Genomic DNA, 57,671 nt, shown 5'->3' on the forward strand with positions numbered 1-57,671 from the left:
CCTTATTCATAAGGGTGGAGTTGTTTTTCTCGATGTCTATATGGAATCAGTGTCTAGATAGGTTACAGCAGGATTTGCCTATTCAACAATTTAGTATGTGGATAAGACCACTTCAGGCTGAACATGGTGATGCTCATATTACTCTTTTTGCACCGAACCGTTTTGTTTTGGATTGGGTTAGAGATAAATATTTCACGAATATTAACAATTTGTTGGCTGAATTCTGTGGGGATAAAGCTCCTCAGCTACGGTTCGAAGTTAAGGTTGTCAATGTCGACGCTAATAGAAACTTTGGTGCAAACAGTCAGCCTTTATCAGTATCTCAGCATAGGCAAACTAATAGTAATCAATCACCTACATCACCTCCCGTCTCGATAAATAATTCTTATGTGGCTGCACCCATTGCAGCAGGGCATAAAAGTAATATTAATTTAACCTATAAATTTGATAATTTTGTCGAAGGTAAGTCAAATCAGCTAGCAAGAGCTGCTTCTCAACAAGTTGCTGATAATCCTGGTGGCGCGTATAATCCATTGTTTATTTATGGTGGTACCGGGCTAGGTAAAACCCATCTATTACATGCTGTTGGTAACGGCATCATGGATAAAAAGAAAAATGCCACTGTTGTTTATATGCATTCAGAACGTTTCGTTCAAGATATGGTTAAAGCTTTACAAAATAATGCTATTGAAGAATTTAAACGTTATTACCGATCAGTCGATGCTTTACTTATAGACGATATTCAATTTTTCGCGAACAAAGAGCGCTCTCAAGAAGAGTTTTTCCATACCTTCAATGCATTATTAGAAGGTAATCAACAGATAATTCTCACTTCTGATCGTTATCCAAAAGAGATTGTGGGTGTTGAAGACCGACTTAAATCTCGCTTTGGTTGGGGTCTTACGATCGCCATCGAACCACCTGAGTTAGAGACCCGTGTAGCCATTTTGATGCGCAAGGCGGTTGAAAATAAAATATTTTTACCTGATGAAGTTGCTTTCTTTATTGCTAAACGTTTACGCTCAAATGTCCGTGAACTCGAAGGTGCGTTAAACCGGGTCATTGCTAATGCAAACTTTACGGGACGTCCTATTACGATAGATTTTGTTCGTGAAGCGCTTCGTGATTTACTGGCACTGCAAGAAAAATTAGTCACGATCGATAACATTCAAAAGACAGTCGCAGAATATTACAAGATTAAGATGGCTGACATTTTGTCAAAACGGCGCAGCCGAAGTGTCGCCAGACCTAGGCAAATGGCGATGGCTTTGTCTAAAGAATTAACTAACCATAGTTTGCCAGAGATTGGTGACGCTTTTGGTGGACGAGACCACACCACGGTATTGCACGCTTGTAGAAAAATAGTGCAGCTAAGGGAAGAAAGTCATGATATAAAAGAAGACTATCAAAATTTAATACGCACACTTTCTTCATAAAAATTCACGAGTAAAAAGATGAAATTTAGCATTAGTAGGGAAAATTTCTTACAGCCTCTTCAATTAGTTTCAGGTGCAGTTGAACGCCGTCACACATTGCCTATATTATCTAATGTTTTAATAAAGGTTAGTGATAACTCACTCTGGCTAACAGGGACGGATTTAGAAGTGGAATTAATCTCTAACGTCACTTTAAGTGGTGACTTCGTTGAAGGTGAAATTACCGTCCCAGCTAAAAAATTATTAGATATTTGTAGAGGACTTAATGAAGGCAGCAGTATAGATTTTAGTGTTGAATCCAATAAAGCATTGCTGAAGTCTGGACGTAGTAAATATAGTTTATCTACATTGTCTGCTGACGACTATCCTAACCTCGAAGATTGGCAAGGCGATTTAGAGTTCGAAATACCTCAATCAGATTTAAAGCGTCTAATCGACAGCACACATTTTTGTATGGCCCAGCAAGATGTTCGTTATTACTTAAATGGCATGTCCCTCGAGACAGAAGATAACCTCATTCGTACCGTTGCTACAGATGGACATAGGTTGGCTTTGTGTCGTTTAAATTATACAAATGCTACATTAACTAACCGTCAGGTGATTATTCCCCGTAAAGGCGTCTTAGAGATAATCCGCTTAATTGAGGATAATGATAAGTTAGTAAAAGTTCAAGTTGGCTCAAACCACATTAGAATTTTTTCAACTGATTTCATATTTACTAGCAAGCTAGTTGATGGTCGTTTCCCTGATTATAGGCGTGTGTTGCCAAAAGATGGCGATAAAAAAATTGAGTCTAGTAAGGATGTTCTTAAGCACGCTTTTTCCAGAGCTTCAATCCTGTCAAATGAAAAGTTTAGAGGTGTACGTTTAAATCTGTCTAATGGGGAGCTAAAAATTACAGCCAACAATCCAGAGCAGGAAGAAGCTGAAGAAATCGTAGATGTTGATTATCAGGGTGATAGTTTAGAAATTGGCTTTAATGTCGCATACTTAATTGATGTAATGAACGGCTTAAGCTGTGAAGACGTTCGAATTACTTTGGCTGACTCAAATAGCAGTGCATTAATAGAAGACTCTAGGGATGACTCTGCGTTATACGTTATAATGCCAATGAGATTGTAATCAGTCTTTATAAGAAGTTTGGTTCCCTATGAAGCTGGACAAAGTCCAGATAAGTCATTTTAGAAATATTAATGATTTGTCACTTACTGCACATGAAAGTTTAAACGTTTTCTTAGGTGCAAATGGTAGTGGCAAATCTTCAATTCTTGAGGCCTTACATTATTTAGGTTTTGCACGTTCTTTTCGTACTCATAAACACAAAAGTGTTATTAGTCATGATAAACCCGGTTTTACTGTTTTTTGTTCGGCACTGATCGAGGATGGTATTCAGCAAAAATTTGGTATAAGTAGACTATCCAACGACAGTTGTATCGTGAATATAAATGGAAATAAGTCTAGCCGTGCAACAGATTTAGCTAGTTATTTGCCTATCCAAATTTTCACGCCTCAAAGCTCGGATTTATTACTTGGTTCACCAAAGTTACGCAGGCGATATCTAGATTGGTTGTTGTTTCACGTGGAACAATCTTTTAATTTAGATTTTCAGGTTTATAGTAGGTCCTTAAAGCATCTAAATGCCTTGTATAAAAGCTATCAACCAAAGCAAGGTTTAGATTATTGGAATGACATTCTTTGTCAAAAGGGTGAGTCAATTAGTCTAAAAAGAGAAAATTTACTCAATGATCATTTAATACACCTTATTAATTCAAATTTAAAAGATTTTTTACCTGAGTTTTCCTTCGAAATTTCGTATTATAGGGGGTGGGAAAAGGGTTACAGTTTATCGGACGCTGTATTAAAGAATAGGCAACGAGACCAAAAGAATGGTTTTTTAAGCGTTGGACCTCATAAAGCAGACCTACGTATTAAGACCCAAGGTGTAAATGCACATGAGGTTTTATCTAGGGGTCAGTTAAGGATGTTGGTGGCAGGTATGCAACTTGCTCAAACACAGTATTTACATGCCCAGACAGATAAGACCTCAATCTTTCTATTGGATGATGTTGGTGCAGAATTAGATGAAGAAAAAAGAAAAGTGTTTATATCAAGATTGAACACTTCTGATACTCAATTGTTTGTTACAGCTATTGATATCAAACAACTAGAGTTCTTAGAGAACTATAACGATAAAAAAGTGTTTCACGTGGAACATGGCCAGGTGAGAGAGGAGATTTAATCAGATGGCAGAAGAAAATGTATATGATTCGTCGAGTATTAAAGTACTAAAAGGACTTGATGCCGTTAGAAAAAGACCGGGTATGTATATCGGTGATACAGATGATGGAACCGGGTTACACCACATGGTTTTTGAGGTAGTAGATAACTCTATCGATGAAGCACTTGCGGGGCATTGTACAAGTATTAATGTGAAAATACATATTGATGGTTCAGTCTCGGTTAAAGATGATGGTCGCGGTATTCCTACAGAAATTCATGAAGAGGAAGGGGTCTCGGCAGCCGAAGTCATTATGACTGTATTACATGCTGGTGGTAAATTTGATGATAACTCTTATAAAGTATCTGGCGGTTTACATGGTGTAGGTGTATCGGTTGTTAACGCTCTATCCAAGAAGTTAATGCTACAAGTTCGCCGCGGAGGTAAGCTTTATGAGCAAGAGTATCAGCATGGTGTGCCACAGCAGCCATTAGCAGTTATCGGCGAATCAGAAGCCACTGGAACGAGTTTACGTTTTTGGCCCAGTGAAGGTACATTTACAGGTGTTGTGTTTCACTACGACATTTTAGCTAAGAAATTACGTGAATTATCTTTTCTAAATTCAGGCGTGTGTATCATTCTTGAAGATGAGCGCGATGGAAAGACTGACAAATTTGAATATGAAGGTGGTATCACCGCTTTTATTGAATATTTAAACCAAAATAAAACGCCAGTACATCAAAAAATATTCTATTTTGATTCACATCGTGATGATGGTATTTCTGTTGAGGTAGCTATGCAGTGGAATGATAGTTATCAGGAAAACGTTTTTTGCTTCACAAATAATATTCCACAGAAAGATGGAGGTAGTCATTTAGCAGGATTCAGAGGTGCTTTGACTCGAACGCTCAACAACTATATGGACAAAGAAGGCCTTTCAAAGAAAGCAAAAACAAGTACCAGTGGAGATGATGCAAGAGAAGGTTTAACTGCCATTATTTCAGTTAAAGTGCCAGATCCAAAGTTTTCTTCACAAACTAAAGATAAGTTAGTATCTTCAGAAGTTAGACCTGCTGTAGAAACAGCAATGGGTGAGAAGCTTCAGGAGTTTTTATTAGAAAACCCTGCAGAAAGTAAAATCATTGTTGGTAAAATTATAGATGCTGCGAGAGCCAGAGACGCAGCCAGAAAAGCCCGTGAGATGACTCGTAGAAAAGGTGCTTTAGATTTAGCTGGTTTGCCTGGAAAACTAGCTGATTGCCAAGAAAAGGATCCTGCACTTTCAGAGCTATACATAGTGGAAGGAGACTCTGCTGGCGGATCCGCTAAGCAAGGTCGTAATCGTAAAAACCAAGCTATATTGCCACTAAAAGGTAAAATCTTAAACGTCGAAAAGGCTAGATTTGATAAGATGCTTTCCTCTCAAGAAGTAGCAACTCTTATCACTGCATTAGGTTGTGGCATTGGTCGCGACGAATATAACCCAGAGAAGTTACGTTATCATCGAATCATTATAATGACTGACGCTGATGTAGATGGTTCTCACATTCGTACATTACTATTGACCTTCTTCTATAGACAAATGCCAGAGATTATCGAGCGTGGTTATATTTATATCGCCCAACCGCCTCTATATAAAATTAAAAAAGGTAAGCAGGAACAATACCTAAAAGATGATGATTCTTTAACTAAGTATCTTACATCTATCGCCCTAGATAGCGCCTCATTACATGTAAACGAAGATGCCCCTGCTATTACAGGCGTGGCATTGGAAAGCCTAGTTAAACAATACCAAGAAACCGTGGCTATGATTGCTCGTATAAGTCGTTTAATGCCTGAAGTGATACTTAATAAATTAGTCTATAGTCTTACACTTGATATTGAAGATGTAAATAGTGAGCAAAAGTTAACAAACTTTGCAGATGAGTTTACGAAAGGGCTTACGCTGGATGAAACAGATGGAGCAACATATTCTTTTGAAATACGTCATAACTCAGAAAGAAATAACTTTTTTATTACCATTATTATTAGAAAGCACGGGATAGACACCGAGTATCGTATCGATCATGAGTTTATTGTATCTAACGAATATAAACGACTTAAGAACCTTAATTTAGCTATCAATGGCATAATTGAAACGGGTGGTTATGTGAAGCGTAATGACAAGACTAAACCTGTTTCTACCTTCGTAGACGCGTTGGACTGGTTAATGTCTGAATCTAAACGTGGCCAATATATCCAGCGTTATAAAGGACTAGGAGAGATGAATCCAGGTCAGCTATGGGAAACTACCATGGATCCAGCTTCACGACGAATGCTACAAGTAACTATTGAAGATGCAGTAGGTGCTGATCAGCTGTTCACTACTTTAATGGGTGATCAAGTTGAACCTAGAAGAGCATTCATCGAAGAGAACGCTCTTAAAGTAGCCAATTTAGACGTCTAGTTTAAGCTATATATAAAAAGGCCGCTATATAGCGGCCTTTTTATTATGTGTTTATAAATCAATCGGTTATAAGTCTAATTGATACCTTAGGAGCGCCATATCCACTAAAATCTATTGTGAACTGGAACATTCCAGTTTCAGATGGTGTGAACCGAAAGTTTTCATCAGTTGTTACACAATTGGCTCTTACGGATTTACCAACAACAATAACCTTGTCCGATCTATTGGCATAACCGCAGTTCATACCCGGTGTCCAATCGGAGTCTGCGAATTTAAAATCATAAGGTTGTCCATCAGCAATCAATTCAATAGAAGTTGAATAGATTTCATCAGAGGTGGCAACTAACTTATATTTCTCATCCGCTTCCCACCACGAAAAAACACCTCTTAGATATAGGCCATCGAAGTTTTGTTCTTTGGTGAAGCTATCAATAACATTTGTAGCGCAGCCGCTAAGCAAGCTAGCAATAAACACCGCAGATACAAAGCTTATTTTCTTCATATTGGTTTACGTCCTAAAAACATGTCTTTCAAATTGAGATATGGATAAAATTAATTAAGTACTGAAATGTCTGCACAACACAAAAATAAACCTCTGAGCCTTGATAATAAGGTTAGTCGATTTCGCTTAACTGACTCGTCATCTGCCATAACCATAACATTCTCAAAAAATTCATCAATTGGTTGTCTTAGCTCAGCTAAAACAATTAATGCATTAGTATAGTCTGACTTATCAAGCATGGGTTGAATGCGTGCTTCCACGGACTCTACACTAATCGCTAAGGCTATTTCGGCAGGCTCTTTCAACAACTCCTTATTAAAAGACAATTCCTCTTTAAAAACGTTTTTAGCCAATATATTTGCTACACGTTTATTTGCTGCCGCTAGTGATTCTGCAGATTCTAAGGTGTTGAACGATTTAACTGCTTCAACTCTTGCTGCAAAATCAGCTGGTCGAGTAGGGCGATTAACTGCAACCGCTTGTACAACTCCGGTGGAAATGCCTTGTTCTGCATACCAAGCTTTAAATCTTGCCAATACAAAATCTACAACTTTTGTTTGAAGGTTTTCAGATCTTATCTTGTCACCAAATGTAGCAATCGATGCATCAACTAAATCGTTCAGATCTAGCGGCAAAGATTTTTCAACAATTATACGTAATACACCAATTGAAGCTCGACGTAAGGCAAAGGGGTCTTTATCACCTTTTGGTGTTTGACCTATACCAAAAATTCCAACTAAGGTATCTATCTTATCGGCTAAGGCAACACATATACTGACATCAGATGTGGGTAAGTTGTCACCAGCAAATCGTGGCATATATTGTTCGTTTTGTGCCAACGCTACAAGCTCAGTTTCTCCATCTACTCTCGCATAATGCATACCCATGACGCCCTGTACGTCAGGAAATTCCATAACCATATTAGTCATTAAGTCTGTTTTACATAACAAACCTGCTCTGTGAGAGGCATCTTGATCTGCTCCTAACATAACAGCGATACTTTTTGCCATAGAAGCAATACGTTCAGATTTTTCGTAAACGGTACCTAATTGTTTCTGAAACAATATGGTTTTTAAGCTTTCAAGACGTGATGCTAATGTTTGTTTTTTATCAGTATTAAAGAAAAACTCAGCATCAGCTAATCTTGGTCTAATAACTTTTTCATTACCACTGATAATAGTTTGAGGATCTTTACTTTCTATATTTGTAATAAAAATGAATCTAGACCTTAATTGGCCATTTTCATCAAGTAAAGGAAAGTATTTTTGATCATCTTTCATAGTGTAAATGAGAGCTTCCTTAGGGACGGCTAAAAAAGACTCTTCAAAATTTGCGACTAAGGCTACAGGCCACTCCACCAGTGATGTGACTTCTTCTAATAATTCTTCATTCACGTCTGCAATGGCGTTTTCTTGCTTGGCTAAAGCCCTAACCTGCTCTAATATTATCGACTTACGATGTTCGTGGTCAGCTATGACAAAGTGTCGTTTAAGCTGACTGAGGTAATTATCTGCACAGTCAAGCTCAAAAGGGGCGTCACAGTGGAATCTGTGACCATTTATCAATCGTGCAGAATTAACATCCAAAACTTTGCCGTGTATAAGGTCGGATCCGTATAACATAGTCACTGTATGAATTGGTCTAATAAATTGAGTGGATTTTGAACCCCAGCGCATTGGCTTAGGAATAGGCAGGGCCTTTAATGCTTTCTCAACCAACTCTGGAAGGAGTTGCGTAATAGATTGTCCCTTGACTTGTGCTTTAAACAACAGCCATTCGCCTTTATCTGTCTTTAATCGTTCTGCTTGGTCGACGTCAATTCCATTCGAACGTGCCCATCCTTGCGCTGCTTTGGTAGGCTCACCATTTTGGTCGAATGCTGTTGCAATCGCAGGACCACGCTTTTCAACGTGTTTATCCGCTTGATATTCAGATAATCCCTCAACTAGAACTGCAATACGTCTTGGTGAGGCATACCAAATAACGTGACTAAATATTAGTTCGTTATCAGAAAATCCTGTCTTTATGTTGTCTCTAAAAGCTAATGCCAAATTGGCCAAAGACTTTGGAGGTAATTCTTCTGTGCCAATTTCAATTAATAGATTGTCAGTTCGCATGGCTACTTCTCCTTATTACACATTGGAAAGCCAAGAGCTTCCCGCGCTTCGTAATACACTTTTGCGCAGGCCTTTGAAAGAGTTCTTACTCTTAAAATATAACGCTGGCGTTCGGTTACAGAAATAGCGTGCCTAGCATCTAAAAGATTGAACGCGTGAGAGGCCTTCATAACCTGCTCATATGCGGGTAAAGGTAAATTAGCTACAATCAATTTTTCACAATCTTTTTCACATTGGTCAAAAGTGGTAAACAAGGCGTTTACATCAGCGTGTTCGAAGTTATAAGCTGATTGCTCAACTTCATTTTGATGAAATACATCGCCATATGTAACAGTTCCCATGGGGCCATTGGTCCACACTAGGTCATATATACTGTCTACACCTTGGATATACATGGCTAGACGTTCTAAACCGTAAGTGATCTCTCCCGTAACAGGCGAACACTCGATGCCACCTACTTGCTGAAAATAGGTGAACTGTGTGACTTCCATACCATTTAGCCATACCTCCCAGCCCAAACCCCAAGCGCCTAAAGTGGGGGATTCCCAGTTATCTTCAACAAACCGAATATCATGTACTAGAAGATCAAACCCCAGTTCTTTTAACGAACCCAAATACAACTCTTGAATATTCTCAGGTGAGGGCTTAAGCATGACCTGAAACTGATAGTATTGTTGCAGACGATTAGGATTCTCACCATATCGGCCATCGGTAGGACGTCGACAAGGCTGCACATAAGCACTGCTTATTGGCTCTGGGCCAATAGATCTGAGGAACGTCATAGGATGAAATGTACCAGCACCTACTTCCATATCGAGGGGCTGGATGATCACGCATCCTTGTCTTGCCCAATAATCTTGAAGCGCTAAAATTAGTCCTTGAAATGTCTTACAATCAAACTTTTGCATATGCTCTTGCATTTCCTCTGCCTCTAGGGCTTGCCGATTAATTAAACTTTAAAATACCTCTGAGTATACCTTTGTAGTCGATTCAATGTAGGCCTAAAGATGATTATAAGATTATTAAGACGTGGAAGTGCATATCAATTGGAAAAAATACGCTGTAGTTGAGTAAGTGTGGATAAGTATTAACAAAATCATATCAATGAATAGGGAAGACCTGTTCAAGTCAGCCTATAATTGTTTGGAAATTATGATAAAGAAGTAGGCAGGACTTTGGTGGAACATGATATTAAAGAAAGTTAATTATGAATTAACGCTATATAATTTAGACTCAGTAAAAATAGTAACCTTGACTTATCGGGGGGCGAGTGAATATTGAAAATATCTAAGTAGTCCAAAATCGTTTAAAAATCCAATCTATGATAAAAATACTAAAGAATATTTGCATATAGTTGAACTAAATCCTTCAAGAATCATGTATGGCAGTTTGAAGATAATAAAACCACCACTAATAAATAGTCAAAAAGTATGGGCTCTACTTCGACAGAACGCTCCGATAATACGGCAATGTATCTGAAAAAGCAGGGTCAATTGTAGACACAAGGTTTGGATGAGCCATAAGGCAAACTGCTGGAATGATAAACGATCATACAGCAGGTTGATTTTTTTCCGTGAAACCACGATTTGGAAGCTAGTAAAAAGCAATAGCTAATATTATATGTTTACTAAATAGCAAACTTTGTTAAAACCGCGACATCATTCAGTATTTGGGTTTCGAGTTGCGCTTCTAAGTCCTCTCTTTGGAGGTCTTGTTGTAGCGTTTCTTTTTTGGATTGTAACTTTCTAGCATCATGAGTAGGCAGGTCTTTAACTTGATAATACAAAGAATAAAGCCCTGTAAATTTCTGAGAAAAATCAGGCTTATCTTTTACAGGCAACGCTTCTAAGAGATGAAATAGTCTAATACAGCCCTCTGACAAATTACATTGTTGCTGTTGTAATGCTTTAGCAATGGTTTGAATACTTTCAGAGATGTTATCTATTCTTTTTTGTGTTTTTTCGTTACGCAACCTCCGCTGAGTTCTTAATTTAAATATTAAAGAACCAGCATAAAATGCGAGAATGCCTACAATAGATGATGCGATAACAATAAAAGCTATATTCATAATTTTTTAACTAATGGTTACTCTTTAAAGTCGTTTATATTGATAGCTTCAAACTGTGCATAAAGATCTGTTTGTCGTTCAGACTGTTCATCAGGTTCTTCAATATCATCTGTAAGTCCAAGCATTTCGCATAGTACTTTGTGTCTTGCTAATGTTAAATCTACAAAATGTTGGTCTTCTCTGGCAATTTTTTTGCCTATTTCAATATTGTCCAAAAGTGTTGCTAAACGAGGATCTTGCTCAATAGCTGCAAGCTCCTGAGTTGGAGAAAAGTATTTAACTTTTTTGGTAGCTGATTTTTGTTCTTTTGTTTCTGCAAATAAGCTAACAGGCTTTTTACTGCCATGTCTTGGATCTTTATTAACCTTCTTATGGTCTTGGTTAACTGTTAGAGCTTCGTTGTTACGAGTTCCTGCAGGTTTTCCAAGATGTTTTCTGACCCGTTTTTCGCTGGGTTTGCGCACATTTGAAGGTGTTTTAGAAATACCAATTTTGCCAACTTTACGAGATTTTTTTTGCCTAGCCATAGATCACCTGTGTAGGGCACATTAATGGCGTGATTCTACATTAGTTTTGCGAGTACAGGTGTGATTACAGTGAATTTTTGACAGAAAAAAAGCGATAGTAGACTATCGCTCCTTCGTAGATCAGAGTGTCAGCAGACACTTCTCCCAATATGTGTTCATCCTAAACAACTTATATCCATTTTATCTTCACTTATTATTAATATTTACGAAGATTATTTTATTGTTATCGATCTTCCTGATACTTTATTGTTCATCCTTATATTTCTGTCGAGGCTTTAAAATGCAAATCATACAAACTGATTTGCTACTTCCATGACAAGCAACGTGCTTGTAATTCCTTGTTGTTATTATTCGCCCAAAAGAATACAGGATAAACAAAAATTTACAACTTATTTACAATTGAGATGCAAATTAGCTGTAAATATTCTGAAATATTAAGACGCAACTAAGACTATTGGTTATTAATTGCGAAAAAATGGTTAATGTAAACCAGCTACGTAGTCTGATATCAACTTAATATCTTCGTCAGTCAATCTTTTAGCAATATCGGCCATCATTCCATTTAAAGAGTTGGCTCTATCACCGGACCGGAAGGCTTTTAGCTGAGAAGCTATATAGACAGAATGCTGGCCACTTATGTCAGGGAAACCAGATAAGCTTGTTCCATTTCCTCTTGGTCCATGACAAGCAATACATGCGGTAATACCTCGCTTCAAGTCTCCGCCAACATATAATTTGTTACCTTGTACGACGGCATCTGGGGAAGATTCACCAGGTGTAGCGTCTTGGCTTGAAAAATATGCTGCTAAGTCAAGAATGTCTTGTTCTGATAATGCAGCGGACATGCCATTCATTATCGCGTTATTTCTGCCTTCTTTGCCGCCTGTTTGACTGGCTAATTTGAATTCTGTTAATTGTTTAGCTAAATATTTTGCATGTTGTCCAGCAAGTTTGGGGTTCATAGGTATCGCACTATTTCCATCTACGCCATGACATGCGCCACACGTAATAGATTTCGCCTTACCGTTTTCAGCATTCCCTTGATCAGCCGCAGATACACTAAAGCCCATAAACAAACAGACTAGCAAACTTATATTTTTCATCTTTATCTCTTTAAGCATTTGATTAGCTGCCTACCTTTAAATCGTTGGTTGGGTATTTTACACATTTACACGTACAGTAAAATAAATTCATTTAATAAGTTATGATTATATCTGATTTTAAAGAACGCAATAATTCTTCTTTTCCCTGATATAATGTATACGATAATTTTAAATAATAGTTTTGTAGCGTTTTTCAGGAGTAAGTGTGAGTCATTATAGCCAAGCAAAGTTTAGTATCAGTGCCCCTGATATTACACACCTAGGACCCGATGAAGGAATTGAAGTTGCTTTTGCCGGTCGTTCAAATGCCGGGAAATCTAGCGCCTTAAACAAATTAACTCGACAAAAAGGGCTAGCACGGACCAGTAAAACGCCGGGGCGGACACAATTAATAAATGTGTTCGAGCTAGATGAAAATCGCAGGTTAATAGACTTGCCCGGTTATGGATATGCAAAAGTGCCAATAGCCATAAAAAAGAAATGGCAAAGATCATTGGGTGAATATTTACAAAAAAGAGAGAGTATCAAAGGGCTCGTCGTCTTGATGGATATTCGTCACCCTTTTAAAGATTTAGATCAAGACTTAATAAATTGGGCGGTTGCAGCAGAATTACCTGTACTTGCGCTACTGACTAAAGCCGATAAATTTAAATCGGGTAAACGCAAAAACCAGCTGATGATGGCCCGAGAGGCGGCATTAGCATTTTGTGGCGATGTTACTGTTGATGTATTTTCGTCCTTAAGCGGAATTGGATTAGAAAATTTGCAAGAAAAGTTAGATGGCTGGTATGGCTATGAGAGGAAGGCTACATAACCATAAAAAGCCCTAGACGAGTTGTACAGGGCTAAATAATAACAAACCACGTGAAAAATGTTAATACAGGATGCTCGATCGTGGGAATATTTCCATATATTTCAAGTGTTTCAAGTAAAAAAACCCCATTAAATAATGGGGTAAAACACATAGGGACACACATGAACTATAGATAGGAGTTTAGCTAAAACATAAAGTTCAAAATAACTTAATGTTTTTAATGTTAAAAAGCTGCCTCTAGCCTGCGTCCATTCAGTGATTATAAATATATTACCCGGTAACATTATTACAGAAGCATTTCAAAAATCACCTAATGCAATACTGTCCTATTATCTACGAGTTCAAATGAATGCTAGATAAGTTTAATGAGCTTCATCCCAATTTATTCCGACACCAGCCTCAACAGTGAGTGGCACATCAAGCTGCACGGCTTGTTCCATCAACGATATTATTTTGTTTTTATATTCGATTAATTTATGTTCTTTGATTTCAAACACCAGTTCGTCATGTACTTGCATAATCATACGCACATCATCATTAGGTAAGGTATCAATCCAATCATCAACTGCCAACATGGCTTTTTTGATTATGTCTGCTGCAGTTCCTTGCATTGGCGCATTTATCGCCGCGCGCTCTGCGCCTTTTCTGCGCATACCATTACTGGCATTAATTTCGGGTAAGTATAAACGCCTACCAAAAACAGTCGAGACATAACCTTTCTCCTTGGCTATTTGTCGTGTGCTTTCCATGTAGGTCAAAACTGATGGATAACGTTCAAAATACAGATCCATATATTTTTGTGCATCGAAACGAGAAATATTCAGTTGTTTTGACAAGCCAAATGCAGACATACCGTAGATTAAACCAAAGTTTATGGCTTTAGCATTTCTACGTTGTTCAATACTGACCTCTTTAAGAGGTGTATCAAACACTTCTGAAGCCGTTGCCGTGTGAATGTCTTGTCCGGTTGCAAAGGCATTCAACAAACCTTTGTCACTTGATAAATGCGCCATGATCCGCAATTCAATTTGTGAATAATCAGCAGCAACAATTTTATATCCTTCTCTGGCAATGAAGGCTTGTCTAACTCGTCGTCCTTCTTCAGTTCGAATCGGAATGTTTTGAAGATTAGGCTCTGTAGATGACAATCTACCCGTTGCCGTAATCGCTTGATGATAAGACGTGTGAACTCTGCCTGTTCGAGCATTTATCATCTTGGGTAATTTATCGGTATAAGTATTTTTTAACTTGCTTAATCCCCGGTATTCCATCAACAATTTAGGCAGTGGGTAATTGATAGCCAACTCCTGTAAAACTTCTTCAGCAGTTGATGGCGCTCCTTTTGGGGTTTTTTTCAGTACGGGGAGGTCCATTTTTTTGTAGAGGATTTCCTGCAATTGCTTTGGTGAGCCTAAATTAAACTCCTCGCCAGCGAGTGTATGTACTTCTTTTTCTAACTCTAAGATACGCACCGCTAAATCTTGACTTTGTTGTGCAAGTTTTTGGCTGTCTATAAGTACGCCAAATTGTTCCATTTTTGCTAAAACAGGAGATAAGGGCAGTTCTATTTCCTTAAATACATTTACTAAGTCTTTTTCTTCACTAAGTTTTCGCCAAATTACCTTGTGCAACCTTAGTGTTATATCTGCATCTTCGGCTGCGTAGGGTGATGCCTTATCGAGTGGAATTTGATTAAACGTTACTTGTTTTACACCTTTTCCAGCAATATCTTCAAAGTGAATAGTGCTTTGTCCGAGATATTTTTCTGCCAAACTATCCATATCGTGACGGGTAGTCACACTATTCAACACATAAGATTCAAGCATTGTATCGAACGCAATGCCTTGTAAATTAATGTCGTAATTAGCAAGTACATTCTTGTCGTACTTAAGATGCTGCCCTACTTTTTTTATATCAGGATTTTCTAATAGAGGTTTAAGTGTGGCTAATACATGTGCTCGGTTAAGTTGTTCAGGGGCATCTAAATAATCATGAGCAACTGGCAAGTAAGCGGCTTCACCCTCTGCTACAGAAAACGATACTCCCACTAATTCAGCATCCATATAATTTAAGCTGGTTGTTTCGGTATCGAATGCAAACAATTCTGCAGCTTTAAGCTTTTCTAACCAGGTATCGAAATCGGTTTGAGTTAATATAGTCTGATAATTATTAGTATCGACTTTTAGTTCGTTGTGTTTTTCTGGTAATTCATTTTGGATGGTTGATGTTTGTTTTATCTTTTGTTGAGTTTCTGTTAACAAACGCTTCAACTCGAATTGAGTGCTCAAGGTTATTAATTTTTCATAATCAATCTCAGAGGGTTTTATGTCTTGTACGTTTTCGGGTAAATCGACATCTAATTTTATTGTGGCTAATTCGTAAGACAAAGGCAGATGACTCAATGCATTACGTAAATGTTCGCCAACTTTTCCTTTTACACTGCTTGCCTTGGCCATAACTTGTTCAAGTGTGCCATGTTCAGCTAACCATTTAGCCGCTGTTTTAGGTCCGCATTTGTCAACACCTGGAATATTGTCAACTTTGTCACCCATTAAGGCTAGATAATCAATAATTTGGTCGGGTCTTACAGCAAACTTTTCCAGAACCCCTGCTTCGTCCATTTCGACATTAGTCATGGTATTGATTAATCGGACATGGGCCGTAACAAGCTGTGCCATATCTTTATCTCCGGTAGAAATAATTGTTTCCATTCCGAGATTAGAGGCTTGGTTAGCAAGTGTACCAATCACATCGTCTGCTTCGACTCCATCAATAACTAATAAAGGTAGTCCCATTGCCCCGATAATGTCATGCAAAGGCGCAATTTGTGTTCTTAGGTCGTCTGGCATCGGTGGACGATTGGCTTTGTATTCTGCATACATTTCATTGCGAAAGGTTTTACCTTTGGCATCAAACACAACTACTATATTACCGTCGGGATAATCTTTTTGAAGGCTCTTTATCATGTTTAACACACCAGTAATTGCACCAGTAGGCTGTCCGTAAGAGGTCGATAACGCTTGCAGATAAGGCACGTGGTAAGCTCTGAATAAATAAGATGAACCATCAACTAATACTAGTGGGTTAGAGGGAGATTTTGTTGCAGATGCCATAAGATGTGCCCATATATTTATTTTATAAGTTTGTGAATTTGAAAGAGTGTCATAAGTGGTAGCATTTATCACTAGTCCAGAACGAAATCTGTGGATAACTATGTAGATAATGTGATAGACAATTTATTTTTTGGTAGGTGCACATGTTAAGCAACAATAAAAAACATATAATAAACATGTGCTTATGAATAGTTTAAAATTTAAAAAATAAAAATTTTATGACAAGTGTTTTGTGGATAAGTTTTTATAGTTAGCTAATGTAACTATAAAAACAGGATAGAAGATACACGCAAGTTGGACACTAGAAAAGAACATTTTTAAATTATTTTAAGTTACATTTAAGGCTAGATATGGACAAAAAAATATAAGCCATGATTTGTCTATTCTGTAGGCCATTTTTATCTAGGAATAAGTAAGAAATTCATTTGAATTTATGTAAGTAAGCACTTGCAAACAAAATTATGCGCCTTTGTTTTTAACAAATCGGAATTGTTGTCAAATTTTGTCGAAATACTTTCGAAGGCCACGATCTTTCTGTTATCTTGTTAATAAATACGTGATCATAATTAAAAGTTAGCTTTTTTTGAATTAAACTTTTGGTTTGCAGCAAACAATAATCACAAGAAAAATAGTTAATTCAATGATTTACTTAACGTTAAACTTTTTCCCCCTAAACTTGCCGGTCGTGCTGAGTGGCGGTTCTATTTTGGTTCAAAACTAAAGCATGCAATATCGTAATATTATTCGGATTTTGGGGCTTCTTGTTGCTTTATTCAGTGTCACCATGATTCCTCCGGCAATTGTGTCCGTTATCTATGAAGATGGCAGTGGCCTACCATTTTTATTGGCATTTCTTTTATGTTTAATCACGGGGTTAGCTATTTGGTATCCCAATAGAAGTTATAAAAATGACTTAAGGGCCAAGGAAGGGTTCTTAATTGTGGTGTTATTCTGGACTGTTTTGGCTAGTTTTGGTGCATTACCATTTTTATTATTAGAACAGCCACAGATGTCTACTACAGATGCATTTTTTGAATCTTTTTCTGGTCTAACAACAACTGGCGCAACTGTTATTGAGGGAATCGACTATTTGCCTAAGGCCATTCAGTTTTATCGCCAGCAACTTCAATGGCTCGGTGGCATGGGTATCATTGTTCTTGCGGTGGCAATCTTACCTATATTAGGTGTGGGGGGAATGCAATTATATAGAGCAGAGACGCCTGGACCTGTAAAGGATTCTAAGATGACACCAAGGATAGCAGATACAGCCAAACATCTTTGGTACATATACTTATCTCTCACTATATTTTGTACCTTAGCGTTTTGGGTAGTGGGTATGAATTGGTTTGATGCAATTTGCCATGCATTTTCAACCATCGCTATAGGGGGATTTAGTAACTATGATGCAAGTTTAGGTCATTTTAATAGTGTGGGTGTGAATATAGTTTGTGTCATATTCCTATGGATTGCGGCGCTAAACTTTGCTCTGCATTACGCTGCTGCTAGTGGGCGTTCCTTAAAGGGATACTTTCGCGATCCAGAACTAAAAGTATTTTTTGTCATACAAGTTAGCTTAGTGTTGATTTGTTTTATTGTGCTAATGCAATTTAGTTGGTACTCAGATGCTGGGATTGCTTTCGACCAAGCCTTAATTCAATCTGTATCTGTGAGCACAACTGCGGGCTTCACCACTACAGACTTCTCGAATTGGCCGGTGTTTTTGCCTATCATGTTAATCTTCTCAAGTTTTATTGGTGGATGTGCAGGCTCAACAGGAGGTGGATTAAAAGTTATTCGAGTGTTCTTGTTATACTTACAAGGCAAAAGAGAGGTCGACCGTTTAATTCACCCTAAGGCGGTTTATTCGGTGAAGTTAGGAGAAAGGGCGCTGCCAGACAGAGTCGTTGAAGCTGTGTGGGGATTCTTTTCAGCTTATGCCATGATCTTTGTCATTATTATGGTGGGTCTTATCGCTACAGGTATGGACGACGTCACAGCTTTTAGTGCAACAGCTGCAACTCTTAATAATTTAGGACCAGGCTTAGGCGAAGTGGCTGCTACATATGCTGATGTGTCTGATAGCGGAAAGTGGTTGTTAATAATAGCAATGCTGTTCGGTAGATTAGAAGTGTTTTCATTGTTAGTACTTTTTTCCCCTACTTTTTGGCGAAGCTAAACATTTATTTTACGTCAAATATAGGGGCATAAATAGTAGCGTTGATGTGCTGTTTTTATACCTCTATATAGTAGGCTAAAAAACGACGCCATAGTGTAGGCTGTTTTACTAAACATAAGGGGTTGAGCTTCTTCGAGTTCTAAATTGGCTTTATTTGCAGTAGTGACAACTCGAGTACGATATTCCTTTTTGTTACTGATTTCTGACATAGTCTGTGTAGAAGCACCGTCATCTGAAATTTCAGCGTTAATTTTTGAGTCTTTACGCACAATGACCCCTTTAGCTGCTTTTTCTTTTATTTGGATGTCAGCCACTAATAAATAAGTTACATCTTTAACTAATGCATTAGCTGTTGTTGATACTAAGCCTCCAATAATGCCTCCTGCCGCTGCATTTCGATATCCACCATCCGTTGCGTAACTAAGAGCAGCACCAGCAGATACACCTTCAAAACCACTCTTTAAATAATTACTCGCGGCTGATGGCGATGCTTTTTCTAAATTACGAACAAATACACTCATACTATATTGTGCATCCGAAGGGCTATCGACTAGAGAATAACCATTTCCACTACTAGTGATTTGTTCTATAAGTGCTGTTCTAAAAGCATTACGATCGAACTCTTGTACAGCAGACCGCACTTCTAAATAAATTTTTCTTTTTTCTGGGGGCACAGGATCTACGAAAATAGAAGTACTGAATTTCGTTTGAACATCTAAGTCTTTTTTTGCAATTGACGTATGAAGCGCTGCACAGCCAGATAAAATAAGTGCGGTGACAGCAATCACAGAAATTTTGAGTTGCTTTATCCTTTGAGTCGTAATGTTTTCCATTTTTTATGAGTTGGTTTTTGTATTTCTTGCGATAACAATAAAATACCTAGTATCAGTAATAATACCGACCGTGATAACGGTGATAATAACGGCAGTTACGATATTGTGTCCAGCTATGGCGCAATAAGTTTCGACATGTATATCCTGGTCGCCAATAAGTCCCAGAGTACTCGGGAGGAGTAACCTTTTTGGCCATCATGTCTTTAACATAAGCATCAACTTCTTTTGGCTTCTCTGCTAAAAAAGGTTTAGACATGACTTCTTGATTGAGTTGATCTTGCATTAAAGCCAGCGCATCTTCTTCTGAATTTTCTTGATGTGCAAAAGAAAATGAAGATATGACAAGCGTGTAAAATATGCCAAAAGAGTATAAAAGAAACTTATTTGATGTGTATTTAGGATGGTGTTCAGTACGGCAAAAGAAAGTATATTTTTTTCATAAATTTCGTCCCTAAAATTTTAATCTTAAATATCTGCTATACATCAATGTAAATTAGCTTAATTAATGTAGTACAAAATAATAACCTTGGAAAGTTATTATTTTGTATAGGCCGCTTATTTTTTATACTAACCAATATCTTTTTATTCAGCTTGCGGGCGAGTAATACAAATTGTTAGCCAAAGAAGAATGCACTGGGTTGAAATAGTTTCTCTACGTGACTAACAAACTTCTTATCAACTAGAAAAAGAATAACGTGATCATTAGCTTCAATTTTTGTGTCACCGTGGGCAATGATGACTTCTTCACTACGGACTATTGCACCTATGGTGGTGCCTGGAGGAAGTTTTATTTCGCGGATTTCTCGTCCAACTACCTTGGAAGTGTTTCTATCTCCATGGGCGATAGCTTCAATGGCTTCTGCTGCACCTCTTCTTAAAGAGTAGACGTTTACAATATCCCCTCGTCTAATATGGGTTAAGAGTGCAGATATGGTGGCTTGTTGTGGAGAAAAAGCGATATCAATTTCTCCACCCTGTACTAAATCTACGTAGGCTCCGCGTTGGATCAGAACCATGGCTTTTTGAGCGCCAAGTCGCTTGGCTAACATGGCTGACATAATGTTGGCTTCGTCATCGTTGGTCACAGCGATAAAAGCGTCAACCTGCTCAACATTTTCTTCAGTCAATAACTCATGATCTGAGGCATCACCAGCAAACACAATGGTTTTATCTAAATGCGCAGAGAGATATTTAGCTCTCTCAGGGTTGAACTCAATTAATTTTACATTGTGATTGTGCTCTAGCATCTTGGCTAGACCGGCTCCTATTAACCCTCCCCCTGCAATCATGATCCGTTTGTAACTTGATTCTAGTTTTTGTAGCTCGCTCATGACCGCACGAATGTTTTTTGTAGCCGCTATAAAAAACACTTCGTCATCAGCTTCAATAATAGTTGTGCCAAGCGGGCGGATTGGTTTACCTCTGCGGTATATAGCAGCCACTCTCGTTTCAACATTAGGGATATGTTCTTTTAGAGTAGAAAGTGCATGACCTACCAATAAACCACCGTAATAAGCTTTAACCGCTACGAGGCTAGCTTTACCATCGGCAAATTCAACTACTTGTAATGCACCTGGATAATCTATCAGGCGTTTTATGGCCTTTGTCACTAATTGTTCTGGAGCAATAAGGTGATCGACTGGAACGTCTTGATGCTTAAAAAGTTGTTCTTGGTAAATAATGTACTGTTCTGAACGAACACGAGCAATTTTAGTCGGCGTTTTAAACAAACTATAAGCAACCTGACAAGCCATCATGTTGCTTTCATCACTGTTGGTTACCGCAATAAGCATGTCGGCATCCTCTGCTCCTGCTTTTTTGAGAACATCTGGATGTGAACCCATGCCGGCCACAACCTGTAAATCTAGCCTGTCTTGCAGGTGTCTTAAAGTATCTGGGTTTGAATCTATGACAGTGATTTCATTTTTTTCACCAACCAAATTTTCAGCCAAAGTGGCACCAACTTGGCCAGCACCAAGGATAATTATCTTCATTCGTGGTATTTAAGCCTTATTATTATTACTGTGATTTTAGCAGTCTGGCATAGTAGAAACCATCCATTTGTTGATCTCCCGGTAAAATCTGTTTGCCGGGGTTTTCCACCGAATCGTTGTAAAAAGTATCATCTAACAATGCATTAGTATTTCGAGATAAAAAGTCACGTATTTGTAAATAGTTTTCTTCGGGTAAAACAGAGCAAGTAACATAAAGCATCATTCCGCCGGGTTTAATGAGCGGCCAAATAGCATCTAATATTTTCTTCTGCAGGCTCACCAATACATCTATATCTTTGGCTTTTCGTAACCATTTAATATCAGGATGGCGGCGAACAATACCAGTAGCAGAACAAGGAGCGTCAAGTAACACCCGATCAAATAGTTGCCCATCCCACCAATTTTCAGGCGTGCTTGCGTCACCTACTATAATCTCAGCGTTGTGACCTAACCTGACCAAGTTCTCTTCTATTCTAATAGCGCGTTTTTTATCTATTTCTAAAGCCACTGTTTTTGCTAAGTTGGGTTGGAATTCAATTATATGACATGTTTTACCCCCCGGAGCCGCGCAACAATCTAGGATAGTTTCTGCTTGTTCTGGCTTAAGATAATGGGCTGCAAGTTGCGCAGCACCATCTTGTACAGCAAACCATCCTAAATCAAAACCGGGTAAGCTAGTGACGTCATAACCCTTTGATAATACCAAGGCTTCTGGATGTTCGGATGAAACTGTATATTCTATACATGCTTTTTCAAGTTCTTCAGAAAAATGTGCATGGGATATTTTGCGAGTGTTAACTCTAAGCCAGATTGGCGCCTTTACTTGCATGTTCGCCGCTAATTCAGCAAAGCCATTTTTATATTCGGCCTCGAGTTTTTTGTACAGCCATTTAGGTAACCCTGACGCTATTTGTTTACTTGGAGCTTCTTGCTTAGATATTTCTTCTCTAATAAATGTTCGCAATATGGCATTCACTAAACCTTTCATGGCGTGTGTATTGAGCGGCTGACATGCCGCAACTGTTTCAGACACAGCCGCATGTTGACTGACTCGGCTAAAAGCTAACTGATAAAATCCCAACATAATCAATTGCTCTACAATTTTGAAGCGATTCTTTAAAGGTTTATCAAGAAGCTGTCTAAGCCAAAATTGCAAAATAGGTAAATTTCGTAAAACACCATAGACCATCTCTTGCAGCCACGCTTTGTCTTGTTCCTTATGTGGTAATTGCGCAGCAGGTAAACATTCCCTCGCGGATTGTCCTTCTTCTAATATCTGGTGTAATACTTTAGCCGCATCAGCACGTAAATTAAAATGATTGTAATGGGAGCCTTTTGACTGCGTATTCATAAAAAACATTTCATATTAGTGAAACACCTACTGCAAACCAATCTGCTCTGCCGTTCAGCACATCGGCGGCTGGCATTGGTTTTTTGCCGGGAAGTTGTAACGTTGTCAACAATAAACTCTGATTACCCGTGGTCACTAAAATGCCTTTTTTATCTGCGTGAATAATTTGGCCAGCTGGGATATCAGGATTTTCGTTTTTAACAACATCAGACGAATATACTTTTATATTGGAGTCGTTAATCGAGAAAAAAGCGACTGGCCATGGATTAAATGCACGAATGTTTCTTTCAAGTTGTTCTGCAGGTAAATCCCAATTAATTTTGGCCTCTTCTTTTGATAATTTTTTTGCGTAAGTGGCCAGCTCATTATCTTGGATCTGAGGTTGTAATTTAGTTAGTGCGTTCAATGTTTCAATTAACGCCTTAGGACCAATCTCAGCTAATTTTTGATATAAGCTGTCACTGGTATCTTGTTTGGTAATGGCAAGTGACTGCTTGAACAACATAGCGCCTGTATCGAGGCCCTCATCCATTTGCATAATTGTCACACCGGTTTCGCTGTCACCCGCCCAAATTGAACGTTGAATTGGCGCAGCTCCTCGCCATTTTGGTAATAAAGAACCGTGCACGTTGAGACAACCCAGTTTTGGAGTTCCTAAAATAGAACTTGGTAAGATCAATCCATATGCGACCACTATCATGATATCTGCTTGTAATTCAGCTAAATCAAGTTGTGCCTCTTCTGTTTTCAACGATTGAGGTTGAAATATAGGGATTGAATATTTAAGAGCCAATTTTTTTACTGAGCTGGCCTGTAACTTTTTACCTCGACCAGCTGGGCGGTCTGGTTGACTGTATACCGCAATAACATCATGTTCAGAGTCTATCAGTGCTTGTAAATGTAATGCTGCAAACTCTGGTGTTCCAGCAAATACTATTTTTAACGGGTTATTCAATTGTATTTTAGCCTTTTGTCGCAAGTCGGGCTTCTTTTTCTAACTTGGTTTTAATCCTCTGGCGTTTAAGCGGGGATAAATAATCCACAAATAATTTGCCTTTTAGATGATCCAATTCATGCTGAATACAGATGGCTAATAAGCCATCTGCTTCTAAAGTGAAATGTTCGCCTGTTTTATCAAGAGCAGAAACAGTGATTTTTTCAGCTCTTTCTACTTGCGCATAATTATTCGGCACAGATAAACAACCTTCTTCGCTGATGGTTTTACCTTCTTTTTGGGTGATTTCAGGATTGATGAAAACCATAGGTGCATCTTGATTTTCCGATACATCCATCACTACCAATTGCTTATGAACGTCGACTTGAGTCGCAGCTAAGCCGATACCGTTTTCATCACGCATGGTGTCGAACATATCAGCGATTATTGCGGTTATGGATTTATCAACTTTTTCTATTTTTTTTGCTACCGTGCGCAACCTCTCATCAGGAAAGCGCAATACATCTAATATTGCCATTGTATTATTCAACTATAATGAGTTTCGGACTCAGGAACTAATGTAACCAATAGTAACTTTACGCTACAGTGAGAGAGTTACTATTGGCCTGTGTATTATATAGTATACGATCAAATAGAATTGACTATTTAATACGGTTTTACCTAAGCTATTCTAACGTAAATCGATCCAAAACATAATAGTCACTGCATCAAGGTGTATATAAGAATGACGAGCAAAAAATTAATTAGGTTGCTGATGCTGTTGGTGCTCATGCCATTATATGTTTTAGCAGACAGCATTTTAGTAAAAGAAACCGCTCCCGAAGTTTATGTAGTAAAAAAAGGTGATACGTTGTGGGATATATCCAATATGTATTTGGATATGCCTTGGCAATGGCCACAGCTGTGGCGCACCAACGTACATATAACCAACCCTCATCTTATTTACCCCGGTGATGAGTTACGCTTAGTTAAAAATGAAAAGGGTGAAACTGTTCTAGAGGTAGCCAGAGATTCAGTAAAACCTGAAATTAAGCTTTCTCCTGAAGGGGCTAAATCGTTTAAAACGCCTGAGGCTATCACCGCACTGCCGTGGTCAGTCATTAAGCCTTATATAGAAAACGAGATGATTATGTCGCAACAATCTTATGATCGTTATCCTTATGTATTGGGCGACCATGAAGGGGCCGTGCGCTTTGCTACTGACAACTTAGTACTTGGAAAAGCCTCTCGGCGTAGTAAAGAGAACTTAAACATTGTCCGGAAGCAAAATGAGCTTTACGACATGGACGGCAATTTTATCGGTTTACAGATTCGTCATTTAGCTAATGCTAAGTTAATGGATGCTGACCTAGGTAACCAAAATCTAATTAAGATATTAGAAGCTAAATTAGAGGTTAAGCGAGGTGATAAGATCATTCCTGCTGTTGCAACCGAACTACAAGAAATATTGCTCACTGCCGCGACAAATCAAACTGGCTATATTATTGATGACTTAGAGCAACATAACTTGTTGGGCAAATATAATGTGGTGGTGCTGGATCTTGGGGCTGATCAAGTTTCTGCTGGGACCATCATGGGCATATACAGTCAAGGACCAAGAATTATTGACAGTAAGCAACCCAAATATGAGGGCGAGACTGACATGATCCGTAGTGCTTTTAATCAAGGAGATGAAATTTCTCAGCCCGCTATAAAGGTTGGCGAGGTTATTGTATTTAAAGCTTTTGATGTAGCAAGTTATGCACTTATTACTAAATCAGCTAAAGTTATAAAAAGAGGAATGATAGTAGCAAAGCCTTAGAATTAGCTGTGGGCTAACTACCTAGAGAAAAAATATGCAACAGGATGTTGATTTAGAAGGTAGTGAAAGGGGCGAGCTGGGAAATTGGTTGAAGTTGACTCAAGTTCCCAATTTTTCAGTCGGAAGCTTGAAAAAATTAAAACAAAAGTTTGCTGTGGGGTTATCGGATTTATTTAATTCATCAAAAGGGCAGTTAGAGGCGCTAGGTTTTAATCCCCAACAAGTTGCAGCAATTTTATATCCTAATATGCATATCGTAAACGTTAGCTTGCATTGGCTCAATATTACTAACAACCGTTTTCTACTGCATTTCGATCATCCTAATTATCCAACGTTGCTCAAACAGATTTCTAGTCCACCACCAATATTATACGGTTATGGCAATCCAAAGCATTTAAATAACCATCAGATTGCGATGGTTGGGAGTAGAGCTCCGAGCCCACAGGGAAAGGAAAACGCCACACTTTTTGGTAGGCGGTTAAGCGAATGCGGCTGGACAGTTACCAGTGGTTTAGCCCTTGGCATTGACGGGTTGTCCCATCAAGGTGCTGTTTTAGGAGGTTTTACAACGATAGCTGTTCTAGGTACGGCTATTGATAAAATGTATCCTCGACGTCATATAGTGTTAGCTGAGCAGATTTTGCAAAATGATGGTGTGATTATTTCTGAGTTTGCACCTAACACGCCTGGACGACCAGAATACTTTCCAAGACGAAATCGTATTATTAGTGGTATATCTGGTGGGACTTTAATCGTTGAAGCGGCAATTAAGAGTGGCTCGTTAATTACTGCAAGATGTGCTTTAGAGCAAAATAGAGAAGTATTTGCGCTACCGGGAAATATTCACAACCCCATGACTGCAGGATGTCATTATTTAATACAACAGGGGGCAAAGCTGGTGACATGTGTAAACGATATTAATGAAGAGTTTCAAAATCTTATTTTATCTACTTCAGGTATAAAAGCAGAAAAACTGGAAAAAAACATGTCACAAAGCTTGGCTTCAGACAATTTGTTAGATAGTGTAGATTTTGAAGTAACGCCAGTAGATATAGTGGCTCAGCGTAGCGGCATAGAAGTAGCGGATGTAATGTCACAATTATTAGAATATGAATTGCGCGGCCTAGTGACCTCTATTCCCGGCGGTTACATTAAATTGGGGAAAAAATAGATGTTCGATATCCTCATGTACTTATTTGAAAACTTTATTCATAACGAAACTGAAATACGGGTCGATCAAGACGAGTTGACGGATGAACTAGTCAGAGCCGGTTTTCATCATGATGAGATATATAAAGCGCTATCTTGGTTAGAAAAACTTGCTGCATTGCAAGAAACAGATATAAAACCCTATTTAGCTAAAGGTCCTAATTCCTTTGTTACCCGTGTTTACACACAAGACGAAGAAATGCGCTTGGATGTAGAGTGTCGTGGTTTTCTAATGTTCCTCGAACAAATCAATGTATTAGATTCATTTACCCGAGAAATGGTGATTGATAGAGTGATGGAGATTGACTCCAAAGAATTTTGTCTAGAGGACATGAAATGGGTCGTGTTGATGGTGCTGTTTAATGTACCAGGTAAAGAAAATGCTTACGCTCAGATGGAAGATTTGTTATTTGAAGAGCCGGAAGGTCCACTTCACTAATTGTTTCTTATCTATAAACAATAAGAGTGATTTAATAAATGTCTAAGATTGATCACTCTCTGTTTTCAGCTAACGCGTCTGAGCAAGTTTTCGGGCCTTGTCCCAAGTGCAATGCCAAATTAAATATCAGAAGAGGTAAGTCTGGCGCTTTTATTGGTTGCAGCCATTATCCAGAATGTGACTTTTCAAAGCCATTACACGAATATGAAAATGCAGAAATCAAAAAGATTGAGGGATCTGTATGTCCGTTATGCCAATCTCAGTTAGTGATTAAAAAAGGGCGGTTTGGGTTGTTTATTGGTTGCAGTGACTTTCCTGATTGTGAGTATATTGAGTCAAACTCTAATAGTGAGGTAACTCAATTAAACTGTCCCTCGTGCAAAAAAGGACATATTACTAAGCGGGCAAATAAGTTTGGCAAGTCATTTTATGCATGTGATAATTATCCTAAATGTAAGTATCTATTGAATTTTCCGCCTGTTGATTACCCATGTCCAGAATGCTACTGGCCGATCATGCAAGAGAAAAAAAGTGGTACTGAAGTTGAACTGTTATGTCCACAAAAAAAATGTCAATGTAAAATTCCTAAACCTCAATAACGCACGATAAATGTCTTTTTTGTGTTGCACTTTGAATTATATACTTGAGTTAAAATAGACTTATTTAGGATTAAATGAAACTGCTATCAATAATTGAAGATGCAGAGCTTATCATTCAAACTTTGCAGCAAGGGGCGTTGATTGCTTACCCAACTGAAGCTGTATTTGGACTTGGATGTGATCCAGATAATGAAGCTGCTGTGCATAGGCTACTGGCTCTGAAACAACGTCCTGTTGATAAAGGTTTGATCCTAGTCGCTAAAACTTATTCACAGTTATTACCTTATATCGATGATTCAAAGATTCCAATGCATAAACGCACTGAAATTTTTTCAAGCTGGCCTGGTCCAGTGACATGGTTATTACCCGCTGCTAAACAAACACCTAAATGGATTACCGGTGATAGTGATTTAATTGCAGTTCGGGTATGCCAACACCTTGTTGTAAGTCAATTATGTGAGTTATTTGGCAAGCCTTTGATATCCACCAGTGCTAATGTATCTGGAGTAAAACCTGCGGTAAACACTGAACAATTATATCAACAATTCGATAAGACCTTATTACTAGTAGACGGTGCGTTAGGTGGGGCAAATAAACCCAGCCGAATTCGTCATGGGATTTCTGGTCAAACCATAAGAGACAATTAGTTAGATGACAGCCGATTTATTACCAGATATAGAAAAAGTAAAGCAATACTTACTCAAGCTACAAGACAATATTTGTCAAACTTTAGAGTTGGTAGATGGCAAAGGAAGTTTTGTCGAAGACAATTGGCAGCGAGAACTGGGTGGAGGCGGTCGCAGTCGAGTGTTAACCGGCGGTAAATTTATTGAACAAGGCGGTGTTAACTTCTCCCATGTTTTTGGAGGAAAATTACCTGCATCAGCTACCGCTGCTAGGCCTGAGCTTGAGGGCAGAAGCTTTCAAGCCGTGGGTGTGTCTTTAGTTATCCATCCTCATAATCCTTTTGTACCCACAACTCATGCTAATGTACGTTTTTTTATTGCCGAAAAGCTCGGCGAAGAACCAGTGTGGTGGTTTGGTGGAGGTTTTGACCTCACACCTTTTTACCCATTTCATGAAGATATTGTGCACTGGCATACAGTTGCTAATAAACTTTGCCAGCCTTTCGGTGACAATGTATATTCAGAATACAAAAAGTGGTGTGATGATTACTTTTATTTAAAACATCGAGATGAGACACGTGGAGTAGGTGGCCTATTTTTTGATGATTTGAATAAACATGGGTTTGAAAAAAGTTTCAAATTTATGCAGGCAGTAGGTAATGGATTTTTAGATGCTTATGTACCTATTGTGGAAAAGCGTAAAGACATAACTTTTGGTAAAAAAGAGCGTGATTTTCAACTTTATAGGCGAGGTCGCTACGTAGAATTCAACCTAGTATACGACCGAGGCACATTATTTGGATTACAAACGGGTGGGCGTACCGAGTCAATATTGATGTCTATGCCACCACTGGTTCGTTGGGAATATTGTTACGAGCCTGAGCCAGAAAGCAAAGAAGCAGATTTGTATGCTAATTATCTACAACCAAGGGAATGGTTATAGTGTCTAGATATACCGTATTTGGCAATCCAATAGCGCAAAGTAAATCACCTTTAATTCATCATATGTTTGCGCAACAGGCTGGCTTAGAAATCACATATGAGCGTACTTTAGCAACAGAACAAGATTTTATTTCATCACTGTCTACTTTTTTTGTAGATGCAGATGCACAAGGTTGCAATGTGACTTCTCCATTTAAAGAGCAAGTTGCAAGGTGGGTAAACGAGTTGTCTGCAGGTGCTAAGATTGCTGGAGCGGTAAATACAGTTATTAAAAAAGAGGACGGTACTTTTTTAGGCGATACAACGGACGGTAAAGGTTTAGTACAAGATCTTCTGCGCTTAAACGTACAGATTAAAGGTGCTCGTATCTTGTTGTTAGGTGCTGGTGGTGCAGCGAGAGGAGTATTACAATCAATATTGGCCTTGGAGCCAAAATTATTGATGGTTGCTAACCGAACACAAGCAAAAGCTAAGCAGTTAGCTTTATTGCTACCTCAAGATAACTTTGTAGGCATAGACCTCAATCAGTTAAATGAAGTTCAGCAACCTTTTGACCTAATTATTAATTCTACATCTGCTAGTTTGTCTGGAGAGTTGCCTTCTATTCCAGATTCTGTAATTAGTAGCGGTGCTTGTATATATGATATGAGCTATGCAGATAAGCCAACTGTATTTCTTCAACACGCGCAAAAATTAGGAGTGTTAAACACTTTTGATGGATTGGGTATGTTGGTAGGGCAGGCCGCAGAAAGTTTCTATTTATGGACGGGTTACCGACCTGATGTATTACCTGTCATTCAGAAACTAAGAAGTACTTTATGAATCAGACCGTTCAAGTTTTAGATGGTTGTACATATATAAGTTCAAGGGAGGCAATTAAAATAGATATTATGGAGGCAGGTCAGATATTGACTTGTTATATATGTGGATTGAATAAAGAAGGATTAACTTTACTTTACAAAACTAAGCAGTTTGAAATTGAAGAAATTATTGAACGCGAACTTGAACAGGGTAAATTAAATTCAGACGGTGAAATATGGCTCACCGCTGAATTTATTTGTGCGTTCTGAATTTGTTATAGGCTCAATCTAACGAGTTTCTTCAATATACTCATCCTTAAGCTTTATGTAGTTCAATGCCGACTGTTTTAAAAATGCTACTTCGCTATCTTTTAATGGTCTTGCTTGTTGTGCAGGATTGCCTTTATACAAATAGCCGCTTTTAAGTGTCTTGTTAGGTGGAACTAATGTTCCTGCTCCAATAAACACGTCATCCTCTACAATTACGCCATCCATTATAATTGCTCCCATTCCTACTAGTATTCGATCTCCTAAAGTACAGCCATGTAACATACACTTATGTCCCACTGTTACATCTGCACCTATTATAAGAGGGAAACCATTGGGATTAGCTTCACTTGTTCGAGATACGTGTAATACGGTTCCATCCTGTATATTAGTCCTAGCCCCTATTTTTATATAGTTAACATCTCCTCTTGCTGCTACAAGTGGCCAAATACTGACATGCTCTGCACATTCAACGTCTCCTACTATGACGGATGAAGCATCTACATAACAATGATCTGCTAACTTAGGGGATATACTTTTATAAGTTCGGATGGACATGTTTGTTCCTAATTTAAGTTTGTGGGTTACATCATATCAAAAAGAATTAAACCCTTATTAACTCAAATAGCTACTTATATGTGCATGTCGATTGCTTTATGAGCACTTAAACGATAATTGTAAATTAGGGGTTGCATGCAAAGTTGTTGTGTCTATAATGCGCCCTCGCTTCAGGGGAGACGAGTTGGAAACAACGGAGTCACTCGCAACAAACAGGGTAAACCAGTTTGTTGCTTATACGGTAAACGTATATTTGCTGCGGGGTGTAGCAGGTTTAGTTGAAAAGAAAATCAATTAAATTGTTGACATCAAATGGGAACCGCGTATTATTCGCCTCCCGCTTAAGAGGGTCTACGGACAACCACTTAAGCCGCTAACGCAGTTAGCATGCTCTTTAACAATTAGAACAAGACAATCTGTGTGGACACTCACGAAGTGAGAGTTCACCAAAAAAAATTCATATTTTTAATATTTAATTGAAGAGTTTGATCATGGCTCAGATTGAACGCTGGCGGCAGGCCTAACACATGCAAGTCGAACGGAAACATGTCTAGCTTGCTAGATGATGTCGAGTGGCGGACGGGTGAGTAATACTTAGGAACATGCCTTTGGGTGGGGGATAACTATTGGAAACGATAGCTAATACCGCATAACGTCTACGGACCAAAGGGGGGAGCTTGCTCCTCTCGCCCAAAGAGTGGCCTAAGCGAGATTAGCTTGTTGGTGAGGTAAAGGCTCACCAAGGCGACGATCTCTAGCTGTTCTGAGAGGAAGATCAGCCACACTGGGACTGAGACACGGCCCAGACTCCTACGGGAGGCAGCAGTGGGGAATATTGCACAATGGAGGAAACTCTGATGCAGCCATGCCGCGTGTGTGAAGAAGGCCTTCGGGTTGTAAAGCACTTTCAGTTGTGAGGAAAGCTTGTTGGTTAATACCCAGCAGGTATGACGTTAGCAACAGAAGAAGGACCGGCTAACTCCGTGCCAGCAGCCGCGGTAATACGGAGGGTCCGAGCGTTAATCGGAATTACTGGGCGTAAAGCGCACGCAGGCGGTTTGTTAAGCTAGATGTGAAAGCCCCGGGCTCAACCTGGGAATAGCATTTAGAACTGGCAGACTAGAGTCTTGGAGAGGGGAGTGGAATTTCTGGTGTAGCGGTGAAATGCGTATATATCAGAAGGAACATCAGTGGCGAAGGCGACTCCCTGGCCAAAGACTGACGCTCATGTGCGAAAGTGTGGGTAGCGAACAGGATTAGATACCCTGGTAGTCCACACCGTAAACGCTGTCTACTAGCTGTTTGTGGATTTAATCCGTGGGTAGCGAAGCTAACGCGATAAGTAGACCGCCTGGGGAGTACGGCCGCAAGGTTAAAACTCAAATGAATTGACGGGGGCCCGCACAAGCGGTGGAGCATGTGGTTTAATTCGATGCAACGCGAAGAACCTTACCTACTCTTGACATACTAGAAACTTTTCAGAGATGAATTGGTGCCTTCGGGAATCTAGATACAGGTGCTGCATGGCTGTCGTCAGCTCGTGTCGTGAGATGTTGGGTTAAGTCCCGCAACGAGCGCAACCCTTGTCCTTAGTTGCCAGCCTTAAGTTGGGCACTCTAAGGAGACTGCCGGTGACAAACCGGAGGAAGGTGGGGACGACGTCAAGTCATCATGGCCCTTACGAGTAGGGCTACACACGTGCTACAATGGCGAGTACAGAGGGAAGCAAACCTGCGAGGGTAAGCGGATCCCTTAAAGCTCGTCGTAGTCCGGATTGGAGTCTGCAACTCGACTCCATGAAGTCGGAATCGCTAGTAATCGCAAATCAGAATGTTGCGGTGAATACGTTCCCGGGCCTTGTACACACCGCCCGTCACACCATGGGAGTGGGTTGCAAAAGAAGTAGGTAGTCTAACCTTCGGGAGGACGCTTACCACTTTGTGATTCATGACTGGGGTGAAGTCGTAACAAGGTAACCCTAGGGGAACCTGGGGTTGGATCACCTCCTTACTATTACGGCGGACCTTGCTTCGTTGAGTGTTCACACAGATTGTTTTGTTTTGATAAGAAGAGCAAAAGAAGTGCTTGGGTAACAAGTCACTATTTGTTTTTGCGCAAGCAAGAGCATGAAATAGGCTTGTAGCTCAGCTGGTTAGAGCGCACCCCTGATAAGGGTGAGGTCGGCAGTTCAAGTCTGCCCAAGCCTACCAAATTTGTGATTATCACAGATTGCCTGCATAAAGCGGGGCCATAGCTCAGCTGGGAGAGCGCCTGCCTTGCACGCAGGAGGTCAGCAGTTCGATCCTGCTTGGCTCCACCATTTAGGTGGAACATCATTTGCTCATAAGATTAAGTAGCCTTAATCAATATGTACTATTAGATAATATCTAATCAGTGTTTATTGATTAAGGTTTTTTAAACCTTAATTGTAGCCGGCGTGTAACGCAGGTCACAATGTTCTTTAACAATATGGAAAGCTGATAAAAAGTAATCGAAAACTAAAAGAGTGTTCTTAGGAACTTACTCTATCTGATTTTGTGATTAGAACTTGTCACGCATACGACAGCAATACCCGTTTAGACGGTTGTTGCACCTAACGCTCAAATAAAAGGTGAGCGGGTGGACGAGTTGTTTGAATTTATCTCTGACGTTACTGAGATGATGACAAATAACGCACTGTTACTCAGGTAACAGAGAGGTCATTTGGGGTTGTATGGTTAAGTGACTAAGCGTATACGGTGGATGCCTAGGCAGTTAGAGGCGATGAAGGACGTGTAAGTCTGCGATAAGCTGTGGAGAGCCGACAAAATGCTTTGACCCACAGATTTCCGAATGGGGGAACCCACCGCTTCGGCGGTATCTTATAGTGAATACATAGCTATAAGAAGCGAACGAGGGGAACTGAAACATCTAAGTACCCTTAGGAAAAGAAATCAACAGAGATTCCCCTAGTAGCGGCGAGCGAACGGGGAGCAGCCGAGTAGTAATGAAGTAGTGGAATGTGTTGGAAAGCACAGCGATACAGGGTGATAGCCCCGTACACGAAGCGTCATTATTGCCATATTAAGTAGGTCGGGACACGTGTTATCTTGACTGAAGATGGGGGGACCATCCTCCAAGGCTAAATACTCCTAACTGACCGATAGTGAACCAGTACCGTGAGGGAAAGGCGAAAAGAACCCCTGTGAGGGGAGTGAAATAGAACCTGAAACCGTATACGTACAAGCAGTAGGAGCAGACTTGTTCTGTGACTGCGTACCTTTTGTATAATGGGTCAGCGACTTATATTTAGTAGCAAGGTTAACCGAATAGGGGAGCCGTAGCGAAAGCGAGTGTTAACTGCGCGTTTAGTTGCTAGGTATAGACCCGAAACCGAGTGATCTAGCCATGGGCAGGTTGAAGGTTGAGTAACATCAACTGGAGGACCGAACCGACTAACGTTGAAAAGTTAGCGGATGACTTGTGGCTGGGGGTGAAAGGCCAATCAAACTCGGAGATAGCTGGTTCTCCCCGAAAGCTATTTAGGTAGCGCCTCGGACGAATACCACAGGGGGTAGAGCACTGTTAAGGCTAGGGGGTCATCCCGACTTACCAACCCTTTGCAAACTCCGAATACCTGTGAGTACTATCCGGGAGACACACGGCGGGTGCTAACGTCCGTCGTGAAGAGGGAAACAACCCAGACCGCCAGCTAAGGTCCCTAAATATTACTAAGTGGGAAACGAGGTGGGAAGGCTAAGACAGCTAGGAGGTTGGCTTAGAAGCAGCCATCCTTTAAAGAAAGCGTAATAGCTCACTAGTCGAGTCGGCCTGCGCGGAAGATGTAACGGGGCTAAGTAATATACCGAAGCTGCGGACGCAAAGTTTACTTTGCGTGGTAGGGGAGCGTTGTGTAAGTGGCTGAAGGTGAGCTGAGAGGCGAGCTGGACATATCACAAGTGCGAATGCTGACATGAGTAACGATAAGGGGAGTGAAAAACTCCCCCGCCGGAAGACCAAGGTTTCCTGTCCCATGCTAATCAGGGCAGGGTAAGTCGGCCCCTAAGGCGAGGCAGAAATGCGTAGTCGATGGGAAACGGATTAATATTTCCGTACTTGGTATATCAGTGAAGGGGGGACGGAGAAGGTTATGCAAGCCTGGCGTTGGTTGTCCAGGTGAAAGTGCGTAGAGTTGTTTCTTAGGCAAATCCGGGAAACTACATGCTCGAGACACGAGACGAGACTCTAAGGAGTTGAAGTTGCAAATACCATGCTTCCAGGAAAAGCCTCTAAACTTATGATATATCGAACCGTACCCCAAACCGACACAGGTGGTCAGGTAGAGAATACTAAGGCGCTTGAGAGAACTTGGGTGAAGGAACTCGGCAAAATCGTACCGTAACTTCGGGAGAAGGTACGCCTCTGTTTGTGATTGAACTTGCTTCATGAGCGAATGGGGGCCGCAGTGAAAAGGTGGCTGGAACTGTTTATTAAAAACACAGCACTGTGCTAAATCGAAAGATGACGTATACGGTGTGACGCCTGCCCGGTGCCGGAAGGTTAATTGATGGGGTTATCTTCGGAGAAGCTCTTGATCGAAGCCCCGGTAAACGGCGGCCGTAACTATAACGGTCCTAAGGTAGCGAAATTCCTTGTCGGGTAAGTTCCGACCTGCACGAATGGCGTAATCATGGCCACGCTGTCTCCACCCAAGACTCAGTGAAATTGAAATTGCAGTGAAGATGCTGTGTACCCGCACCTAGACGGAAAGACCCCGTGAACCTTTACTATAGCTTGGCACTGAACATTGACCCTACATGTGTAGGATAGGTGGGAGACTTTGAAGCACTGTCGCTAGATGGTGTGGAGTCTACCTTGAAATACCACCCTTGTAGGTTTGATGTTCTAACATAGGTCCCTTATCGGGATTGTGGACAGTGTCTGGTGGGTAGTTTGACTGGGGCGGTCTCCTCCCAAAGCGTAACGGAGGAGCACGAAGGTTGGCTAATCCTGGTCGGACATCAGGAGGTTAGTGCAATGGCATAAGCCAGCTTAACTGCGAGACAGACACGTCGAGCAGGTACGAAAGTAGGTCATAGTGATCCGGTGGTTCTGAATGGAAGGGCCATCGCTCAACGGATAAAAGGTACTCCGGGGATAACAGGCTGATACCGCCCAAGAGTTCATATCGACGGCGGTGTTTGGCACCTCGATGTCGGCTCATCACATCCTGGGGCTGAAGTCGGTCCCAAGGGTATGGCTGTTCGCCATTTAAAGTGGTACGCGAGCTGGGTTTAGAACGTCGTGAGACAGTTCGGTCCCTATCTGGTGTGGGCGTTGGATGATTGAAGGGAGCTGCTCCTAGTACGAGAGGACCGGAGTGGACGAACCGCTGGTGTTCGGGTTGTTTTGCCAAAGGCATTGCCCGGTAGCTACGTTCGGAATCGATAAGCGCTGAAAGCATCTAAGCGCGAAGCGAGCCCTAAGATGAGTCATCCCTGTACGTTTAACGTACCTAAAGGGTTGTTGAAGACTACGACGTTGATAGGCAGGGTGTGGAAGCGTAGCAATGCGTTGAGCTAACCTGTACTAATTGCCCGTGAGGCTTAACCATACAACGCCCAAGTGGCTTCGCAAGAAGTGCTGAGTGTTATATGAGTGACAAGTAGATAATACAAGATTAGGAGTAAGACTAGAGGCATTCTTTAGCATCGATTATGGCTTGACCCGCAAGGGGAGAGTATCAGCTTTTACATATTGATTTATTGAGCGCAAGCTTGATAGATAACAGTTTTTGTCTGGCGACAATAGCGATGTGGCCCCACCTGATCCCATTCCGAACTCAGAAGTGAAACACATTAGCGGCGATGGTAGTTTGGGGTTTCCCCATGCGAGAGTAGCACATTGCCAGGCTCCCAATTAAGTAAAAAGCCACCTTTACAGGTGGCTTTTTGCGTTTCAGGGATTTGAAAATAGCCATCACATTTTAGTGTGCAGAAGGTGACTCAGTACTTAAGCGCGAAGCTATTTCGGAATTTAAGACTTGAGAAAGCACTGCATATTTAGTTCCCAAACTACTATCCATGCCTAGTTCACATTAAAGAAATTCACTTTATGTGTTATTAATAACAATTACCTTAATTAATCTCCCACCACAATTTAATCTATAGAGCATAGATGGGCGACCTTTTTGCTATCACTGATGAAGTTGTTACATGCTCTAAAACATTATTCCATTATATTTTCAATGTCTTCGAAGGACCGCTTAGATAATTCATTCTGCCTAAGCCTTTGCCATACCTGTCCTACTGGATTCAACTCGGATTTATAGGGTGAGGGCTTTATAATAGAAAGGTTAGTGAATTCTTCAGCCAAGTAATGTTGATGCTAAGCCGCACCATAGTCAATAATAATGGTATAGCGTGCAGCTTGATTTCGTTCTGATATAATATCAATCTCATTAGTTAATTGACCTCTGCAATCCAATACCGACTATATAATTTTATAACCTTCTGATTATATTTTATAAGGTCGTTCCAAGCTGAGGTGCAAGAATTGAGAATGTCTTCATATCCATCAAAACAACTACTGGCTAAACAATGCTATCTAAACCAAGACTAAACTTATTCGATTCGATTAAGCTTAAGTGAAAACGGTGGCAATTTCATAATGCTCACGTGTAAATATCTTTCGTAATATCTCGTGTATGCCAGTTGACACCATCCATAGTCAATAATGTGTGGCGACCCGGATTCGTCGTTGTTGCTATCTGTTGAAAACGTTGTGTCATGACTTCTTTGATGACACGGGGAGCAAGGAACGCCACAATCTTTCCTGTCGCAGGGCAAACAGCTCCAAACAAGTATGAATACTCAAATTATTACTACTGATCACATCATGGGCTTCGACCTGTTTGCGCCCATAAGCGAGTCGTGGTGTTTTGTTGGCCAAACTTTGCTTCATCCTAAAACCATACATCCACCTTATTTAAGGCGATATGACTTGGGATCGTATAGATCGTTTCAGTTTTGAATTCTTTTATAAATCTTCTTGGGTGTCTTGAGACTGTTTTGAACAACTCGCGCTCTACGAAAAGTTTAAACGGTGGAGCAAACGGTATATCTTAGTCAGATTGTAGTTCACCCCAAACTCTTGCTCTACTTAGGCGGTCGAATGGGTTGCCTTGAGACTGACCACATCATGCTTGAGCAGTCTCTTTAAGTTCTCCAACTGATCTGTAGATAATACACGTCGACGACTAAAACGGGGTTTTTCTATTAAACCGTCAATGCCTTTCTCGTCGAAGCGCTTTACCCACTCCTTCACCATCCGGCGACCAACGTGTAAATATTTAGCGGTTCGTGTTCGGTTGAGCAGATTATTAATATGGGATGTTGCCACAAGTCTAATACGTAAGCGGCCATTCTGCTTATTAGCGATTAGCAATGGGAAATCGATGCCTTTTAAAAATTCCATAAATATTATTTGGTGATTGTACGAAACACTTAGATATCAAATTTAAGGTGATCGGTGTAATTAAGTGTAGAGTGAAATTTTATATTACTTAACCTGACTTTGGGTTAAATTGTTTAGAAATCCTGTGAAAAGTTGCAAGGAATGCATACACGGTAATAGTGTTAATAGACGATACGGCTCATAAGAATCCCCGGATACTTAAAGTAAATTTTCGATTTCGTTGTGGATCTTTTATATTACTTGTTATTATTTCTGTACCCAGATTAAAGTAAGTGACTTAATATCTGACTGACACGATTTATTATGAATCAAACTACAATAGGGTGGCTCATGCAATATTGGTTATTTAAAACAGAGCCTGATGCATTCAGTATTGATGATTTAGCTAATATCCCTGACGGAATTGAGCACTGGGATGGCATTCGTAATTACCAAGCTCGTAATTATTTAAGAGATGTAGTGAAGTTAGGTGATCAAGTTTTTATATATCATTCCAGCTGTAAATATGTAGGCATAGTCGGTTTAGCCGAAGTGGTTAAAGAAGGGTATGTTGACCATACTCAGTTTGATCCTGAAAGTAAGTATTATGACCCAAAATCAACTAAAGATAAGCCTAAGTGGATGATGGTTGATATTCATTTCAAACGAAAATTTGTAAAAACATTACTCCTTAAAGAGATAAAAACTATGCCAGAAATCTCCGAGATAGGCTTAGTAAAAAAAGGACATAGGTTGACAATTTTGCCAGTCAATCAGAATGAATTTGCGTGGTTACTTGGCAAATGTTAATGGTTATATTCTTCGACATGAGTTGTTTTTCAGTGTCCAAAGTGGTTAGATTTATACTATTTCTGTTCACTAAGTTACAACATGCGGCTATAAAACTCTCCACGGAGTTTTTACATCAAGGTAAACTGATTTCCGAAGGCTGACCTGGTCAACCTAATACGACTACCTCAGTTAAGCTACTTTTTGTAATTCATTGTTTTGTTGTTCAAAGTTATTAGGACATTGGTAATCCAAGTACGAATGCAGTCTATGGCTGTTGTACCACATGGTCATGTAATTCAAGATGTCTTGTTGGGCGCTAAATCGTGTAGAGTAATTACGCCAATGCACCCGTTCTTGCTTTAGACTCCCGAAGAAGCTTTCTGCCACAGCATTGTCCCAACAACACCCTTTTTTACTCATGCTGCCGACAAGCCTTGATAAGGCGGCGATAAGCTTTGCTGGCGTACTGCACGCCTTGGTCTGAATGCACAATCAATCTTGCTTTGGGTTGTCGTTGCCATATTGCCATGGTTAATGCGTCACACACTAAGCTGGCCTTCATTCTTGAACTCATACTCCAACCCACGACTTTGCGTGAATATAAATCAATCACCACCGCTAAATACAACCAGCCTTCTGATATCCAAACGTGGGTGATATCCTGCACATAATGCACATAATGCACATAATGCACATAATGCACATAATGCACATAAGCTTGGTCAGGCTTTTGTGCTGAAAATCTTGCTTTAGCTCATTGTCATAAATGGGCTTTTTATGGTCACTGTTGGTGGTGGCTTTATATTTCTTTTTATACCGCACCCACACGCCTGCTTCTTTCATCAATTGAGCTGTTTTCCTGCGACTCACTGGAAAGCTCAGCGTATTCAATACTTTTTGAATGCGTCTCGCCATAGGTATTATCGCTGAACCTGGCGATATCTTTTACCCCTTCCAGCATCTCTTGATGCGTTAAACCATCAGGTTTATCCGTTTGACGCTTCTGGTAACGGTAATAATTGTTACTTTGTACACCGAGTAGTCTGCACATTAAGCGCACAGGCCAGGTCTTCTTATATCGGGTAATAAACGAATACTTCACTTCTTTTTTTTGGCAAAGAAGACCGTCGCTTTTTTTTATATCTCACGCTCCATTTCGAGACGCTTGACTTGCCCCTTCAAGCTGCGGATTTCGGCTTGTTCGGGTGTCAGGGTGCCATTACCTCGAAAAGCATGACCATTATCATCTTCGGCCTCTTTGAGCCAACGACCGAGTATCTGAGGACTGAGGCCTAAATTCCTAGCCGCCTCTACACGACTGTATTTTTGCTCTACCACCTATGCGATGGCATCCAATTTAAATTCTTTTGAATATTTCTTACGTGCTGTCATTACCTATCTCCAGTTAAGGGTATTATGTCTTAACCTAGGAAGTCGGACCTATTCAACCACGTCAATATCTTTTACCAAGTTTAGTTATACATAGCGCTTTTTTAGATCCCGCTGACAGCAAATTACTTTACTAAACGTATATTTGGCTGCTGGTTTTCACAAATATCTACTTTTTTAGATGATCTAAAACCATTTTTAATTCTGTCATAACTAATGCTCTTCATCCCCATTGACTGACAAAATTTGTAAATTGTCATAAAGTCATCTTTGCTTAGCTCTTCGTCATTTACCGATAAATGTGAGTCTATGTGCATCTGCTCGCCACTGGCGGTCAGTTGTGCGATGGCTGAGTAGGGGTCGCCATAATTTTTTGATTTGATTGCTCTAACCATCTTAACTTCAAAATACCAATCATCCATTTTGGTAATACGTGTTATTGATTTGTTCATGCTTAATCCTGTTGAGCGTCTATTGGATTGAATGATAGTGTTGTTGATGCGGAGTTTATTATTCAAGTGCTTTTAGCAAGTCATAGGCCAAGCCTGCAATGCCTCTGAAATCAATGAATGCCTAAGTTTTCTTAAATTGAAATGTATGTATTTGGCAACACAAAGTAGGGTTGTAGCAGAAACGCCATGATAAGAGTTTGATTTTTGTTGTTTTTCTAGCTGGATCCCTGTGAGGACTAATGAATTCAAGCTGTTGGGCTGTCTTCGATCGCATACACAGGCAAAAAACACGTTATATTAAATGCAAAAAAGCCCAGCCAAATCGGCTGGGCAAGAGGGCTTTTATCAAGCACCTTACGACAGAAATCGTTTCAATATATTGTTTTCAAAAAGGTAATTATACTGTTTCGACTATAGCTTTCATATCGGTCATATAACCGCGAAGTTTAGCGCCTATTGTTTCTACGCCATGCTCTCTAATGGTCTTATTTATATCTACCAGTTTCTTGTTATCAACACTGTTAGAAGCAGTTGTGTAGGCTTTACCAATTAGGTCAGTACCAATGCTAGGCATCAGCTTCTCTGCTAATAAAGGGATAGCTGCGTTAGCAAATAAGTAGTTACCGTATTCAGCTGTATCAGAAATAACCACGTTCATTTCATACAAACGTTTACGAGCGATAGTGTTTGAGATTAGCGGGGTTTCATGTAATGACTCGTAGTATGCCGACTCTGGTAAAATACCGGCTTCAACCATCACATCAAAAGCTAATTCAACACCTGATTTAATCATTGCAACTAAAAATATAGCGTGGTCAAAATATTCTTGTTCATCAATTACACCTTCAAATACAGGTGCGTTTTCAAAACCACTTTGGCCTGTCTCTTCACGCCATTTAAACAAGTTTGCATCACCATTTGCCCAATCTTCCATCATATTGCGCGAAAATTCTCCGCTGATGATGTCGTCTTGATGTTTGCCAAAAAGAGGGCGTAATAATTCAGTTAACTGCTCAGACAATTCAAAGGCTTTCACTTTGGCTGGATTCGACAATCTATCCATCATATTGGTGACACCACCAATTTTTAACGCTTCGGTGATGGTTTCTAAACCGTCCTGAATTAATTTGCCTGCGTAGCCTGCATCGATGCCATTAGCGATCATTTTTTCATAGCCTAGTACTGCGGCTACTTGCTGCATACCACATAAAATGGTTTGCTCGCCCATTAGGTCAGATTTCACTTCTGCAACAAAAGACGATTCTAATACACCGGCGCGGTCGCCACCTGTCGCTGATGCTAATGCTTTAGCAATATCCCAACCTTGGCCCTCAGGGTCATTCTCTGGGTGTACTGCAATAAGAGTGGGTACGCCGAAACCGCGCTTGTATTCCTCACGTACTTCAGTACCTGGACATTTAGGTGCACACATCACAACAGTAATATCAGAGCGAATTTGCTGACCTTCTTCAACAATGTTGAAACCGTGTGAATAGCCAAGAGTAGCGCCTTTCTGCATTAGAGGCATAACCGCTTCGACTACACTTGAGTGTTGCTTATCAGGTGTGAGGTTGTATACCAAATCAGCTGTGGGGATAAGCTCTTTGTAAGTTCCCACTGTAAAGCCATTACCATCTGCACGTTGGAAAGAGTCACGCTTTTCGTCAATAGCTGCTTGGCGCAATGCATAGGATATATTTAAACCTGAGTCACGCATGTTCAAACCTTGGTTTAAACCTTGTGCACCACAGCCAACGATGACAATTTTTTTGCCTTTAAGAAAATCACAACCAGTAGAAAACTCTGCACGTTGCATAAAACGACAACGACCAATTTGGTCCAACTGCTGACGTAAAGATAATGTATTGAAATAATTTGCCATGTGTAAAATCCTCTTCATTTTTGGAGCAAGCTAATGATTCTCTTGCGATGGGCAGATAATAGAGGTAAATCAGTGTTGTTTAAAATGATATATTTGCAATACAATGTTGCATAAATTGCAACGTAGCTAGCATTAGGCCATTTAGATGGATATTCGAACCTTAGAGTTGTTTCAACATTTAGCCAGCAGTCTACATTTTGCTAAAACGGCAGAATCGATGTTTGTTAGCCCTTCTACTTTAAGCCGATCTATTCAAAGGCTCGAAGAGGAATGCGGTAGTACCTTATTTGTGCGGGATAATCGTAAGGTCAAACTGACTGCCGCGGGATCAAAACTTTTGGGGTTTTCGCAACAGATTTTGACAGAATGGAAAAAAGTAAAGTGGGAGCTACAACAAGAGCAACAGCAGTTACAAGGAGAATTGAGTCTATTTTGTTCAGTCACAGCCAGTCAAAGTCATTTGCCAAGACTATTAGATAATTTTAGGCACAAATATCCACAAGTAGAAATTAAACTAAGTACTGGCGATCACGCTTTATCGGTCAGTAAAGTCATGCAACAAGAAGTGGATGCGGCTATTGCTATTCACACCCCTGACTTTCCTGCAGAGCTAGAATTCTTGTCGCTTGGAGAAATACCGCTGCTACTGATTGCTGCCAAAGACACCTTATTAAATCGCTTAGAACAAGTGGACTGGCGTAAGCACTCTTTTATTTTACCCGAATCGGGCCCATCGAAACGTATAGTGCATCATTGGTTTGCTGAGCAAGGCATAAGGCCGCGTATCTATGCCACAGTCGCTGGCAATGAAGCCATAGTGAGCATGGTGGCGTTAGGCTGTGGTTTGGGCATAGTTCCCGAGGTTGTACTTGATTATTCTACTATAGGTCAAAAAGTTAATCGTATTAAGCTGGATGATATCGAACCCTATCAATTAGGCTTGTGTTGTTTACGAAAAAGGGCTGATGAACCGGCCCTTCGTGCTTTGTTTAACTGTTGATACTGACTGGATACTAGTTTGTGTTGTCGTTATGCCCAACAGTCTGAGGCTTTCTTTTTGAGTGTAAGTAGCAGTGATACTAACTTAATGGAAAAAATATAAGCTGAAAAGTACAGAGTAACCTGCAATCAAGTAGATATTAGTTACTTTTCCAATCGAAAATTTAACCGAAAAAACAACATTATAATTAAGTTCGTAAACAAAAGTTCTCCGATTAAAATTGTATCTAGGTCCATAAAGTATCTCTAAGGTTGATGTGTTTGTCTGTCCGTGCAAACTTACTCTCTTAAATTATTAACTTATGCAGTTTAAATATGCAGTTTAAAATAGTGTGAGATACCTTGTTGGCTCTCTGTCACAGTGAAGATGACGAAGCATTACACGAGGTTATTAGGTTAACTAATTATTAGTTAACTGTGCCAACATTCTGTCAAAGGCACGATAGTTAAGCGCTTCAGCTAGATGTTGCCTATTAATATCTGAACAGTGTGCTAAGTCAGCAATGGTGCGCGCGACTTTGAGAACTCTGTGGTAAGTACGTAAAGACAATCCAAGTTTTTCTACTGCCTGCTGTAAAAATAGCTGCTCTGGTTTTTCTAGTTTGCAATATTTATCAACTTCTTTAGTGCCGAGTTGCGCATTGGTTTTTCCGCAGCGACTAAGCTGTAATTGATGGGCTTGAATGACTCTTGTGCGAACAACCTGGCTACTTTCACCGCGACTCTTCACCTGTTCAGAAAAGTCATTGCTAGGAAGCTTAGGTACATCAACCTGTAAATCAATACGGTCTAAAAATGGGCCAGATATGCGGTTAAGATAACGCATAATCTGTTCGTTGCTGCTGCGCCCGTCGTTTAAACTGCCCGTAGGGCTAGGATTCATAGCCGCGACTAATTGGAATCTAGCCGGAAATTGCGCCTGTCTAGCGGCTCTGGAGATACTCACCGAGCCTGACTCAAGGGGTTCACGTAATACATCTAACACTTTGCGATCAAACTCTGGGAGTTCATCTAAGAACAATACCCCATTGTGTGCCAATGAAATCTCACCAGGCCTAGGTATGCTGCCACCCCCAACCAAAGCAACCGCTGAACTGGTGTGATGTGGATGTCGAAAAGCGCGTTGTTTCCAAGTGGCAGGGTCAACGGGTTTACCCACTATAGAATGAATAGCCGCTGATGCTAATGCTTCTTCATCTGTCATAGGGGGGAGAATAGTGATCAATCGACTTGCTAACATAGTTTTACCGGTGCCGGGTGGGCCGCTAAACAGCAAATTATGACCACCAGCTGCGGCAATTTCTAACGCACGTTTGCCTGCTGCCTGGCCCACTACGTCTTGGAGATCAGTGTCATATACCAGTTGTTCTTCTATAGAATCTGCTTGATATAAATCAAGGGGGCGTTGCCCTGCGATATGATGAAACACATCTAATAATTGTTTGGCCGGAACAATGTTGGCGTGTTTTATCAACGATGCCTCTGCCGCATTTTCGATGGGTAAAATAGCTATTCGTTTAGCTTGTGAGCAGGCATAAGTAAAAGGTAATGCACCCGTTATTGAGCGTATCTCCCCAGATAAAGCCAATTCACCCACCAGTTCAACGTTGTCTAGCTGATTTCCAGTTAGTTGGTTACTTGCGGCGATAATGCCTATGGCAATAGCTAAATCAAACCGCCCGCCTTCTTTGGGTAAATCTGCTGGAGCTAAGTTGACCGTGATACGTCTCGCCGGAAATTCAAAGCCAGAATTGATTAAAGCACTGCGCACCCTGTCTTTTGCCTCTCGTACCGAGGCTTCTGGTAATCCGACTAAATTAAAACAGGGCAAGCCATTGGACAGGTGTACTTCAACAGTAATAAGGGGGGCGTCAATGCCTACACTGGCTCTTGAATAAACAACGGCTAAAGACATCAAGCAACTCCATTTGCGAACAAGGTGAGTCTTAAGGCTAGCTAATCATCATAAAATTGCGAGTTAATCATCTTTAACCGAATCATGGGGGTTAAAGACAGGAAGATGCCAATGCCATTTCATCGCGCATAGACGACACGTCAGTGTGATGAAAAATCCTATTATCATGCAACTTAGAGTGCTTAAACCTAGTTGAAAACTTAAGATGTAACTTGCTCCACCTATAATACAGGCGGTAGCATAAAGTTCGCCTTTTAAAACCATGGGAATTTCTCGGCAAATCACGTCTCGGATTAATCCTCCGAATACACCCGTCATAGTGCCTAGTGCGATGGCGACAAGAGGAGAAGCGCCGTAAGTCATGGCTTTCTGTAAGCCCATAACATTAAAAAATGCTAAACCAAAAGCATCTGCGAAAAACAAGTAGCGCAGTGGAAACGTGTCTTTGCTACGTAGCCATATGATAGTAGAAAAAGCTGCGATGAAAATCACATAGAAAAAGCTTGGGTCTTGCACCCAGAAAACCGGCAGATCCAAAATCATATCCCGAAGTGTGCCACCGCCAATGGCAGTAACTGAGGCGAGTACCACCACACCAAAACCGTCCATGTGTTTCTTATAAGCCATCAGTGTGCCTGCGACAGCAAACACCGCGACACCCGCTAAATCTACCCAATGTAACCAAGTTTCCATATTTTGCCTAAAGTACAAGTTTGTTCATTCAAGAATGATAAAATTTAATTGTGTTGAGTATATCACCCTCTAAAAAGGCATATATCAATGCTTGATCAAAATATCAGCTTCATGCTATTTCTATGAATAGTGATGATAAATAAAATTTGTTATGTGATGCCCTATTTTTTTGCGCAATGCAATGACAACATCCCTAATTAAGGGATGAGTGATTATTTTATTGCAGGAATAGTGTAGGTAAATGTCAACACTGAAAGCCTTTGCACGAAAGTCCGAGGGCTTTTTTGGTTGGCATTTTGCCTTAACGGGTAAGTTTATCTGTGGCCAAGTATTACAAATACGCAGTGAGAAAATGGATGCGAGTGATAGACTATGAAAACTGTTATCTCTTGTGTTTAAAATCTCACTTGCTCTTAAAGCTTATGCACTGTTAGCCACACGCGCTGACAAAGGTATGGTGCGTGATGCATCAAAATTGGAAGATTAAATGACCCGTTCTGCAAATGAATATCTAAAAAGAATATTGTTATCGCCCGTTTATGACGTGGCGGTGAATTCTGATCTACAAAAGCTGGATAAGCTTTCTGCTTCTTTAGGTAACGACATTTGGCTAAAGCGGGAAGATCAACAGCCTGTTAAGTCTTTTAAATTACGTGGGGCCTATAACAAAATATGCCAGCTTTCTGATGCGCAATTGGCAAAAGGTTTGGTGGCTTCCTCTGCAGGTAACCACGCTCAAGGCGTGGCTTATTCGGCCAAAAAGAAAGGCGTTAAGGCGACGATTGTTATGCCCGCTACTGCACCCGATATTAAAGTCGAAGCGGTGCGCAATTTTGGTGGTGAGTTTGTGGACGTGGTATTGCATGGCACCAGTTTTGAACAAGCAAAAGAAGAAGCATTACGGCTGTCCAAAGAGTTTGGGTACACTATGGTGGCACCTTTCGATGATGAAGACGTTATCGTTGGTCAAGGCACCATAGCCCGTGAATTACTCGAACAAAACCCGGATTTAGATACCTTATTTATCGCCGTTGGTGGCGGTGGTTTAATATCGGGTATTTCGGTATTTCTGAAACAGCTTAAGCCTGATTTGAAGATTATCGCCGTGGAGTCTGACGAGTCTGCGTGTTTACAAGCGGCTATGCTAGCAGGAAAACCTGTACCCCTTGAACATGTGGGCATTTTTGCCGATGGTGTCGCAGTAAAAATTATTGGCGAAGAACCTTTTCGTTTATGTCAACAATATGTGGATGAAGTGATTACGGTTAACACCGATGAAATCTGTGCAGCAATCAAAGATATATTTGATGATACCCGGGTGATTGCCGAACCGGCAGGTGCCTTGTCGATCGCAGGTATCCGTAAGTATCTTAGAACCAATCCGATGCAAGGCAAAAAGTTTGGTGGCATTTTATGCGGTGCCAATATCAACTTTCATACGTTGCGATATGTCTCTGAACGTTGCGAATTAGGCGAACAAAAAGAAGCGGTAATAGCGGTTAAAATTCCTGAACGTAAAGGTGCATTTAGAGCATTTTGTGAGCTTTTAGGCGGACGCGCTATTACCGAATTTAATTACCGTTATTCCACAGACCGTGAAGCCCATATTTTTGTTGGCATCAAGTTAAGAGAAGGTCGTCAAGAGCTAGCTCAGCTGACTGAATCGCTTGGCAGCAATGGTTATAATAGTTTTGATTTATCCGAAAACGAAATGGCTAAGTTACATGTACGTTATATGGTTGGGGGCAGGCCTCCAAGCCTACTCAATGAAAAGCTATTTTCCTTTGAATTCCCGGAGTACCCTGGTGCTCTTATGAAGTTTTTGGATACCTTGGGCGAAAGATGGAATATCACTTTGTTTCATTATCGCAATCACGGTGCGGCCGAAGGTTTGGTATTGGCCGGCTTTGATATACAAGATACTGAGCGTGGGGAATTTGATCAACACCTAGCTAAACTGGGTTATATATACCAAGAACAAACAGACAACCCTGCGTACAAGTTTTTCTTGTCTGATGTGAATGGTGTATTTGAGAAATAGGCGCTTGCTAAATATGCAAAAAATTGTAGATGATATTGCGGCGCAGATGGCTTCAAAAATTGAAAAAGGCACTGTTGCTAGTTATATTCCGCAATTAGCATGTGTGAACCCCGACCAGTTTTCGATCAGTGTCGCTTTAGCCGATGGCTCGTTATTCAATGCTGGTTGTGCGCAAACCTTATTCTCCATCCAGAGTATTTCAAAAGTCTTTACCTTGACTTTAGCTTTGGGGAAACTAGGTGAGCGAGTTTGGAATAGAGTGGGCCGAGAACCCTCAGGTGACCCGTTTAATTCTATTGTTCAGCTTGAGCACGAGCAAGGAAAACCCCGGAATCCTTTTGTTAACGCTGGGGCAATTGCAATAGCTGATGCCATTATTCAAGGCCATCAGCCAAAAGAAACCTTGGCTGAGATCCTGCAGTTTATGCGTTTTTTAGCAGATGACGAAAGCATCGCCATAAACGAAAAAGTGGCTCATTCAGAGGAGCTGACTGGCGAGCGAAATGCATCTTTGGCGCATTTCATGGCATCGTTTGGTCATTTTCAAAATCCTGTGGATGCGGTTTTGGGAACCTACTTTCATCATTGTTCTATTGCAATGAACACCGTTCAGTTAGCCACTGCAGGCCTATTTTTAGCCAATAGTGGTGTGAACCCAGCAACGGGCTACCGAGTTGTGTCGTCTAAAAGAGCGAGACGTATTAATTCTCTGATGTTGATGTGCGGCCATTATGATGGTTCAGGGGAATTTGCCTATAGAGTTGGGTTGCCGGGTAAAAGTGGCGTAGGCGGAGGTATACTCGCTATTGCTCCTGGCAATGCTTCTATTGCTGTATGGTCCCCAGGATTAGATACTATTGGCAACAGTAAACTTGGAACCGAAGCGTTGGAATTACTCACTCAAAAAACCGGCTGGTCGGTGTTTGGAAAATAGCATAGTTCAATTGTAATATCCGCCAGGTGGGATAGTCTGGTTACGGGATATTTCAGCCTAGTAGTTCCTATCTTTTAAAAGGTTTTTAAGTAGCCTTACCCCGATTTTTTAAGCTTTGTTATGGACGCTTCATTTTGCACACACTTGCACAGCTAAAGTCTGGCCAATTGGCTGGTATTACCCGTTTAACGTTGTCAGAAAACCTGAGTATATTTCCAACTGAAATATTATCATTAGCTGATAGTTTAGAAATTCTAGATTTATCCAATAACCAACTATCTGCATTACCCAACGAGTTAAATAAGCTTACTAAACTTAAGATTATATTTGCTTCCAACAATCACTTTGAAACCTTGCCTGAGAGTCTTGGCCAATGTGAAAGTCTTGATATGGCGGGTTTTAAATCCAATAAAATCAAATATGTACCTGCTGAATCATTACCCGTAAAGCTGCGCTGGTTAATTTTAACCGATAACAATATATGCAGCTTGCCAGACACCCTTGGTGAACGACCAAGGTTGCAAAAATTAGCCTTGGCGGGTAATCAACTTACACAATTACCCTCCAACCTAACACAATTGACTAACCTTGAGTTGGTGCGTATTTCGGCGAATCAATTAACCGAATGTCCTGACCAATTGTTGGCTTTACCTAAACTCGCTTGGTTGGCATTTTCAGGTAATCCGTTTACGCGTACTGACATCGATATTCAATCCGTTCCTGTGGTGCCTTATTCAAGTTTTGCTTTGCAAAACGTATTAGGGCAAGGAGCGTCTGGTGTGATTTCAAAAGCTGTTTGGAATAAACCAACAGATGATTTCCCAGATGAAGTCGCCGTTAAAGTATTTAAAGGCGAATTAACGAGCGACGGTTACCCAGAAGATGAATTGCAGGCGTGTTTAAAAGTTGGAGGCCATGCAAGTCTGGTGAAGTCTTTAGCTCAGGTAAATGAACCAGACTGTTTAGCTTTAGTGATGCAACTTATTCCAGAACACTATAACAATCTTGGTTTGCCACCGGGTTTTGATACGTGTACTCGCGATACCTTTAAAATGGATTTTACATTACCCATTGAGCAAATAAGCAAGATAGTGAAACAAATGCAGTCAGTTTTTTCCCACCTACATGATAATCAGGTTAGTCATGGCGATTTGTATGCACACAATACTTTGTTCGATCAAGATGCCAACATCATTTTCGGTGATTTTGGAGCGGCCACTATGTATCACATGTTAAATGAAAAGCAGCAAGGCCAAATTCAACAAATAGAAGCGAGAGCTCTGAATTACTTTATCGAAGACTTATTGAGTGTTTGTGCTGAAGAAGATAAAACCAGTAATGAATATCAAACCCTAGCCAATCAGGTTAGCTAACCATTTAATAGTAGCTTTAATCAAGCAACTCAAGTGGTAATAATAAGAAATCAACAAAGCGGTCTGATATTAAAAAAAGCAAGAGTTAAACAAATAAGCATTTGTCGCTTGTTTAACTCCGGCAGATTCAAGCACTGAGACTCAGTAAATTAATAGAAGTCAATTGGCGAACCGCGAGGCTGATTTTAAAGAAACTTAGAACGGCTATGGGGCATAGAGATAGTTTATATCAATTAAGTGGCACAATAGAGCTAGACGACGCTCTGGTTGGCGGTAGACAAAAAGGCAAACGAGGACGCGGAGCAGCAGGAAAAAAGAATGTGCTGATAGCCTGTGAAAGTAAGGATAAAAAAGCAGGATTTATCGCAATGGCAGTGGTCGATAGCATTTGTCATTTTAGCGTGAATGAATTCGTCAAGAAACACTTGAAACAAGGCCAACAAGTTCATTCTGATGCATTGCCGGCATTGAATATTATAGGTCAAACAGAAAACTATGAGGCAAGAGTAACCCCGGGTTATTTAGTTGATGAATGGTTACCGTGGGTACATATAGCCATCGGCAATTTAAGAACGTTTTTGTTAGGTACGTTTCATGGTGTAACCGGAAAATACCTACAAGAATACTTTGATGAGTTCTGTTATCGGTTCAATCGTCGATTTATCGAAAAACAAATACCTAACCGATTGTTAAACTTAGCAATAATTCACTTACCTGTAAAATCGACCTGAGCCAGGTGCATAGGCATGTAATGAAATTAAGTCTTGGCTTAGGAGTCATGTTGACGGCGGTTCTATTAGTTGGTGTCAATCTGAGCAGTTTCAACAAACATCTGAAGTTTCTGCACAAGCATCACAGATTAAGGCGCATCTCAGGTTTTTATCTGATGATTTATTAGAAGGCAGAGATACAGGGGCTCGATGGCACGAAATTGCTTCGTTATATATCGCTGCTGAGTTGGAAAAATACGGTTTAACACCAGCGGGCGACGACGAAACATATATGCAAAGGGTGAAATTTGTTCAGGCTAATATTGACCAATCCTCAATAAAATTGTCATTAATTGGCTCACAAGGCGATATGACGTTAAATTATTCTAAACAATTTCTCACTTATCCTAATCCTCTAGAAGAAGTGTCTCGGATGACGGGTAAGTTAGTGTTTGTTGGTTACGGTATTGTTGCTCCTGAATTGCAGCACAATGATTATCAAGATATAGATGTGAAAGGCAAAGTAGTGGTCGTCTTATCTTGTAAACCTAAGTCCTTCCCCAGTGAAGAGGGGGCTCACTTTGGTTCAAACCATGAAAAACATCGTCACGCATCTGAAAATGGAGCCGTAGGTTTTATCACTATTAGCACTCCAACAGGCGAAAAAGTAAGGCCTTATCAAAATTTATTAAACTATTTACATACGCCTGCTGTTCGCTGGTTAGACAAAGATGGAAACGCATCTGGTGTGTTTCCACAAATTAAAGGAACTGCATATTTCAGCAAAGAAGCGGCAGAACTTGTATTTGCAGGTGCACAACAAAATTTAGAGCAAATTTACGCTATGTTGGAAAAAGACGAGTCACCTAAGGGCTTTGATTTGCCTTTGGAAATCCAGCTTGAATCTACAAGTTCTCACAAGTCTATCTCTAGTCCAAACGTGGCTGCGATCCTTGAAGGCTCAGATCCTAGTCTTAAAAATGCATATGTCGTGTATTCTGCTCACTCTGACCATATCGGATTTGCTAGAACGGTTAAAAAAGACAAAATTAACAATGGTGCTATGGATAATGCATCGGGTACTTCAGTGATGCTGGAAACCGCTCGTTTGTTTAGTCAGCTTGATGAGCGTCCTAAACGTTCCATTCTGTTTGTAGCTGTAACAGGTGAAGAAAAAGGATTATTAGGTTCAGATTATTATGCTCAAAATCCTACCGTACCTATGGGCTCAATGATTGCCAACGTTAATCTTGATATGCCAATATTGCTGTACGAATTTGCTGATGTTATTGCATTTGGTGCCGACCATAGTGATATGAAAAATTCTGTAGCTAAAGCGGCTGAGAAGATTGGATTAGAGTTAAGTCCTGACCAAGCGCTATTTACTCGCTCTGACTATTACAGCTTTGTTAAACAGGGTATTCCATCGGTGTTTTTAGTACCTGGTTTCAAATCGGCAGATCCTGAGGTTGATGGTAGCAAGCAATTTAGTGATTTTCTTAAAACTAATTATCACAAGCCAGGTGATGATTTTAGCCAAGCCTTTAATTGGCAAGCAGCAACTAAGTTTACTGAGGTGAATTATCACATTGGTCTGACGTTAGCTAATCAAGCACAACGGTCTAGGTGGAATGAAGGTGACTTCTTTGGTGATAACTTCTCAAAATAAAAGAGAATGTTAAAAGCAAACTAAAAAGGGGGACTCAATTGAGTCCCCCTTTTTGTTATATTATGAAAGCTTAAGCAAAAAAGTTCTTATGAATTAATTGCCATTGTTCGGCAAAATTATCGGTAGGTCTTTTGGTAAATTCACTGCGGATAAATTGATTGATACGCCCATCGGCAAAACAAATTAACATATTAGCAATGATGCCTTCTTCTGCAGGTAATGTTTTGCCTTCACGCAATTTACGTTCGCGCAATACTTGTTTTAGCTGAGTTTCTAAGCGTTCGAACAATTGTGCAATGCGTTGTCTCAATCTATCTTGTTCGCCCATTAAAGCATCGCCATTTAAAATACGGGTTATACCAGGATTTTTTTCAGCGAAACCCAAAATAAGGTGCAATATTAATTGGCAGCGGGTAGCCGTATCTTTTTCTTCATTGATAATCTTGTTAATACGAGAGAACAGGGTTTCTTCAATAAACTCAATCAATCCCTCAAACATTCGTGCTTTGCTGGGAAAGTGACGGTATAAAGCTGCTTCAGATACGCCTACGTGCGCAGCTAATTTGGCAGTGGTGATACGTTGTCCTGGGTTGGTTTGTAACATGCTCGCCAGTGCTTGAAGAATTTGCGCACGGCGATTGGGTCGTTTGGTAGCTGGCATTCTGGGTTCCTAGGCGAAAGTGGCGTCAGTCGTTTGACTCTTCTATGTATCTTTGGGCTACTAGATGCATTAACTGCCTAGCTAGTAATTGCTTATCGGCAACCTCTAGCTTTTTTTCACCCTTTGACCAAAATACTGTAAGTGCATTTTGCTCACTGTTAAAACCGATTGTACTATCAGATACGTCATTTGCAGCAATCATATTAAGCTTTTTACGCTGTAATTTACCTAACGCATACTCCTGTAAATTTTGAGTTTCTGCAGCGAAACCCAGAGTAAAAGGCGCATTAGCTAAATGTGCTACATCACTAAGAATATCAGGGTTTTTAATAAAAGTAAGTGTTAACTCACTGTCTGATTTCTTGATTTTTTGATTGGATTTTTTTTGTACTTGATAATCGGCTACTGCGGCACAGCCTATAAAAATATCGCAATTATGGATCGTTTCCATGACTGCTTCATGCATTTGTATTGCACTGGTTACAGATATAGTTTGAATATTAGCTGGCGGAAGTAAATTCACAGGGCCACTAATTAAAGTCACTGCGGCCCCTAGCTCTTGTGCTGCAATGGCTAATGCATAACCCATTTTCCCCGAGCTATGATTAGACAAATAACGCACGGGATCAATTTCTTCGCGAGTTGGGCCTGCGGTTATGGTGATACGTTTTCCAGTCAACAATTGCTCAAGTGACTGTTGTGCTAATAAATCTGCAATCTCTTGTGGTTCAAGCATACGCCCCGGTCCTACATCGCCACAGGCTTGCTCCCCTTGTGCGGGGCCTAAAATGTGAATGTTACGTTGTTCTAAGATCTTTAAATTGGCCTGCGTTGCATCTGCGAACCACATTTGTTGATTCATCGCAGGGGCTATATAAATAGGCGCAGGTGTCGCAAGACATAAGGTAGACAATAAATCGTCTGCCAAACCGTGTGTTAATTTAGCCATAAAATTAGCAGTGGCAGGTGCGACCAATAACTTATCCGCCCATCGCGCTAGTTCGATATGTCCCATTGCAGCTTCTGCATCTTTATCTAATAAATTATCAGAAATGGAGTTGCCTGAGACAGCTTGCAGAGCCAATGGGCTGACAAACTCTTTAGCTGATTCTGTCATGACCACGCGCACGTTTGCGCCCTTGGCAACGAGCTTACGTACTAAGTCTGGGGTCTTATAGGCTGCTATGCCGCCAGTAATACCTAAAATGATATTGGTTTTTTCGTGTTGCATGGGTTCTTTTTAACATGTTACGGGGCTAAATGAATACATTATTGGCTGGAACAGCCTTCATTTGCTAGGCTTATTTTGAAGTTTTGATAAGTAGTAACATCGAAACTGCAACTGATAAACGACCGATAAGGCAAGGATGCATGAAAATTACAGATTGGCCTAAACATGAGCGCCCCAGAGAAAAGCTTTTAGCGAAAGGAGCCGCAACACTGTCCGATTCAGAACTGTTAGCCATATTCCTGCGCACAGGTGTTAAAGGGGTTAGTGCTATTGATCTTGCTAGAAATTTACTTTCAGAATTTGGAAGTTTGCGCCGTTTGCTTGCGGCTTCTGAGCGTGACTTTTGTCAAATAAAAGGCTTAGGTCTGGCAAAATTTGCGCAATTACAAGCAAGTGTAGAAATCAGTTTACGTTCTATGGCAGAAACGTTAGACAAAACCGATGCATTCAACTCAGTAGAGCAAACTCAAGCGTATTTAATTGCCAAGCTAAGGGATCAGCCTCATGAAGTATTTGCGATGTTATTACTCGACAGTCAACATCGACTCATAAAATATCGCCCGATGTTTTACGGCACAATTGATAGCGCATCTGTTTATCCTCGTGTTTTAGTGCAGCAAGCATTATTAGATAATGCCGCTGCGGTGATCCTCGCTCATAATCACCCCTCTGGTATTGCAGAGCCAAGCCAAGCTGATAAAAGTATCACCAAACGCGTCATTGACGCCTTTAATTTAATGGATATTAAAGTGCTTGATCATTTTGTGATTGGCGATGGAGTCGCTGTATCATTTGCACAAAGAGGGTTGTTATGAAAATTTTAAAAAAGTAAATGGTGTGATTTGAATTAGACCTTGGATTAGCCAAGGAGTATAAAGACTGTTTACAATCCATTTGATTCCAATTGCTTCTCTAGCCACAGAAGTTGAACCCCAATTGGCACCCGTTTTAATTGAAACGTTATTGCAGGGCGCTCATTATGCCGACTGACGACCCTCAAGGACTCAGTGAGGTTATTAAGGTTTTCCCGTGTATGTTCTCGTCACAAGCATTGGTCGTTAGCAAGTACGTATGAGCGTACGTTAGGTTTATATTTTGTGGCCACTCAAACTGATAATTACATCAATTTAAGACTGAAATTTTGCGCCATGATATTTTTATTTATAATGAGAATGACTAAATTCACACTAAACTTTACATCGCTCAAATAGAAATGTCGTTGATTACTAACCTACCTTTAAACACCGTATTTCGTATCATCAAAAAATATTAGTTTCGAGGTCAAATAAATAAACCGGAAAGTAAGTTTCAGATATGACACAGTGTCCAAGTAAAATATTTGTGATCAACTTAGACGTATCCGTATCGCGAATGAGGAAAAGTCAAAGCCAGCTATATGATTTTGAAAGGGTCAATGCTGTCGATGGAGGTAAGCTAAGGCACGATGAATTAGCAGATCGTTATGATGTTGATTTGAATCACCAGCAATCTCATTGTTTATTAACTTTTGGGGAATAGGTTGTTATCTTAGCTACAGAAAAGTGTGGCTAAAAATTGTAGATGAGCAGTTAGATTTTGTTTTAGTATTTGAAGACGATTATTATCAATAACACTGATATCTCTTAGCTTGTAAATAATGTAACTCAAATTAAACAACCTTGGCATTGTATTAAACTAGGGGAGTTTCCAAGTAAGCGAAAAATTATCTTTTCGGACTTATTCGGTACCGTAAATATTGTCACGTATGACAAAATACCTATTGGCGATGTCAGAGAAATTTGGTCGGCCAGTGGATGTAGATATCCAGCATTGCTGGGAAAATGGCCTTTATATTTCTGGTATGTAGCCCTATCCCTTTGAAATTATCCACAACATGGACAGTGATATTGAAAATAAGGGCGCTCGTAAAAAATCAAAAAGGCGTCGAATATTTAAGTTTTATAAGCAGGTGCTTTTCTATTTTAGAAATAGGCAACATACGGCGACTTTAATTTCAAATAAGTAGCTGCAAAGTCATAAAAAAAACATGAGTAGATAGTTTGTTCAGTGCTTCTGAGGATACATTCTACCCAATACAACAAACTCTAGCGTTTTCAGAAACCAGTCGATTAGTAACTTACGATATTTTTATTCGATTGCCAGCGACGGCTAATAAAAAATTGTCCTACGACCTCTAGATCACCTTCTTGTTATAGTGTTTTAGCACATAATCTTTTTTCGATGTATTGACTGGAATAGGCGACTGAAATTGTCACCTTGTCACTAGTAAATATATTTAGTTATTTTCTTAAATATCTAAATATATTCCTCTGAAGTCAATTTATGCACCAATGAGTGTTACTGTTATGTACATATATGAGCCAAAAAATATTGATAAGTTAAGGAAGTTTTAATGCGTGTAATACATTTTGTAACAGGCGGTTTTTCGGGTTCAACAAATGTTGCAAAAGAAATTATTGAAAATACCAATCAAACTTTAGATATTGAATCTCTTCTGGTATTACGTAAGAAAAAATCCACTACTGAAGAAAAACTCAATAACTTTCGTAACTTAGGTATTGATACTCGAGTAGTGTCAGGGATGTTACATATTTTAACGATT

Annotated in this window: 46 protein-coding genes, 2 tRNA genes, 3 rRNA genes and 4 pseudogenes (1 of these 55 running past the window's edge); 31 read left to right on the forward strand and 24 right to left on the reverse strand. The window is 40.2% G+C overall.

The annotated features are described in order from the left end of the window. The first annotated feature begins 32 nt into the window (after window positions 1-32). The 4 genes from dnaA to gyrB are packed head-to-tail and all read left to right on the forward strand — an operon-like array spanning window position 33 to window position 6,100. Window positions 33-1,436: a chromosomal replication initiator protein DnaA gene (gene dnaA, locus C427_RS00005; RefSeq protein WP_007634713.1), complete on the forward strand. Its 1,404-nt coding sequence runs from the start codon at window positions 33-35 to the stop codon at window positions 1,434-1,436. 18 nt (window positions 1,437-1,454) lie between these two features. After that, on the forward strand, window positions 1,455-2,558 hold the full coding sequence (gene dnaN, locus C427_RS00010; protein ID WP_034898507.1) for a DNA polymerase III subunit beta: 1,104 nt from the start codon (window positions 1,455-1,457) through the stop codon (window positions 2,556-2,558). Between the two features lie 28 nt (window positions 2,559-2,586). Beyond that, the gene (gene recF, locus C427_RS00015; RefSeq protein ID WP_007634717.1) at window positions 2,587-3,675 is read left to right on the forward strand and encodes a DNA replication/repair protein RecF; all 1,089 of its coding nucleotides are present in this window, start codon (window positions 2,587-2,589) and stop codon (window positions 3,673-3,675) included. 4 nt (window positions 3,676-3,679) lie between these two features. Further along, window positions 3,680-6,100 (forward strand): DNA topoisomerase (ATP-hydrolyzing) subunit B, encoded by a 2,421-nt coding sequence (gene gyrB, locus C427_RS00020; protein WP_007634719.1) that lies wholly within the window; start codon window positions 3,680-3,682, stop codon window positions 6,098-6,100. A gap of 58 nt (window positions 6,101-6,158) precedes the next feature. On the opposite strand, the gene C427_RS00025 is transcribed toward gyrB, so the two are convergent. The 6 genes from C427_RS00025 to C427_RS00050 form a co-directional block, all read right to left on the reverse strand. Beyond that, window positions 6,159-6,602 (reverse strand): early set domain-containing protein, encoded by a 444-nt coding sequence (locus tag C427_RS00025; protein ID WP_007634720.1) that lies wholly within the window; start codon window positions 6,600-6,602, stop codon window positions 6,159-6,161. 50 nt (window positions 6,603-6,652) lie between these two features. Continuing rightward, window positions 6,653-8,719, reverse strand: a complete 2,067-nt coding sequence (gene glyS / locus C427_RS00030; protein ID WP_007634721.1) for a glycine--tRNA ligase subunit beta — start codon at window positions 8,717-8,719, stop codon at window positions 6,653-6,655. Between the two features lie 2 nt (window positions 8,720-8,721). Then, the gene (gene glyQ / locus C427_RS00035) at window positions 8,722-9,627 is read right to left on the reverse strand and encodes a glycine--tRNA ligase subunit alpha (protein ID WP_007634722.1); all 906 of its coding nucleotides are present in this window, start codon (window positions 9,625-9,627) and stop codon (window positions 8,722-8,724) included. A 719-nt stretch (window positions 9,628-10,346) separates the two neighbouring features. Next, entirely contained in the window at window positions 10,347-10,787 is a 441-nt protein-coding gene (locus C427_RS00040; protein ID WP_007634723.1) for a DUF2489 domain-containing protein, read from the reverse strand. Window positions 10,788-10,804: 17 nt separating this feature from the next. Continuing rightward, complete coding sequence (gene yihI, locus C427_RS00045; RefSeq protein ID WP_007634724.1) at window positions 10,805-11,314, reverse strand: Der GTPase-activating protein YihI; 510 nt, start codon at window positions 11,312-11,314, stop codon at window positions 10,805-10,807. Between the two features lie 479 nt (window positions 11,315-11,793). Continuing rightward, window positions 11,794-12,417: a c-type cytochrome gene (locus C427_RS00050; RefSeq protein WP_015430221.1), complete on the reverse strand. Its 624-nt coding sequence runs from the start codon at window positions 12,415-12,417 to the stop codon at window positions 11,794-11,796. A 205-nt stretch (window positions 12,418-12,622) separates the two neighbouring features. Between C427_RS00050 and yihA the strand changes: the two genes are divergently transcribed. Beyond that, window positions 12,623-13,231, forward strand: a complete 609-nt coding sequence (yihA, locus tag C427_RS00055) for a ribosome biogenesis GTP-binding protein YihA/YsxC (protein WP_007634726.1) — start codon at window positions 12,623-12,625, stop codon at window positions 13,229-13,231. Window positions 13,232-13,593: 362 nt separating this feature from the next. On the opposite strand, the gene polA is transcribed toward yihA, so the two are convergent. Beyond that, complete coding sequence (gene polA, locus C427_RS00060; RefSeq protein WP_007634730.1) at window positions 13,594-16,344, reverse strand: DNA polymerase I; 2,751 nt, start codon at window positions 16,342-16,344, stop codon at window positions 13,594-13,596. A 724-nt stretch (window positions 16,345-17,068) separates the two neighbouring features. Between polA and C427_RS00065 the strand changes: the two genes are divergently transcribed. Further along, complete coding sequence (locus tag C427_RS00065) at window positions 17,069-18,520, forward strand: TrkH family potassium uptake protein (RefSeq protein WP_007634731.1); 1,452 nt, start codon at window positions 17,069-17,071, stop codon at window positions 18,518-18,520. Between the two features lie 14 nt (window positions 18,521-18,534). Here C427_RS00065 and C427_RS00070 read toward each other — a convergent pair whose 3' ends face one another. The 6 genes from C427_RS00070 to def form a co-directional block, all read right to left on the reverse strand. Next, entirely contained in the window at window positions 18,535-19,353 is an 819-nt protein-coding gene (locus C427_RS00070) for a complement resistance protein TraT (RefSeq protein WP_007634733.1), read from the reverse strand. A 52-nt stretch (window positions 19,354-19,405) separates the two neighbouring features. Then, window positions 19,406-19,711 (reverse strand): hypothetical protein, encoded by a 306-nt coding sequence (locus C427_RS00075; RefSeq protein WP_307527597.1) that lies wholly within the window; start codon window positions 19,709-19,711, stop codon window positions 19,406-19,408. A gap of 256 nt (window positions 19,712-19,967) precedes the next feature. Further along, the gene (gene trkA / locus C427_RS00080) at window positions 19,968-21,347 is read right to left on the reverse strand and encodes a Trk system potassium transporter TrkA (protein WP_007634736.1); all 1,380 of its coding nucleotides are present in this window, start codon (window positions 21,345-21,347) and stop codon (window positions 19,968-19,970) included. Between the two features lie 25 nt (window positions 21,348-21,372). Continuing rightward, the gene (gene rsmB, locus C427_RS00085; RefSeq protein WP_007634738.1) at window positions 21,373-22,698 is read right to left on the reverse strand and encodes a 16S rRNA (cytosine(967)-C(5))-methyltransferase RsmB; all 1,326 of its coding nucleotides are present in this window, start codon (window positions 22,696-22,698) and stop codon (window positions 21,373-21,375) included. Between the two features lie 10 nt (window positions 22,699-22,708). Further along, window positions 22,709-23,653: a methionyl-tRNA formyltransferase gene (fmt, locus tag C427_RS00090; protein ID WP_007634740.1), complete on the reverse strand. Its 945-nt coding sequence runs from the start codon at window positions 23,651-23,653 to the stop codon at window positions 22,709-22,711. A gap of 7 nt (window positions 23,654-23,660) precedes the next feature. Continuing rightward, the gene (gene def, locus C427_RS00095; protein ID WP_007634741.1) at window positions 23,661-24,170 is read right to left on the reverse strand and encodes a peptide deformylase; all 510 of its coding nucleotides are present in this window, start codon (window positions 24,168-24,170) and stop codon (window positions 23,661-23,663) included. A 207-nt stretch (window positions 24,171-24,377) separates the two neighbouring features. Here def and C427_RS00100 point away from each other — a divergent pair, with 207 nt between their 5' ends. From C427_RS00100 to C427_RS00135, 8 genes are all read left to right on the forward strand, one after another. Next, window positions 24,378-25,454, forward strand: coding sequence for a LysM peptidoglycan-binding domain-containing protein (locus tag C427_RS00100; protein WP_007634742.1), 1,077 nt, complete (start codon window positions 24,378-24,380; stop codon window positions 25,452-25,454). 34 nt (window positions 25,455-25,488) lie between these two features. Next, window positions 25,489-26,625 carry a DNA-processing protein DprA gene (dprA, locus tag C427_RS00105; protein ID WP_007634743.1) on the forward strand — a complete coding sequence of 379 codons (1,137 nt, stop codon included), beginning with the start codon at window positions 25,489-25,491 and terminating at the stop codon, window positions 26,623-26,625. Then, window positions 26,626-27,102 (forward strand): DUF494 family protein, encoded by a 477-nt coding sequence (locus C427_RS00110; protein ID WP_007634744.1) that lies wholly within the window; start codon window positions 26,626-26,628, stop codon window positions 27,100-27,102. A gap of 38 nt (window positions 27,103-27,140) precedes the next feature. After that, complete coding sequence (locus tag C427_RS00115; protein WP_007634745.1) at window positions 27,141-27,701, forward strand: DNA topoisomerase family protein; 561 nt, start codon at window positions 27,141-27,143, stop codon at window positions 27,699-27,701. A 74-nt stretch (window positions 27,702-27,775) separates the two neighbouring features. Further along, complete coding sequence (locus tag C427_RS00120; RefSeq protein WP_007634747.1) at window positions 27,776-28,348, forward strand: Sua5/YciO/YrdC/YwlC family protein; 573 nt, start codon at window positions 27,776-27,778, stop codon at window positions 28,346-28,348. Window positions 28,349-28,352: 4 nt separating this feature from the next. Beyond that, window positions 28,353-29,270, forward strand: coding sequence for an oxygen-dependent coproporphyrinogen oxidase (gene hemF, locus C427_RS00125; protein WP_007634749.1), 918 nt, complete (start codon window positions 28,353-28,355; stop codon window positions 29,268-29,270). After that, window positions 29,261-30,091 carry a shikimate dehydrogenase gene (gene aroE, locus C427_RS00130; RefSeq protein WP_187292374.1) on the forward strand — a complete coding sequence of 277 codons (831 nt, stop codon included), beginning with the start codon at window positions 29,261-29,263 and terminating at the stop codon, window positions 30,089-30,091. Before hemF ends, aroE begins: the two co-directional genes overlap by 10 nt. Then, window positions 30,088-30,339 carry a hypothetical protein gene (locus tag C427_RS00135; RefSeq protein ID WP_034898514.1) on the forward strand — a complete coding sequence of 84 codons (252 nt, stop codon included), beginning with the start codon at window positions 30,088-30,090 and terminating at the stop codon, window positions 30,337-30,339. Before aroE ends, C427_RS00135 begins: the two co-directional genes overlap by 4 nt. 18 nt (window positions 30,340-30,357) lie before the next feature. On the opposite strand, the gene C427_RS00140 is transcribed toward C427_RS00135, so the two are convergent. Beyond that, window positions 30,358-30,894: a gamma carbonic anhydrase family protein gene (locus C427_RS00140; protein ID WP_007634755.1), complete on the reverse strand. Its 537-nt coding sequence runs from the start codon at window positions 30,892-30,894 to the stop codon at window positions 30,358-30,360. A gap of 473 nt (window positions 30,895-31,367) precedes the next feature. Between C427_RS00140 and C427_RS00145 the strand changes: the two genes are divergently transcribed. From C427_RS00145 to rrf, 5 genes are all read left to right on the forward strand, one after another. After that, window positions 31,368-32,904 (forward strand): 16S ribosomal RNA (locus C427_RS00145). Between the two features lie 123 nt (window positions 32,905-33,027). Beyond that, a tRNA-Ile gene (locus C427_RS00150) sits at window positions 33,028-33,104 on the forward strand. Window positions 33,105-33,138: 34 nt separating this feature from the next. After that, window positions 33,139-33,214, forward strand: a tRNA-Ala gene (locus tag C427_RS00155). A 395-nt stretch (window positions 33,215-33,609) separates the two neighbouring features. Continuing rightward, window positions 33,610-36,487, forward strand: a 23S ribosomal RNA gene (locus C427_RS00160). Between the two features lie 183 nt (window positions 36,488-36,670). After that, window positions 36,671-36,786, forward strand: a 5S ribosomal RNA gene (rrf, locus tag C427_RS00165). Together the 16S, 23S and 5S rRNA genes with 2 tRNA genes alongside form the textbook arrangement of a ribosomal RNA operon. Window positions 36,787-37,546: 760 nt before the next feature. Here rrf and C427_RS26105 read toward each other — a convergent pair. The 3 genes and pseudogenes from C427_RS26105 to C427_RS00170 form a co-directional block, all read right to left on the reverse strand. Next, the gene (locus C427_RS26105; protein WP_007642319.1) at window positions 37,547-37,699 is read right to left on the reverse strand and encodes a hypothetical protein; all 153 of its coding nucleotides are present in this window, start codon (window positions 37,697-37,699) and stop codon (window positions 37,547-37,549) included. A gap of 260 nt (window positions 37,700-37,959) precedes the next feature. Next, window positions 37,960-38,025, reverse strand: a pseudogene (locus C427_RS28635) (hypothetical protein); the annotation flags it as partial. A 9-nt stretch (window positions 38,026-38,034) separates the two neighbouring features. Then, window positions 38,035-38,349, reverse strand: coding sequence for a helix-turn-helix domain-containing protein (locus C427_RS00170; protein WP_034900167.1), 315 nt, complete (start codon window positions 38,347-38,349; stop codon window positions 38,035-38,037). A gap of 330 nt (window positions 38,350-38,679) precedes the next feature. On the opposite strand from C427_RS00170, the gene C427_RS00175 reads away from it, so the two are divergent. Then, window positions 38,680-39,138: an EVE domain-containing protein gene (locus tag C427_RS00175; protein ID WP_007642316.1), complete on the forward strand. Its 459-nt coding sequence runs from the start codon at window positions 38,680-38,682 to the stop codon at window positions 39,136-39,138. Window positions 39,139-39,309: 171 nt separating this feature from the next. Here the strand turns inward: C427_RS00175 and C427_RS00180 are convergent. The 3 genes and pseudogenes from C427_RS00180 to ilvC form a co-directional block, all read right to left on the reverse strand. Next, window positions 39,310-40,458, reverse strand: a pseudogene (locus C427_RS00180) (IS3 family transposase). Between the two features lie 176 nt (window positions 40,459-40,634). Continuing rightward, window positions 40,635-40,961 (reverse strand): hypothetical protein, encoded by a 327-nt coding sequence (locus C427_RS00190; protein ID WP_007634258.1) that lies wholly within the window; start codon window positions 40,959-40,961, stop codon window positions 40,635-40,637. A 397-nt stretch (window positions 40,962-41,358) separates the two neighbouring features. Beyond that, window positions 41,359-42,843 (reverse strand): ketol-acid reductoisomerase, encoded by a 1,485-nt coding sequence (ilvC, locus tag C427_RS00195; protein ID WP_007634259.1) that lies wholly within the window; start codon window positions 42,841-42,843, stop codon window positions 41,359-41,361. A gap of 145 nt (window positions 42,844-42,988) precedes the next feature. Here ilvC and ilvY point away from each other — a divergent pair, with 145 nt between their 5' ends. Then, the gene (ilvY, locus tag C427_RS00200; RefSeq protein ID WP_007634260.1) at window positions 42,989-43,843 is read left to right on the forward strand and encodes an HTH-type transcriptional activator IlvY; all 855 of its coding nucleotides are present in this window, start codon (window positions 42,989-42,991) and stop codon (window positions 43,841-43,843) included. Window positions 43,844-44,242: 399 nt separating this feature from the next. Here the strand turns inward: ilvY and C427_RS00205 are convergent, their stop codons facing one another. Together C427_RS00205 and C427_RS00210 are read right to left on the reverse strand one after the other, a co-directional pair. Then, on the reverse strand, window positions 44,243-45,757 hold the full coding sequence (locus C427_RS00205) for a YifB family Mg chelatase-like AAA ATPase (RefSeq protein WP_007634261.1): 1,515 nt from the start codon (window positions 45,755-45,757) through the stop codon (window positions 44,243-44,245). A gap of 63 nt (window positions 45,758-45,820) precedes the next feature. Continuing rightward, window positions 45,821-46,450: a trimeric intracellular cation channel family protein gene (locus C427_RS00210; protein ID WP_007634262.1), complete on the reverse strand. Its 630-nt coding sequence runs from the start codon at window positions 46,448-46,450 to the stop codon at window positions 45,821-45,823. A gap of 241 nt (window positions 46,451-46,691) precedes the next feature. On the opposite strand from C427_RS00210, the gene C427_RS28025 reads away from it, so the two are divergent. The 6 genes and pseudogenes from C427_RS28025 (at window position 46,692) to C427_RS00235 (ending at window position 53,177) form a co-directional block, all read left to right on the forward strand. Further along, the gene (locus tag C427_RS28025) at window positions 46,692-46,826 is read left to right on the forward strand and encodes a hypothetical protein (RefSeq protein ID WP_007634268.1); all 135 of its coding nucleotides are present in this window, start codon (window positions 46,692-46,694) and stop codon (window positions 46,824-46,826) included. 111 nt (window positions 46,827-46,937) lie between these two features. Next, window positions 46,938-48,491, forward strand: a complete 1,554-nt coding sequence (ilvA, locus tag C427_RS00215; protein WP_007634270.1) for a threonine ammonia-lyase, biosynthetic — start codon at window positions 46,938-46,940, stop codon at window positions 48,489-48,491. A 13-nt stretch (window positions 48,492-48,504) separates the two neighbouring features. Further along, window positions 48,505-49,425: a glutaminase gene (locus C427_RS00220; protein WP_007634272.1), complete on the forward strand. Its 921-nt coding sequence runs from the start codon at window positions 48,505-48,507 to the stop codon at window positions 49,423-49,425. A 134-nt stretch (window positions 49,426-49,559) separates the two neighbouring features. Next, a complete protein-coding gene (locus C427_RS00225; RefSeq protein ID WP_007634274.1) occupies window positions 49,560-50,798 on the forward strand; it encodes a leucine-rich repeat-containing protein kinase family protein in 1,239 nt (412 codons plus the stop codon). Window positions 50,799-50,923: 125 nt separating this feature from the next. Further along, window positions 50,924-51,529, forward strand: a pseudogene (locus tag C427_RS00230) (IS1595-like element ISGps1 family transposase); the annotation flags it as partial. 20 nt (window positions 51,530-51,549) lie between these two features. Continuing rightward, window positions 51,550-53,177: pseudogene (locus C427_RS00235) on the forward strand (M28 family metallopeptidase). Window positions 53,178-53,247: 70 nt separating this feature from the next. Here the strand turns inward: C427_RS00235 and slmA are convergent. After that, window positions 53,248-53,838 (reverse strand): nucleoid occlusion factor SlmA, encoded by a 591-nt coding sequence (slmA, locus tag C427_RS00240; RefSeq protein ID WP_007642014.1) that lies wholly within the window; start codon window positions 53,836-53,838, stop codon window positions 53,248-53,250. 25 nt (window positions 53,839-53,863) lie between these two features. Then, window positions 53,864-55,069 (reverse strand): bifunctional phosphopantothenoylcysteine decarboxylase/phosphopantothenate--cysteine ligase CoaBC, encoded by a 1,206-nt coding sequence (gene coaBC / locus C427_RS00245; RefSeq protein ID WP_007642012.1) that lies wholly within the window; start codon window positions 55,067-55,069, stop codon window positions 53,864-53,866. Between the two features lie 140 nt (window positions 55,070-55,209). Between coaBC and radC the strand changes: the two genes are divergently transcribed. The 4 genes from radC to C427_RS00260 all read left to right on the forward strand — a co-directional run. Then, window positions 55,210-55,884 carry a RadC family protein gene (gene radC / locus C427_RS00250; RefSeq protein ID WP_007642010.1) on the forward strand — a complete coding sequence of 225 codons (675 nt, stop codon included), beginning with the start codon at window positions 55,210-55,212 and terminating at the stop codon, window positions 55,882-55,884. Between the two features lie 499 nt (window positions 55,885-56,383). Then, on the forward strand, window positions 56,384-56,587 hold the full coding sequence (locus tag C427_RS00255) for a glycosyltransferase family 25 protein (protein ID WP_034900130.1): 204 nt from the start codon (window positions 56,384-56,386) through the stop codon (window positions 56,585-56,587). A gap of 23 nt (window positions 56,588-56,610) precedes the next feature. After that, the gene (locus tag C427_RS28640) at window positions 56,611-56,679 is read left to right on the forward strand and encodes a hypothetical protein (protein ID WP_407636137.1); all 69 of its coding nucleotides are present in this window, start codon (window positions 56,611-56,613) and stop codon (window positions 56,677-56,679) included. A gap of 782 nt (window positions 56,680-57,461) precedes the next feature. Then, a protein-coding gene (locus C427_RS00260) for a glycosyltransferase (protein WP_007642005.1) crosses the window boundary here: on the forward strand, window positions 57,462-57,671 show its 5' portion. Its footprint extends 879 nt past the window's final position; only the first 210 of its 1,089 coding nucleotides appear in the window; the start codon lies at window positions 57,462-57,464; the stop codon falls past the right edge of the window.

It is taken from the genome of Paraglaciecola psychrophila 170 (assembly GCF_000347635.1).
In the GTDB taxonomy this organism is placed as follows: Bacteria; Pseudomonadota; Gammaproteobacteria; order Enterobacterales; family Alteromonadaceae; genus Paraglaciecola; species Paraglaciecola psychrophila.

Excerpts from the sequence above, each read along its gene's own strand:
- dnaA (WP_007634713.1), top strand. The coding sequence starts at position 33 with ATGTCTATATGGAATCAGTGTCTAGATAGGTTACAGCAGGATTTGCCT.
- dnaN (WP_034898507.1), top strand. The coding sequence starts at position 1,455 with ATGAAATTTAGCATTAGTAGGGAAAATTTCTTACAGCCTCTTCAATTA.
- recF (WP_007634717.1), top strand. The coding sequence starts at position 2,587 with ATGAAGCTGGACAAAGTCCAGATAAGTCATTTTAGAAATATTAATGAT.
- gyrB (WP_007634719.1), top strand. The coding sequence starts at position 3,680 with ATGGCAGAAGAAAATGTATATGATTCGTCGAGTATTAAAGTACTAAAA.
- C427_RS00025 (WP_007634720.1), bottom strand. The coding sequence starts at position 6,602 with ATGAAGAAAATAAGCTTTGTATCTGCGGTGTTTATTGCTAGCTTGCTT.
- glyS (WP_007634721.1), bottom strand. The coding sequence starts at position 8,719 with ATGCGAACTGACAATCTATTAATTGAAATTGGCACAGAAGAATTACCT.
- glyQ (WP_007634722.1), bottom strand. The coding sequence starts at position 9,627 with ATGCAAAAGTTTGATTGTAAGACATTTCAAGGACTAATTTTAGCGCTT.
- C427_RS00040 (WP_007634723.1), bottom strand. The coding sequence starts at position 10,787 with ATGAATATAGCTTTTATTGTTATCGCATCATCTATTGTAGGCATTCTC.
- yihI (WP_007634724.1), bottom strand. The coding sequence starts at position 11,314 with ATGGCTAGGCAAAAAAAATCTCGTAAAGTTGGCAAAATTGGTATTTCT.
- C427_RS00050 (WP_015430221.1), bottom strand. The coding sequence starts at position 12,417 with ATGAAAAATATAAGTTTGCTAGTCTGTTTGTTTATGGGCTTTAGTGTA.
- polA (WP_007634730.1), bottom strand. The coding sequence starts at position 16,344 with ATGGCATCTGCAACAAAATCTCCCTCTAACCCACTAGTATTAGTTGAT.
- C427_RS00065 (WP_007634731.1), top strand. The coding sequence starts at position 17,069 with ATGCAATATCGTAATATTATTCGGATTTTGGGGCTTCTTGTTGCTTTA.
- C427_RS00070 (WP_007634733.1), bottom strand. The coding sequence starts at position 19,353 with ATGGAAAACATTACGACTCAAAGGATAAAGCAACTCAAAATTTCTGTG.
- trkA (WP_007634736.1), bottom strand. The coding sequence starts at position 21,347 with ATGAAGATAATTATCCTTGGTGCTGGCCAAGTTGGTGCCACTTTGGCT.
- rsmB (WP_007634738.1), bottom strand. The coding sequence starts at position 22,698 with ATGAATACGCAGTCAAAAGGCTCCCATTACAATCATTTTAATTTACGT.
- def (WP_007634741.1), bottom strand. The coding sequence starts at position 24,170 with ATGGCAATATTAGATGTATTGCGCTTTCCTGATGAGAGGTTGCGCACG.
- C427_RS00100 (WP_007634742.1), top strand. The coding sequence starts at position 24,378 with ATGACGAGCAAAAAATTAATTAGGTTGCTGATGCTGTTGGTGCTCATG.
- dprA (WP_007634743.1), top strand. The coding sequence starts at position 25,489 with ATGCAACAGGATGTTGATTTAGAAGGTAGTGAAAGGGGCGAGCTGGGA.
- C427_RS00110 (WP_007634744.1), top strand. The coding sequence starts at position 26,626 with ATGTTCGATATCCTCATGTACTTATTTGAAAACTTTATTCATAACGAA.
- C427_RS00115 (WP_007634745.1), top strand. The coding sequence starts at position 27,141 with ATGTCTAAGATTGATCACTCTCTGTTTTCAGCTAACGCGTCTGAGCAA.
- C427_RS00120 (WP_007634747.1), top strand. The coding sequence starts at position 27,776 with ATGAAACTGCTATCAATAATTGAAGATGCAGAGCTTATCATTCAAACT.
- hemF (WP_007634749.1), top strand. The coding sequence starts at position 28,353 with ATGACAGCCGATTTATTACCAGATATAGAAAAAGTAAAGCAATACTTA.
- aroE (WP_187292374.1), top strand. The coding sequence starts at position 29,261 with ATGGTTATAGTGTCTAGATATACCGTATTTGGCAATCCAATAGCGCAA.
- C427_RS00135 (WP_034898514.1), top strand. The coding sequence starts at position 30,088 with ATGAATCAGACCGTTCAAGTTTTAGATGGTTGTACATATATAAGTTCA.
- C427_RS00140 (WP_007634755.1), bottom strand. The coding sequence starts at position 30,894 with ATGTCCATCCGAACTTATAAAAGTATATCCCCTAAGTTAGCAGATCAT.
- C427_RS00170 (WP_034900167.1), bottom strand. The coding sequence starts at position 38,349 with ATGGAATTTTTAAAAGGCATCGATTTCCCATTGCTAATCGCTAATAAG.
- C427_RS00175 (WP_007642316.1), top strand. The coding sequence starts at position 38,680 with ATGCAATATTGGTTATTTAAAACAGAGCCTGATGCATTCAGTATTGAT.
- C427_RS00190 (WP_007634258.1), bottom strand. The coding sequence starts at position 40,961 with ATGAACAAATCAATAACACGTATTACCAAAATGGATGATTGGTATTTT.
- ilvC (WP_007634259.1), bottom strand. The coding sequence starts at position 42,843 with ATGGCAAATTATTTCAATACATTATCTTTACGTCAGCAGTTGGACCAA.
- ilvY (WP_007634260.1), top strand. The coding sequence starts at position 42,989 with ATGGATATTCGAACCTTAGAGTTGTTTCAACATTTAGCCAGCAGTCTA.
- C427_RS00205 (WP_007634261.1), bottom strand. The coding sequence starts at position 45,757 with ATGTCTTTAGCCGTTGTTTATTCAAGAGCCAGTGTAGGCATTGACGCC.
- C427_RS00210 (WP_007634262.1), bottom strand. The coding sequence starts at position 46,450 with ATGGAAACTTGGTTACATTGGGTAGATTTAGCGGGTGTCGCGGTGTTT.
- C427_RS28025 (WP_007634268.1), top strand. The coding sequence starts at position 46,692 with ATGTCAACACTGAAAGCCTTTGCACGAAAGTCCGAGGGCTTTTTTGGT.
- ilvA (WP_007634270.1), top strand. The coding sequence starts at position 46,938 with ATGACCCGTTCTGCAAATGAATATCTAAAAAGAATATTGTTATCGCCC.
- C427_RS00220 (WP_007634272.1), top strand. The coding sequence starts at position 48,505 with ATGCAAAAAATTGTAGATGATATTGCGGCGCAGATGGCTTCAAAAATT.
- slmA (WP_007642014.1), bottom strand. The coding sequence starts at position 53,838 with ATGCCAGCTACCAAACGACCCAATCGCCGTGCGCAAATTCTTCAAGCA.
- coaBC (WP_007642012.1), bottom strand. The coding sequence starts at position 55,069 with ATGCAACACGAAAAAACCAATATCATTTTAGGTATTACTGGCGGCATA.
- radC (WP_007642010.1), top strand. The coding sequence starts at position 55,210 with ATGAAAATTACAGATTGGCCTAAACATGAGCGCCCCAGAGAAAAGCTT.
- C427_RS00255 (WP_034900130.1), top strand. The coding sequence starts at position 56,384 with ATGACACAGTGTCCAAGTAAAATATTTGTGATCAACTTAGACGTATCC.